Here is a 55,826-nt window from a genome sequence, read left to right as displayed (position 1 = left end):
CGGCAATGCCGCTGTTGCGGAGCAGAGCTGGGAAGAGTTCTGATAGGCTTTATGACCGGATCGGAACGCCGCCTGCGGGCGGCGTTTTTGTTTGTGACGACTTGCCGCTCCTCGCAAAGATTTGAAAGCGGAGCATTCTCGTCTAATATAAGAGCTCATTCTGATGGCGGCCTTTCGCCGCACGGACAAGACGAGATGCCGGTTCAAGACCAGGGCGAGACTTCCAAGGCGGAAAACATCGTGGCCGGTGAGGCTGCCAAGGGTTCCTATCCGCGTGCCGGCATGTTCAGCCGCCTTTCCGGCAAGCTGCTCTGGCTCACCGTCTTCTTCATCATGCTGGCGGAAATCCTGATCTTCTTTCCCTCGATCGCGAGCATGCGTGTGCGTTGGCTGGAGGATCGGCTGAATACGGCCGCCGCTGCCGCAATCGTCATCGACGGCCTGCAGCCGGTGGATCTGCCGCGCGCGCTGCAGAAGGAGACGCTGGAGGCGACGGGCACCAAGGCGATTGTGCTGCGCAAGGACGGCACCTCCCGCCTGCTCGCCATGAGCGAAATGCCGACCTCGGTCGACGAATCCTACGATCTCAGCAACATCCCGCCATTGACCGCGATGCGCGACGCGCTGGACACGATGATCTTCGGCGGCAACCGCATGATCCGCGTCTATGGTGCGGTGGGCGAGACCAATACCGGCGTCGAGGTGGTCATGAAAGACCGGCCTCTGCGTAAGGCGATGTTCGTCTATGCCCGTAACGTGCTGCTGCTGTCGATCCTGATCTCACTCTTTACCGCGACACTGATTTTCTTCTCCATCAATCGCATTCTCATCCGCCCGATCCGCAGACTGACGGGCAGCATGCAGCAATTCGCCTCGGATCCCGAAAATCCGCTGCATGTCTATGTCGGCGACGACGGCCGTGACGAACTGGCTGTTGCCGGCCGCAATCTTACATCCATGCAGCTCGAACTGCAGAAGACGCTGAAGCAGCAGAAAAACCTTGCAGCACTTGGCCTCGCGGTCTCGAAGATCAACCACGACATGCGCAACATCCTGGCATCCGCCCAGCTCATGTCTGACCGCCTCGTCGATGTCGACGATCCCTTGGTGAAAAGCTTCGCGCCGAAGCTACTGCGCACCATCGATCGCGCCGTCGGCTACACGACCGAAGTCCTCTCTTACGGCAAGGCAACTGAATCGGCGCCGCGCCGCCGCCGAATCCATCTTTACGAGCTTGTGCAGGAGGTGAAGGACATCCTCGCCATCGAGCCACAAAGCGGCGTCGAGTTCATCGAGCAGATGGGGCCGGATCTGGAAGTGGACGCTGATAGCGAGCAATTGTTCCGGATCATCCACAATCTCTGCCGCAACGCTCTGCAGGCGTTGACCTCGCCGGGCGAGCAGGGGGCTGGGATCGTCAGGCGCATTACAGTCGCCGCCCAGCGCGTCGGCAGCGTCGTCAGCATCACGGTGGACGATACAGGCCCCGGCATGCCGCTGAAGGCGCGCCAGAACCTGTTTGCGGCCTTCCGCGGCTCGGCCCGCTCCGGCGGCACCGGTCTAGGCCTCACCATCGCCCGCGAGCTGGTGCTGGCCCACGGCGGCACCATCGCGCTTGTGGAAAAGCCTTCGGTCGGCACGCAGTTCCGCATCGAAATTCCGGATCGCCCCGTTTCACTGGAAGATTACCGCAGCCGGTCGCACGCCGAAAAGTGATGCAATTTCCGCAAGCGAGCCTTGCCGAACCAAAGTCGCGATTTTTTTCGAATTGCTCTTGCATTGCCCGAAAAGACCCTTTAGAGAACCGCCCACGCAAGCGGCACGGCCGCCACTGCAGACGCACCCGTAGCTCAGCTGGATAGAGCACCAGACTACGAATCTGGGGGTCAGGAGTTCGAATCTCTTCGGGTGCGCCATCACTTAGCTTCATTTGAAGCCTCGCGTTTTGCAGGCCGTTTTGCAAAATCCGTTTCCAAGACGTTCTCCAGTTTTGCTATCGCGTTGTCAGCCATAGTGCTCGTGCGGGCGAGGTACTTGTCCAGAATCTCTTGAGCGCGGCGAAGCGAATGGCCAGTGACTGAGACGATTTCGCCGAGATTGCATCCTGCTTGAAACAGCATGGTCACGGTCGTTCCGCGAATGTCGTGGAAGTGCAAATCGGTGATTCCCGCATCGGCGCACGTCTTTTCCCATAGCTCGGCGAAATAGCGCTTCTTGAACGCCTTGCCGGTCTTGGTGGTCATGATGAGGGCAGATGTGCGCGCTAGACGGTCCAGCGTCTGTTTCAGAGCCTTGGTGCACTTCACCGCGACATATCGCTTTGTCTTGCCCTGCCGGAGCTTAATATGGGTACCGTCATAGTTCGACCATGCCAGCTTTAGCAGATCGCCTTGACGCTGGCCGGTGTGAAGTGCCAGGACGATCGCGAGCTTCATCTCCTCGTTCGCCTTCTCCATGAAGGCCTCGACGTGTTCCGGCAGCCAGATCAGTTCGGACCTGTCGCCATCATACGCGCGTTCGAAGCCATCCATGACGTTCCTATTCAACGGTCCATCCTTCGTGGCCCATGAAAGGACGCGGGCGAGGATCGTCACCCGGTTGTCAGCCTCGCGTGGCTTGTCCTCCGAAAACTCATCATGCCACTTCAGTACGTCGCGGCGGAACTGCTTGTCTTCGAGCGCCGCATACGGAACGGTCCCGTACTTGCCATCCCAGAAGGTCAAGACGCGCCGATATTCCTTCTTGGTGCTCTCAGCCAGGCGTCGCCATTGCTTCGTGCTATCGAAGTCCCTGATCAATCCAGAAAGTGTTCCTTCATGGCGATTTTTCGGTTTCGTCTCGGCTTCTGCGATGGACGCCATGAACGCAGTTGAACCGGGCTCGCCCGTAAGACGGAACCCGGTTGCGCGGTGATAGTAGTATGTGGCGACGGTCCCGTCGGCGAGGGTTCGTTTGACCGTGTTGATGCCCCTAAGCCTTGTTCGCATTCTCCCGCTTCCATTTCTCGAAAGGCGACAGGTTGTCATTGGCCGGCTCCGGTGAGGAGCGGTCACCTGCTATCGCCCGCTCTATGGCCACACGGCTCCATCGGCGCGTTCCGGGGATGGCGGATGGGACAATTCCCTTCCGAACCCACGAATCGAAGCCGGTGAGGCTCATATGGCACAAAGCGGCCGCCTCTCTCCTCGAGAGGACTAGCGGGCTGTTGTCGTTGGCAGCGATCGCGGATCTCACGCGGTCTTCCGCAAGTTCTCGTTCGCTGCGACTGGCCGTGTGGGCCGACCGATCTTCATTGCGCACATCGTTTCCAGCAGCACGATCGATGGGATGACCGAGCTTTCGGGGCGGAACGTGATCTGGCATCCAAGATTGACTGGCATGGTACCTCCTCTGGCTTTTGGCATAGGTGATCATTCGGCGCCTCGCGGCGTCGTTCTCATCTTCTTCTCTGTGATAAGGCGATGGCGGTCATCCTGGTCTCCTCTGTGGTGGCAGGGAGATGAATGACTGATTCCAAAATCAATCGTTAGGCAAAGAACCAGGCATTGTTTGCGGTGCTATTCGTCGTCGATGTCGTCGTAGGTAGCGATCGCATTCCGAATATGGCTCTCGCTGAATCCGAATTTCGCCCCGAGTTCAGAAAGCGCCGTGTCATAGCGGACTCCCGCCTCCCGCATCTTGTAGAAATCTTCCCCGATCTCGATCCAAAAGGCTGGTAGCGCCTTCGGCCGGCCAGCAACGCGTTTGGCTGGCTTCAGGAGATCCGCGGCGATGCCTTGGACTATTCTGTCAGCCTTCCCGGCCTGCAACAGCTCGATCACCATCCGACGTGCGTCTTCGGTGCGCCCCTGGCTCAGTGCCGATCGGATAGGGACGGCCTGAAGGCTGAACGATGGCGGAAGCTTAGCCATTACACCGCGACTAAATGGGTTCCGCTGACGATCCGGTATGGCCTTCCTGCCGCATCTCCAGGAGCCACTTCGACATGGTAGTTCTCGCGACCCATGAGCGTTATCTCGCGACCGACGATGACAGATCTCATCTTGCCGCCTACGTGGTCGACCGCTTGGCCGATTTCAAATCTATAGGACTCCAATACGGTGATGTTGGCTTGCGCGTTCATTCTCAACCCCGTTGTTCAACAATGTCAGTTGTTGTAAAACGATTCTCGAAATCGGTCAACTAACAAGTGCGGCAAAATACTAACATTTGCTTTTGACCGACTACCGCTTTCGCCACCACATGAGGAGACACAAATGACCCGAACCGCAAGCCTAGGAATACGCGTCGAGCCGGCAGTGAAAAACGCCCTAGAATCTGCAGCAAAGGCAGATCGCCGTACCGTCGCCAGCTACATCGAAAAGCTGATTGTCGATGATCTCGAGGCTAAGGGCTATTTGCCAAAGGATGCAGCATAGTTGCGTTGACAAATTTGTAGAATGGCAAGCGCGATTGGTTCGTTACCGATGAAGGCCACGCCGAAGTCAAGCGGATAGACACCTATCGAGACTGGAAGTTTTAGCTGTGCAACCCATAGCCAAACAAAGAATACAAAGGCGCCAATTCATCGTCGCTTAACGGACTCTCTAGTTTTGCTTTTTCGGGAGATTCCGAAATTGCAAAGAGCACGAGCAGGATCGCGGGGACATCGAAGATGAAGTCTGACGGATCGTGATGGACGAGACGCTCCTTTATGTATGGCTTCTTCTCGAGCCAATCTCTAAGGCTGGCCGCAAAGTTCGAACCGGCAAAGCCTTTGTAATGGTCGACTAGCTGAGTGTTTAAAGGTGACGAAGTCGGTTCACGGCCGGTAAGAGCTCGGTACTCAACCGTCAGGTCGGCTTCGATCTCGCGTGCTGACCGCTCCTTCTCCCTGATTATTCCGACCACCTCTGAAAAGTAGTCGTCGGTCGCTTCGATCAGGGCCATGCTCTTTGCAGCAGCGCGCATCATTTCCGGCGTTGTTGCCACGGAAGGCTTGTAAATCGTATCATGCGTCAGCTCGCTATACGCATGTTGCAGAAGTGTCCGAACCTGGATTTCGCACGGAAGGTCAGCTGGAATCTCCAGGCCATCGTGTTTCGTTCCAGGCTTAGAGCGCACCACGTAATGAAGTGATTGGTAATCGAACACGGAGGGGTTTGCTTGTCGCTCTAGTTCGAAATCTCGCGCTTTGTTTGCGCTCCAGAATGCGGAGGCGCCCTCGATGATATTTCCAATTAGACGGACATCTTCATTGAGCAAAACAACGAACCTCACGCCTACCTTATCTTCGATGTCATTGTACGGATCGGCATACGTTTTTCTAATGAACGCTTTTTGAACTAAAGACTCCTCCGTCTTTACACGAGGAACGACAGGCATCCGGAGAAACACGCCCAAACCCGTCGGCGCAAGTTCCAAGGTGATCAGTTGCACAACCTTGTCGACAACGAAGTGCCCCCACGCATCATACAGAGGGCGCTCCTGCTGCCATCGTTCAACGAAAGCCTTTCGATCAGTCACAGCTGATCGGTCATAGTTCTATTGATGGTAATCTGGCTCCACATCTGTTTGCCTTCGCCTCCAAGCTCCTCCGCCGGAGCTTCTTTAATCTTTACTTCGTTGTTGTGCAGCAGTTCGGGGGATACGGATAATTCAATGCTGTCGCCGAATTTGAACTTTCGTCTGCGAAGACGCGCTCCCATATCGGCAGTATCGCGAACCACTGCCCGCTCAGGGAAACGTTTTGACACCATGAAGCGCTTGTAAGCATCCTTTTGATCTATCGGCAGATACTTATCGGCGAATTCATGGGTCGTGAATGTTGCTGCCTGTTCTGTTTTGACGAACGTGTATAGGGCGTCTCCGAGATCCCTCTTCTTATCTGGAGAGAATGGCCCGCGCCGGACAAATTCCTTTGTAAGATCGTAAAAGCGGGATGTCTCGTAGGCTCCATTGGCGGGAAAGAGGCAGCCGAAGAAGCCTTCATAAAAGTGCTGCGCTGCCGTTTCACGGTGAGAGCTGGAGATGTTGCTGTCGAAAATTATCGCTCTCCAATCAAACCCGTCATCCTTAGGCTCCTGAACAAGGAAGCCGATTTTATACAGCCGGGTAGCTGGCGTGAGAAAGATGTTGTCAAGGAACTCTGTGAGAATCTTCTCGGCGGTTTTGCTACGCCGGAAGCCACTTTGAGTTTCTGCCTTAATCACCCCGAGGAATTTACGCTCGGGAACGCCAAACGATCCGTCAAACGCTATAACCACGCCGCCGGGGATGCTACGAGCCTTCTGAGCAGACGCTAGGCGCACCGCTATTTCCTTGGATACTTCAAGAAAATCGACGTCCCCTGCAAGGTCGATGAGCCTTCCTGAGATATCAACCATACTGCCGGCACCGAAATCGGAGATTTGCATCTCAATGCTCTTCGATTGCGTGGAAAGGGCTTCCGTAACTCTCAATGTAAATGCGCCTTTGGCCGCGGCTTCTAGACCTTCAAGCGCAGCCCCGTAAATTGGTACTTTCGGCTGTCTGTCGTCATCACGCTTCAGCACCTCGTGCATGACAACACGATTTATCTTCAAGTTCTCCAGCTGCATATCTGCTCCGAATCAATGCACGGTTGAAAATTGAAGCAGCATTGACTAATCAATGATAAGCGCAATAGGAACATAACAAGAACATAAGGGATAAATCAGTAAAGTCAAGATTGTGGTGGGACGCTATACCTTTTTTGGCGACGGTAATAAGCGGACTCGTGGCCACATCAAAACATCAAATCTCCGTACCTTAGCGGATATCGCCGCGCCACCAGATCCGGCATGATCACCCCGTGCCGCGGAGGTTGGTTAGAACTCCCGGCGTGGGATCGATCCCCGGCCAGGGCTTGCTTCGGAACAGGTCCTGGCCGGAATACGATAGGCGGGCCTCGCGACCCGCCCCCATCACATTATGGCCAGACGACCTCCGGCAGCTCATTAAGGAACGCATCGACTGTTGGATGCTCGCGCGCGCCGCCCTGCACTTTTGCGCGACCAAAAAGTGCGCCCGGTTCATAGTGATGTCTCCGAAACTGAGTGGGATTGAGGCCGCTAGCGGCGGCCGGGGGGAAATGGTAGGTGAAAGCGCGCGCTGTGAGCGCGCTGCACAAAGATCGCCTATTGCCAAACATGCGACAATTACGGAGAGCGCAATTACAATGAACGATGTCGGACGGATTGGGGATGGGGGTCGCCTGCCGGTGCTGGACGGCCTACGCGGATGGGCTGCCCTCTTCGTCCTGCTCTACCACGTTTTTACCTCTGGGCTGGCGGTTACTCAGGAAAGCGGCGCGTTCCTCCGTCACCTTTTGCCGTTCAACGGCCCTTATGCGGTCATGATCTTTTTCGCCGTATCTGGCGTTTCGCTTTCAATCGGGTATCTCGCTAGGTTTGACAACGGCCTTCTTATCAAAAGCGCAGCAGCTCGATATTTTCGATTGGCCATCCCGATTCTGGCTATTTCTCTTGGTGTGCACTTCGCGATGGTACTCGGTCTCTTAACCCCGTCCGCGGATCGACTGGCGCCGTTTGCAAATACTCTGAATTTCGAGCCAAGTATTGCCCACGTCTTGCGGTTCTCTCTTTATGACGTGTTTTTCAAGTACAGCCCACATTGGACCTATGCCGGACCGCTATGGACCATGAGCGTGGAACTCATCGGATCGTTTCTGCTATTTGCCGTTCTTTTCACGGCCGTTCGAACGCGCCATGCGCTGTTGGTGATCAGCCTCGTCGCAGTTTTGATGATTGCGATGGCGCATACTGACACACTGCGGCTGTATTCCCTATTCCTGTTCGGCGCTGCTATTGCTGGCGCCATCCAGCGCGGATGGATACAGCGGATACCCCCTGCACTCTCAATCACTTTGATTGTAATCGGTATCGCGGCACCAGCTCTATTGCACCCGGCTTTCGACCGTTGGAGCGTTGCAGCGACGGTTGCGCTCACCCTCGGATGCATCGCATCGAGACCGGTGAATGCAATCCTCTCGTGCATCCTATCGAGAAGGCTTGGCGAGCTGTCGTTCCCGCTTTATCTCGTCCACGGCCCTGTGATGGTATTCGTGGGTGAGCCGCTGGTGCGCAATTTTGGCGGCTCTGTCCCTTCAAAAATAGCAATCGACCTGGGAGTGATATTTCTTTCCGTGATCGCGGCACTGCCCATGGTTTCGGTGAACAAGGTTGCGATCAAGGTTTCTAGAGGCGTCGGGAATTACGCCGCCTCTATAGCTTCGACGCTGCAAGAAAGAATTCGTCGATCTGCTCGAGCGTGAAGCCCATAGCTGCAAAGCCTGTCGCCATCATCGGTTCATTCCGAACGAACGTGCCGGAATAGTCGTAGGCGACCCGAACTAACTCGCCTTGCTGGGATATCCATGCATCGACCTGCGATTTGATGCCAGCAATGACTAACTGCATCTTGAATTGGCGCGCCGAAACGCTTTCGACTGGCGGCGCGGGAGGATTGAGGAACGCCAATACTTCAGTATTGTCGTCCGCAAGCTCCTCTTCGGCAACGCCTTTTTGAAGGTTTCGATAGACGCCAGCGATGGCGCCGTTCGTTCGTTGTACGTAGGCCATCAGAATAATCCTCTTGTATCGACCCAGCCTTCGGTGAAAATGACGAGGCTAACCCCGGCCGCAGACGCGCTGAGACGAGACCTGATCTGAGCGCTTGTGTTTGTCTCCACGTTGAACGTCGATTTGCTTCGCTGGAGTGTTGATGATGATAGGGTCGTCATGGCGACTGTGCCGCCAACAACGCTGGGATCACTATCGGCTTGGGACATTGAGGTTAGAAGCGCGAAGAATCCGGCGCCAGAGCTGCTGGACACAAGGATTTGCGCATCGCCGAAGGCGGTAACTACAATGCCTACCGGCACAGACAGGGTACGGGCTGACCTTGCCCCGTTGAAATAATCCATTTTGAAGTAAGCTCTGGCCCATCGAGAGGACCAGGGAATGAAGCGCAACCGTTTCACGGACGAACAGATCATCGGCATTCTGAAGGAGCACGAGGCTGGCACGCCGGTCTCTGAACTTTGCCGCAAGCACGGCGTTAGCGATGCCAGCATCTATAAGTGGAAGGCCAAGTTCGGCGGCATGGACGTATCGGAGGCCAAGCGGCTGAAGACGCTGGAAGACGAGAACACGAAGCTGAAGCGGCTTCTGGCGGATGCGATGCTCGACAATGCCGCTTTGAAAGACCTTTTGGGAAAGAAGTGGTGACGCCCGCAGCAAGGCGGAAAGCTGTCGCTCATCTGATGGATCACCACCAGATGAGCGAACGGCGGGCGTGTAAAGCCATCGGCTTTTGCCGGATGACGATCCGCTACGAAACCAGGCGCAGCGATGACCATGACCTTCGCGAGCGGATGAAGGCGCTGGCGCATGAACGCCGCCGCTTCGGCTATCGACGCCTTCATGTGCTGCTTAGGCGTGAGGGGCACCTTGTGAACCACAAACGGCTCTTCCGGCTCTATCGGGAAGAGAAGCTGACGGTGCGCAAGCGCGGTGGCCGCAAGCGGGCGATCGGCACACGCGCGCCGATGCTGATCCCGCTTGCCGCCAATGATCGCTGGTCGCTGGACTTCGTGTCGGATCAACTCACCGATGGTCGCAGGTTCCGGGTTCTAACGGTCGTCGACGATTGCACCAGGGAATGCCTGGGCCTCGTCGCCGACACATCGCTTTCCGGACTGCTGGTTGCTCGCGAACTGATCGGATCATCGAGAGGCGCGGCAAGCCGAAGATGATCGTCAGCGACAATGGCAGCGAGTTCACCGGCAATGTGATCCTGCAATGGACGGATCGGACCAAGGTGAATTGGCACTATATCGCGCCAGGCAAGCCAATCCAGAACGCCTTTATCGAAAGCTTCAATGGGCGGCTGCGAGACGAGTTCCTGAATGAAACTCTCTTCTCGTCACTGCCCCATGCTCGATCAGCGCTTTCAAACTGGCGAAGCGATTACAACGATCATCGACCCCACTCCAGCCTCGGCTGGCTGACACCTGCCGAGTTCGCTCACACCATCAACCCGCGACGTGATGCGGTGCTGCGCAGCCGGAATGGCTCCGCACGGCAACCCGCCGCTACCGCCGCAAATACCGAAACCAAAAACCGCTGGAGCGAACTCAAAATTGGATAAAACTTGGGGGCAAGGTCAGCGGATATCCTCAGCGGCTAAATCGAACCGCCTCAGCCTCAAAGCAGTGCTCGCACCGAAACAATCGTGGAGATAACGGCACGCCCCGCAGTGTGAAGTGCACCCCGATTTTGGGCCAGCCGGAGCCGGAATTTTCCGCTGTTAAGGCGCAGGTCGGTACTGATAAGCCGTCGTTCTTAAAATCGTCTACCACTCAGCTACCTCCATTGTCACCCGCATATTAATCTCAATTGAGGATTGTAGGCCCTGACGCAACGGTGTAGCGCTTAGATAGAGAGAGTGTCAATTTGCAACATTAACGCGCCATGGAGACTGGTGATGTTTGGAGAGTGTGAAGCACACCTTCGCTTGTCCAGACGTTTTTTTAGGAGCGGATTCGGGCCTATAGCAAGGACGATCCCGTCGCTTCTGGTCGTCCTATTAATCCTCTGGATAATTTCTAGTTGTTCGACGCAGTTGTCGCCGGCTTACGACCGGTCAACATACACAAGTCTCACCGACTTAAACGTGAAGGCCGAGACACTCTTCGCGTCGCTATCTGGCGGCGGAACAGCTAGCAATTTCCCGACCTACAAGGAAACCTACAATCAACTTATTGGTGGCTTTTCCGCCGCGAGGATGGCGACGGCGACCCGCGAGGTTCCTCCTTTAAGCCAGCGGTTGCTCGATACTTCCAAGGTGAAGGCAGCTTGTGGGGAAGACCCGACTGGTTGCGTCAACCCCACGCCCCATCACCTGGACCAGGTGACTGCCCTGCTGACCACGATGCGCGAGACTCATCAGCAAGGCAAGCTCGTTAGCGAGTTGGTCAGTGGATTCAACGGTCAGGGCGGTTTCAAGAACAAGTACGAAAGCGAAATGAGCCGGGTCTTGGTGTTCGAGGCTGCGCTCCAGCGATAGGGGGTTTCCATGGCAATAGATTTCGACGTTGGCGCCACTGTAGCTGCCCTGACGGACGCTGTTCAGAAACAGGCAAAACAGGGCTGGAGCAAGATCTCTGGCCTGATCGCACAGCAATCGAAAATGATGGCGCAGCAGGCCGCTTGGATCACAGAGAGCAGCATCAAGGGTGCGCTGAAGGACGATCCGGTCTTGCAACATATGTTCGCCGACTGGCTCGCGGATTCCGTGAGGAGCCTTGCAAAAGACGTGGCGGCGCTGTCGATCTTGACGGCTGAGAAGGTCTGGAACGCCGCCGTGAAGGTGCTTTGGGGAGCAATCAACAAGGTCCTATCGAGCGCAAGCGCGGGCCTTCTGGTTCTCCCCGCGCTTTAAAGCGCGCAATCCGTCAGCCGCTGAAAAGAGAAAGGGGAGATTCCTCATGGCCAAGACACCGACAGCCGCGCAGAGCGAGGCAGACTATTATCTTAGTATGGTGCCGTTGCACGACATGTTGCCAATCAATGCGGGGCTGAGGTCCGCGCAAGAAGAGACCATGATATCGCTACTTGGCTCCCCTCAAACTCCTCTTACGACCCATGACCAGCCTGACAAGGCAAGCCCACTCGTAAAAGCGCTGAAGGTTACAGAGAAGCTTTCGGCCAACATAAAGGCCACAGGGATCCGGCCGGCGATTGCCAGCCTCGGCCAGGTGCTGGAGAAGGCCATCGCTCAGGAAGCGGAGGATGGCCACAACTTTGATGCGGTGCTCGATGACGCCGGCATGCTTGTCGTCCGCTATCGCAAGCCCACGAATGGGCATCCATCGACAAAAATAAGCAATCACTCCTGGGGCACTGCAATCGACCTCAGGATAGTGGGTCACGATGCACCAGGGAACACGCATGGCATGATCCCACGTTTCATCGCCGTGCTACTGCCGTTCTTCAATCAGGCAGGCTGGTATTCAGGCATCGGCTTTGCCGACACGATGCATTTCGAAGTGGCGGACAGCACGATTCACAAATGGGCAATTGAGGGAGATCTGAAACCCTGACCGGGCTCGGCGGTCACCCGGGCAGCAAACTAAGGAGACGATAATGGCGGGTTTTTCTGGCTTCGATAGCTCAGCGTTTCCTGGGCTTGAGATTACGAGTTGGCTGAAGGCCAATACCAACCTTCACTGGTGCGGATTCTACCTCGGTCCCGCGCCAAGCCACTCCGGCAAAGACTGGATGGCTCACCGTGCCGAATTAGTAGAGCAAGGTTGGGGCATTGCCCCGCTGTATGTGGGCCAGCAAGTCGTAGGAAAGGGCAGTAAGTTGTCCTCCGGTCCTCAGGGTAAGACTGACGGCAAACAGGCGGTTTCGCTGATGAAATCGGCAGGGTTTCCGGCCGGAACCTTTGTCTATATAGACCTAGAAAACGGTCCACCTCTAAAGCCTGTGCAGCGCGCCTATCTCGGGGCTTGGGTGGATACAGTGGCGGGAGATGGCTTCTGCCCGGGCGTCTATTGTTCACATGGATTCGCCCAGGAAGTGCATACGCTGCGTCCCGCAGCACGCGTCTGGGCCTTCAATGTATCCACTACCAGCACACACGCGGTCCCCGGCAACAATTTCCCAGATTCCCATCCCTCAGGTTCAGGGTTTACAGGGTCATTTGTCTGGCAACTGGCGCAAAACGCTGTGATCGATGCTAAGTCGCCGCAAAAGCTCAAAGTTGACTTGGACACAGCTTTAACACCGGATCCGGGCAGGTGAAGCTCGAGATTGTGTGCTGAGGCCATTCAATGTCGATGCCGTTTAGCGATCGAGGTTTTCAGAGGAGACAAAGGCTAAGCGAGGCGCGCCGTGGGTTCGCCAGGAGGGAAACATGAGAGCCTTGCCAAAATGTCCAGTGGGTATTGCCTGCCTTTGTGCGGTTATCTGGATATTCAGTGGTCCCAGTGACTTGCCGATTGTGTCAACTCTACTTACCTCACTGATTACTCTGCTAGGTGCCGCTGGGATGTTCTACATGCCATGGCCGCAAACCACCGCAAACGGGACCGCCACCCAACTACGCTGGAGGCGTTTAAGCTGGCGGCCATTTATCGACACTCAATTATTGCATCGAGCCTTCGCGCGTGACGCTGGGACGCTTGCGTTGCTCGTGCTTGTTTCTGCACTGATTTCACCCGCGACTCCGCTACAGGCCCAGACAGGTTCGCCCGCCGCTACATCGTTCATTGCAAAGGGGCGGGATTGCGGCGCGGCAGAAGTGCGTAAAGTCTATCGGACTTCTCGGCCGCCGAAGGGCGAGAAAATTAACTCCGACGACCGTAAGGACGTGCAGTTAGAAGATATAATTACGATCGAGATCGCCGGACTAGACGCCCTTATGGATTGCGCGGCAAAACTCAACAGGCCCGTCATCCTCTACCTCGATTCGCGACCATTCCCCAGTCTCACTCCCTACATAAGGACCGGCGACTCTCTCGTCTTCGACCTTGCCATCCACCGGACCGAGGGCGCTACGCCCGAGCCTTGGGACCGTGTCCTCGGCAAGCCCTCACTGACCTCGCGACCAGTCCCGGTCAGCGTCGGACTGGCGGAAGAAGGGCCAATCACAAGCGGCCAGGAAGTGAGGCTCGATCCAATCGCGAGCTGGTATTTCATCCTCTGGGTGGTGATCTTCGGCCTGCTGATCATCGCTTTCGGCCTGCTGATGCGGCGCACGACCATCCTGCGCAACGGTCTGACTGACCCGGAGGCGCCCGATGCCAAGGGCTCCTTCAGCCTCGCCAAGAGCCAGGCAGCCTGGTGGTTCTTCTTCATCCTTGCGTCGTATATCCTCATCGGCACCGTCACTGGAGACTTCACCGGATCTGTCAACGCCACCGCGCTGACCCTTCTCGGAATCGGTGGTGCGACGGCAGCGCTGGGCGCGATGATCGACAGTCAGAATCCCGAGGCAGCGGCGGCTCAACGCGGAAAGTCGCTTGCCGACAAGAAGGTGGAGGAAAAGGACCTCACCGACGAAATCGCAACGCTCGAGGGCGAAATCAACTCAATTAAGGTTACGATTACTGCGGCTGAGCAGGCGATCAAAGCAATGGAGACCGACAACTCACAGGCCGATCTGCAGGCAAAGCAGGACACGATCGAGAGGAAGCGGAAGGAGCTCACTGATCAACGTACGGAAGCTGAGGAAAAGCGGATCAAGCGAATGGGAAAGGAAGGCCGCCTCGCAGCGGTGCGCTCACAGATCCGCAAACTGCGAGGCGAATCTGAAGGATTCTGGCAGGACATCGTTAGCGACGCCAACGGTGTAAGCTTCCACCGCTTCCAGATGGTCGCTTGGACGATCTTGCTCAGCTTGGTGTTCGTCCTCGACGTCTACAAGCGCTTGGCGATGCCCACATTCGACGCGACCCTGCTGGGGCTCATGGGAATCAGTTCGGCCACCTATCTTGGCCTTAAGACAACGGAGCCTACGACTCCGACGAAGTGACTCGCTCCAAGGGGGGTTCTATGCCTGACACAGAATTGGCAGCTTTGCTCGGCGAAATCGCAACCGGTGTCGGGCTTCTGGGGACCGCCGGCAGTGCCCTTTGGGCGGTGTTGCAATATCACCGGAACAGCAAAGACCAGCAGGCGGAGCGCGCGCGGACCAAAGCTGTCAACGCCGCTAGTGAGATGGAAATATTCCACAACGATGACGCTGTGCAGTCCGCGATGAGCATGATCGACTATTGTGAGATGCCCGATTACACAATGCCCGGCAACGCAATGCCAGAGGTGCCCCCGCTCTTCATAAACCCCGGAGAATTCTCTGCTGCGCTACGTAATCACACCGATAGCATCAAGAGCCTTGCCACCAACCCCACCTCTGAGAAGTCGGAGCTGTTTACCACGAACGAGCGGAAAATAAGGGATTTGATCGACGGCTTCCTTGGGCGGCTGGAAAGGATCGATAATCTGATCGCGAGGGGCGTGATCGACGCAGGGGATTTCGAAAGGCTATTTAGCTATTGGCTGCAGCTAATCGGCGAAATTCCCCAACCGGGAGATACCCTCAATCACTTTGACGACGCCCGCCGGCGCGCCCTGTGGCAATACATCCGGACTTACCGATTTGACGGCGTGGTCAGATTGTTCGGAAGATATGGTCGTGCAGCAACCGTTGCAGCTGATCCCGACGCGGCGTTCAAGTTTAGGGATCGCTAAAAACTTGCGCTGCGCGTTACTCGCTGAAAAAATCCAACCAACTGACCTTCGCGAAAACATCTCGGCATAGCCGTGGAAAGCGTCGACGCCGCGCCTTGCCGCGCGAGCGGTTCGTTCTCTGGGGCTAAACAGGCCTGTACTCCAAGCAGAATTTCAGAAATCAATAGACACAGCGATGACATAGCGGCGCCCAGTTCATCCTGCCCGGCGCGCCATTTCTAAATTATTGATTTGTTAGAAATATCTTGTGAACAAGAAAATAAAACTGAGCACCAGCATGAGTTTGCGAGGTTGGCGGAGTGGCGCTTCCAGCGGCTGATCGTTCAACATTGCGGCAAGCCATGTGTGTACAGCGGACCGGTTTTAGGCTCGTTGATAGTTTCCTAACCTTCAACGTCTTGTTGATCACCATGACGCAAGCCATTCTCACACAGTCACTCGCCAGGGATTGAGTGCACTGTCATCTTGATTCCGGCCACGCGATCGCTCGGGCCGATCTCAGGTGGGAACGCGCGGGAACGCTCATTGTAATCACCTCGCAATTTCGCCAGAATAGGCCTTGGGCAATGCTCTACAATTTTGTTTTTGTCGCTCGCCGATATTCGTGAGCGCCAATTGAGTCGCCGGGTTTGGGTGAGGAGGGTCTCCCATAATGCAGCGCTATCTAACTGCGCTGATGACTGTAAGTGGTGCAGTCCTCGGCATCTTTATTGCCTTTTCGCGCGAGCCTGTGGCCGGTGCCGTGATTGGTGGAGTGCTGACCACAGTCACTGCCATTGGTCTATTTTTCCTGTCTGCCAAAGAGCACAAAGAGAACGAGCAAACTCTGATCAAGGCAGCCGCAACTTCGATGCTTTGGTTTTACGGGAGCCTTGTCGTTGCTACAGGGATTTTTCTCGGCGTTAGTCTGATCCCGGGTATGCCAACAAATCTGGATCTCGAGCGTAACGTGCTGAAGGCGTTTTTGTCTTCATCGGGGATGAAGGCAATCGAGGTCAGTGGCCAAAAGTATCAGATCGACCAACAGGTCACGGAGGCAGCGACTGCGCTCATCCTCTCAGGCAAAGACCTGTCGTCCCAAGCGACGGGCATCCGGGTATTCAGCACGAGTCAAACACCTGACCACCCTAACGTCGGCATTAACGTCGGCGGCGCCTACTGTGTCAATCTTAACAAAATGATCGCTTCGAATGGATCAGACCTCAGCAGTCTTGCGAAGTTTGATGGATTCACGAACAACGCCGAAGCCAAACTAGCTGGCAAGCTTCTCCAGGCCGTTGACCAAAACCATGCTGTTGACCTCGGTAAGTTGGTCGCTGATGCTTATTGCAATCCACAGGGCACACCATGAAGCACCCTGGGCTGAGCCGTCTTAGAGCTATCGCCATTGCTGCTGTATTTACAACGACGATGACAAACGCCGCGTATGCTGCGATGAGCGCCGACGAAGTCGTGAGGGTCCGGAATATTCTTTCCCATAGTGTCGTCCGCATTGACGCTAGTGACTGCCGCACCGAAAGGGGAGGAAAAAGTTGCGGACACTCCGTCTCTAGCACCGGCTTTTTTGCCGACGTAAATGGCCAGTTGGTGATCGTCACCACGCTTCACGGCGTCGCCTACTATCCCTCGATTCAGTGGATTGGTGGTACCTTTCGGCGCGACACCTCCATACTGTCAGTGAATACCGCTGCCGACATTGCGCTGTTGGAGGTTCCGCAACCGGATGATGTGCTCGCGAGGGGATTTGCTCCTCTGAAGCTCTCGCCGGCGCTTGCCACTGGCGACGCTCCTCCCGACTTGGCTGGGCACGACGTGATCGTACTTGGTTACAAGCTAGGCCTGGCGGAGGCCACGGCGGAGGACGCGAATATTCGCATCCTAGGCCCGGGCACCATTGGAAGCCTATTGGCTCCTGATGAGGATCTCGACAGCGGTCTGGCACACTTCTTCAAAAAGACGACTGCCATTCTCCAGTTGCAACACCGTCTTGATCCGGGGGACTCGGGTGGGCCTGTCATAGACAATGACACAGTGATCGGTATCGCTCACGGAGGAATCCAAGGGAGTTCACTCAACTGGGCCATGCCTGCAGGCCTCGTCGCGTCTGCAACTGAGAAGTCAGATAAGTTTCTATCTGGGGGGGCCAGCGACTATTCCCAGCAAGGAACGGTTCTTAGGGTCTTCAGTACGCAGACTGCACAGGCCACTGCTCATCCGGTCGTTCTGCCAATTCGGTATAGCTTTGCGCTTAAGCTGAGCCAGAACACTAGTCTGTTGATGGATTACGCCTCACGCATCGGGTATACGACCACCGGCGAGGACAATAACGGCTATTGGACATTTGGCAAAGGGCCCATTTCGCGCGACTCCGAAGCCTTTCCAGGGGGTGGTGGTAACGCAAGCGGTCTGTACGATTCAGAGCCACCAGCACGAAAGCAATTCTATCAGGAGACTCTTGACAAGGAGGCCCTGATCTTAGAGGCGATAGACTCTGCTAATGTGCAACTCGAATGCCAAACGCCTGATAACCTGAAGTTCGGCGAACCAGACCTCTGGCCTACATTTGATCCGGCTCTTCATCTAGACCAAGACCTCAGTATTGACCGGTTGGCGTTGGCGCGCGATCGGTCTGACCTTTTTATCTACACGCCAAATCCTTTAGATCTTAGCGGCTTTGGTCAGAAGGGCCACTTTAAGACGAGCCCAAGGACTGGCAACACGCTAACCGATCAGGACTTGAAGTTTGCACTCTGCTCGATCGGGCTTACCGCCCGACCAAGTGGCGATCCGAATCTTGTCCAGCTGCTAAATAAAGCAATGCTCTCAGGCAACGCCTGTTTTGCGATTTATCTAAGTGATGGAACGGTGCTCCAAACGATAATGGTTGGCCAGAGTCCATTTTCAGAGCTCGACCCCAATAAGCTGTACAGTGAGATGTTTCCTATCACCGGGGCAACAAGTGACTATGGACAGATTTGTGACTTCTAGGATCGGCGCATACGCTGTCGTTAGCGCAATGCTTGTTGCGATCGAACTTGTGCCTTTGCAACCAGCTCGCGCCGACGACTCTTGGCAGAAATTTTGCAGTGACCAGATCCCATCTCAAGATGAGTGGAACGCGCTACCCTTTATGATGGCTTTCAAGGATTTGCCTAAGCATTGCTTGGAGCTCGGACTCAAGACGCGGGTCGGGTCCTCTGACTTAACCGAGTCGATTCCCCTTGATGCTTCCAACGTGTCACTGCAGTTCGACGAGCCCGACGGTACCGCCAAGCTCGAAGAAGTTCCGACCGTCGGGATAAGCCCGATCGCGCGCGATATTTACTGCAGTCGCACGGCGGCCGATTGGAAGATAGTCGGTGCAAAATGCCCACTGTTGTCGGTTTACGCACCTCCCGACATTGGGAAGGCGCTTGCCTCGATTGGCTGGGGACCATCGATCTTCTTGGAGCATGGCCTGCCGTACGACCTCACCCTTTCTGGCAAGCTCAAGAACATATACTCGCCGAGAACGCGCCTCTTTGCCAAAACGATTACGCTCGATGGATTGACGGCGGATAGGGTCGAGCTGACGGGCTGGCTCATCACTGGCGACTTGGTTCTTTCCAACGACAAAATTGGAACCGTAAACCTCGGAAATACGATTGTTATTGGACAGCTTCGTATTGTCAACACAACGGCAGAGTTGGAATTCAATGACTTTGGGGCAGTCGAAGGCATTGTTGCCGGTGCCATGATCCACGGCGGAATAACCACGGACGCCTCTTCTGTAATCCCCTCCGCGCTGTGCAAACCGTGGCCGACAGGTCAGTCGCAACAAGGGCCAGTTCTAATTTCGACATGCTAACGAGATAGCCATTTTTTGGGAAACAGTGCCCTCGAGTTGGACTATCGCCTTTCTTCTCTTTGCTTTTCGCGATCTACTCTACGTCCGAGACGCCTACTGAGCAACGCGGTAATCGTAGCTATGTTTAGCCATTACCTTGGCAAGATCACTGTTAAGTGTGCTGTCACCGCATTCAAAAATTGGCTGCACAAACAACCACATATGGGTGCCCAGTTTCATCCTCTCCGGCGCGCCAATCCCAACATACTGATTTACTATCACTATTTGACAGGCCAGAGAATAAAACTGGGAACTAGTAGGAATGTACGCACCAACTGGTGCGGCAGCTCTCCGATCTATAGTCGTCACTATAGTCAGCCATGCATATGTGGAAGACTTGTTTTGTATTTACGGGCATCTGTAAATAAGCAACGCACGTGGGCGCTTCTTAAGCTTATTTCTCCGCCCTTATTGAGGATCAGGTCAATTCCATGTAATTTGCAATCCAAGCAACACCGACGCTAGTGGAGCCAGAAATGAATGGCGTAGCGTTTGACCGTGAGAAGGCGAAGGCGCTTCTAAAACACGTAGAGAGCCTTGCATTGAGCCGTGGCCTGAAGCTGCCGCCGCCCGACCCATATCCTGACCAGCAAGTGCTATATGAAAGATATCTTCGCTCGATGGGAATTGAGCCTGGCACAGTGGATATTGTGCTCGATCTTGGACGCATTCCTAAAGAAAAACACCCAGAAATTCATGGCATGATATTATCAATGCTTACAAACGTGGACTCGATGCCGCAAGATGAACTTAGAACGTTCTTACTGATGGTTAGGACAATATTTTCAGAACAGAGAGCGTCGGAGCTAATACGAACGCTGACGTCTCCAATATTTGAATCGGCACGCGGTGATGTACCCCTGCTCCGCCGACCGTTGGCGATGGGGGTATTTCCGTTTGCATGGTTCAATGGGCATTCCACATTGTTCGAAGGAAGCCCAATCTGCCTCTTGGCAACTGGAAGTTTTGATCTAATCGAGATATTTACGACTCTGTTTATGGCAAATATGAAAGACCCAATTTACGCGGTCGATAATTTACGTGAACATATCGATCATTATGTACGGGCATCGAAAGTAAAAAAGCCCGAGTATGGGCTCGGAGCAAACCTTGTCGATTTCGGAGACTATAGTGGTGTCGGTACGCGCTTAACTACGTCCGCAGAGCAGTTTCTCATGTCGCATGAACTTGCGCACGTTGCGCTCGGGCATGTTGATCGCTCGCCTAGGGCTGCGCTCCCTATTCTGAACCCTGCGCAGGTGCGGGATCGGACTGTCCGGCCCATTCCTTCAGCGATATCCGTGATTAACCCTGGGCACATTGATGAGCATTGTGCTGACGTGTGGGCTTTGACGGCGATGCTAAAGATAATGGAAGATCCGAAACACAAGGAAGAGGCCCCCCTCTTATGCGGCGGAGCAGCGGTCTTTCTTGGGATCGCGATGCTGGTCGAAGCGGCAGCTCAGCAAGCAGGCCTACCAATTCCTGATTCGCACCCACCAGCGCACAGTCGACTTTATATTATTGAGCTCGCATTTGAGCTGCTTGGGCAGCACGAGAACGCTTTTGTCGCTCGCCGTGTTAGTGAATTTGTTGCAGAGGTTGGCCGTGCATACGACAGCTTCGAGATGCCGCCGATGCTGGACAGATCACAAAATAAAGTCGCCGCGGAAGTATTCAGGCTTTTAGGGGTGGATTTGTCTGAAGCGCCCTACATCACAGACTTTCAATAACAAGATCAACTCAGCTCCATTCGCCCGCGCAAATCCGCCTAATTCCAATGCGAGCAAGCAAGAGAGAAACAGTAGCGGCCGCAACTGTTGTTGGCGCAAACGCGAGCAATGGCGAAATAGCTGCAACGAGGGCCGGAGTGTCACTCTTGCTCGCCAGATCTTCAACCAAGGAGTTGCCGCAGACTGCTTCCCGCATTTCTTTCAGATGTCCCCTAAACCAACTTTCACCAAGCTGTTCCTTTTGGTTGTCGGTTACCGTTGACCCCATTCTTGACGCCGAAAGTAATTCGCCGCCAAGCAGTACAAATAGCTGCTTCTCGGTTGGCGCTGAAGCGTCGTCATCAGTTTCCATGGCTCCCGTCCCTCAACCTACGTGCGTCGCTTCATTATTTATTGCAGGTCGCGACGGTTGCAACAGCCAACACGAAAGGTCTTGCCGAAAATTACAACAAAATGGCAGATTATGGATCCATTGCGGAGTTCACAGCCTACACGAAGACAGTGAGACGGTGCAATGGTCGCTATTCGCGCGTGCGATTGTTGCCTTGAATGCTCTCGGTATATATCACCAGCAGGATCTCGTTGAGCAAACATGCCGGTCGCACCCGCACGTCCATATTATCGTCAACCTTGTCGATCAGTCCATCTCGTCGCCAAAAGGATATGAGAAGATTATATAGCACAAACAATGACATAAGAGTGCCCAGTTTTATCCTCCCGGGCGCGCCATTTTCCAATTGTTCATGGTCATGACTTGGCAGCAGGCTCTTCATCGCGCCCGGCGCCATTGCTCTTGTCGCAAGCAAATCGGCTTCGGCCAACTTAGGCCTGATTGGTTCCCGCCTCTCCACCACCTCGACGATGTAAGATAACCCAGCGCGAGCGCCAGGGCGGCGACCGCAATTCCGGCGCTGATCACGCTCGTCGGCGTTATTCCGAAACTGGCGTGCAAGGCAATGTACTTCCCCGGCGCAGATCAAACACTGACTGATTTGCCGAGGATGTGAAGGACCGCGGTCAAAGGTTCTTCTTCCTGAACAACTGTCATTTTGAAGCTCCGATGCAGATGGTGCCGCGACCGAGCGTCCATTCTGAAGCCTGCCGCAAGCTTCGACGGGCGCCACGATACCATCGCTCCCCACCTCCATGCCTAGTTTCGCGCAACCTTCGGCGTCTATCTGCGGAAGTGATGGATTGTGTCGGGCGGGAAGCCGGAGGGTTGGATGATGACGAGAATTGTTGGTGTCGTTGGTCTCGTCGCGATGATGGCTGCTCTGGCGGGCTGTATCGATCGCGCCAATGCGCCGGTGCTCGTGCCGGTCGCTTCACCCGTTAATCCGCCTGGTGTCACCCAAAGCCTCTGTATGTCCGATGCCAACGCCATGTATGATGAGGCAAACAAGCAGTACGACCTGCGTGCGCAGATGACCGGGCACCGCGACGCGATGGAACGGGAAACCAATGCAAGCGGCGCGGCTCACAGGCAATATGTCTCCTGCGTCGCAAGCCAGGGCTACCGTCCTTTGTACGCGAATTGAGAACGGTGAATTCACACAGCTGATGAATTGTCGCAGGCGCTGCTCTCGCGGCTTTTGCAAAATCGCAATTTTTGATTTTTTGTGTCTTTCAGTCACGCCGGATCGCCTGCAATCACAAGTGTAGGAAGCTGCGTGTCGTGATGGAACTTCGCGCGTATAGAACGCATTTTTCATAGGTAAATCCAGAAGGAGGGTTTATCATGAAAATGCTTAATCTAGCCCCAGCCGCCTTTGCGCTCAGCGCTCTTCTCGCCCTCTCGTCTACCGTTCCCGCGCTGGCGGCGCCCGTTCAGCAGGCCCGGATCCCGGTCCCATCGAATGTGGAAATGGTGCAATATAAAGCACATGCCGGCTATTGGCATGGCTATCATGGATTCCGCACGGAACGCCCCGGTACCCGCCGTCACTCCGACGGCTACTGGTATCCGCTTGCCGCGTTCGGCGTTGAAGCCGGCACCACGGGCTCGATTGTCCGCGAACCCGTCAACCGCCCCGAGCCGAAAACTATGTGCAACCCCTCGTTTAATGGCACGATCGGCCCCGGCAGCATGCCCTGTGACAACGGCTATTGAGCCGGCAAAGAAAAAGGCGGCCAAAAGCCGCCTTTTTCTTTGCCGCAATCGGAACTCACGTCGTCGTGATCGCCGTTTCAAGGCAGTAGAATATGACAATTCCGCTTCCTAGTTCCTTGGCGTAAATTCCAACCATCCTCCCAAGGAGACAAGAAATGATCAATGTCGTGAAGAATGGCCTCGTGGCCGTAGCCTTTGGCACAATCATCACCGTTTCGGCTTTCGCATCTGCCAACGCAGCCCCGGCGCAACAGCAGCAGCAGGTCGTAAAGCAGCAGAAGAACACGACCGCTCGCAATGAGCCCCACACCACGGGTTCGGTCAATGGTACTTCCAGCAGCTCCGAACCTTACCAGTATGGCCGGAAGAAGTCGCTCAACATGGCTTGCGGCCTGCGCTTCAACCCGACCAGCAGCTCGGGCTGCAACTATTGAACGCGGATTGCAGGCATAGGGGAGGGAACTGACATCCCTGTCACGAAAAGAGGGCAGCCTTCATGGCTGCCTTTTTCGTTCCAGGGAAGCCTCGGTCACGATGTCGAGGGAGAGCCCGGTCAGATCTTCAGAGACCTGCCACAGCTTTCGCCAGACCGTTTTGTCCTGCGCTGCGTGAACAATCTTTGCGAGCCTCGGCGAACCCTTCAGCTCATAGAAACCATCGGGGCCGTACATGACGCCGCCCTTCGCATCCGGTGAGGTCGCGGCAAACAGCGTCGGCAATGCGCCGGCAGCAGCCGACTGGGAAAGCAGAGGCTCCAGCAATTTGCCGAAACGCTCCTGCCAGCTTGGGCCGGTGCGTCCCATGCGCGGGCCCGTGCTCTGCAGGCCGGTCACGGCGTAGCCGGGATGCGCCGCCGTGCTCGTCAGGTTCCAGCCTTCCGCCCGGGCAATACGGTCGAGTTCCAGGCTGAACATCAGCGTTGCGAGCTTGGACTGCGCATAGGCTGACCAGTAGCCGTAGCGTTTCTCGCATTGCAGGTCGTCGAAATTGATCTTGCCGGAGCGGTGCGCAAGGCTGCTCACGGTCACGACGCGCGGTGCCTTTCCCGAGAGCACCATGGGCAGTAGCCGCAGGCTCCAGGCGAAATGGCCGATATAATTGGCGCCGAGCTGCATCTCGAACCCATCCTCGGTGACGTGGCGCGTCGGGATCGCCATCACACCTGCATTGTTGATGAGCAGGTCGATGCGCGGCAGCGAGGCAGAGAGACGAGCAGCGCAGTTTGCGACCGATGTCAGGCTCGCAAGATCGAGCGGTTCGAAGCTCACCTCGGCCCCGGCATGCGTCGCCCGGATCTTCGCGAGCACCTCGTTGCCCTTTTCCACATTGCGTGATGCGATGATCACACGGGCGCCGGCTCCGGCGAGCGCCTTGGCCGTTTCATATCCGATGCCGCTGGTCGCGCCGGTAATGACTGCGATGCGGCCCGTCTGGTCCGGTATGTTCGTCGTCGTCCAGTCAGTCATGGAAATTTCCTTTTGCGGTGTGAGGCGGCGCGGACCGATCGGTAAATCACGCGATGAGAATTATTGCATTAACTGCAAAAATGCAATAGATACAAAAATACACGAAATGTTGTTGGAAAAAGACATGCGCGAAAACGATGGATTGACGAGGCTGCCATGGAATTGCCATGCTGCGAGAGATCGTCGCATCGATAGTCAATCGCATTTCAGGCAGGTGGGATAATCATGATCGCAAAGACTGCATTCTCCGATTTCCTGCATTTTTTCCGTTCCTGGCTGAGTAACCCGCTGAGGGTTGCGGCCATCGCGCCCTCCGGCGATTCGCTCGCGCGGATCATGACCAGCGAGATCGCGGCGCTGGACGGTCCGATCATCGAGCTCGGGCCGGGCACCGGCGTCTTTACCCGCGCGCTGCTTGCGCGCGGCATCAGCGAATCCGATCTGACGCTCATCGAATATGGTCCTGAATTCATCGGATCGCTTCAAAAGCGTTTTCCCGATGCACGCATCCTGCAGATGGATGCCGCCCATCTGGCGCAGGCCGATATTTTCGAAGGTGAACCTGTCGGCGCCGTCGTCAGCGGTCTGCCGCTGCTTTCCATGTCGCCGCGCAAGATAGCCTCGATCCTGGCGGGCGCCTTCGTCTATATGCGGGTCGGCGGCGCCTTCTATCAGTTTACCTATGGACCGCGCTGTCCTGTGCCGCGTCCGATCCTCGATCGCCTGGGCCTGAAGGCGACGCGCATCGGCGGCACGGTCCGCAACCTGCCGCCGGCTTCCGTCTACCGGATTTCGCGCCGCAAGCCGCTGGAGCTCTCGCGTGAGCGCTTCAAATATCGCAGCAGCGGAGTGGATATGGAGATCGCCGCTTTCTCCGAAGCGGATGACTGAATAACATCTGATGCAAATGACAGAGAAGAAACTGCCTGAAGCCATCGAGGGCAGGCGCGAGCGCAAGCGGCGCCAAACCCGCGAGCGCATCGAGCAGGCAGCGATGAGCCTCTTTCTGGAGCGCGGCTTCGACGCGACGACCATCGAGGAGATCACCGAAGCAGCTGACGTTTCGAAGCGCAGTTTCTTCGATTATTTCCCGTCGAAGGAAGAAGTCGTCTTCGCCTGGCAGGATTCCTTCGCTGACCGGTTGATGGCGGCGATTGCCGCCCGCCCGCCCGGTGAGTCTGACGTCAAGGCGGTCGAGGAAGCCTTGATCGTCACTGTGACCGCTTCGGCTGACGAGCGCGCCATGGCGCTTGGCGAACTCATCCATTGCACTCCGACCCTCAAGGCCCGCGATCAGCTCAAATATGCCAAGCTGGAGCAGAAGTTGACCGACGCGCTGATTGCCCGCAAGGGCGGTGATCCTGAAGCGCGGGCGCACATGCGTTTGCTTTCGGCAATCGTCATCGGCGCGCTACGCGTTGGCAGCGAGGTCTGGCAAGAGCGTACCCAGGGTGTTTCGATGGAGGGCGTTTCAATGGAAGCCTTCGCACGCGAGATCTTTGGCGAACTCTGGAAGATGCTGGCAGAATTCGGCGATGAGACGAAAGCCTACCTCCAAAGCAATTCTATACGCTAGATAATCACGCTTTCCGTTGCCGGCGGCGCTTCGGATCGATGCTTTCTCAGGAAATCGATGAGCGCGCGCAGCTTTGCAGGCACCCGCCGGCGATCCGGATAATAGAGCGTCAGGCCGGACAGCGGCGGGCTCCAGTCGGCAAGGATCCGCACGAGCCGGCCATCTTCGAGAAAACGTTCGATATAGCCGTTGATCATGTAGGAAATGCCGATTCCATCGAGGGCTGCCTGGGTCAGTGCAGCGGAATCGTTGAGGATCAGCCGCGGATGGAGCGTAATATCGATGCGTTCGCCATCCTTCTCGAATTCCCAGCGCTCGACCTGGCCGCTCGTCACGAAGCGGAAGCCGATGCAATCATGCTGCAGCAGGTCGCGTGGATGCTTCGGCATGCCGCGGCGGCCGAGATATTCCGGCGAAGCGATGACATGGGCGCTGATAGGCGGGCCGATCGGAATGGCCACCATGTCCTTTGCCACCGTCTCTTCGAAGCGGATGCCGGCGTCGAAGCCTTCCGCGACGATATCGTTCATCGAGGCTTCTATCTTCACCTCGACCTGAATGTCGGGATAGGCATCCAGAAAATCGCGAAGCAGCGGCTGGATGGCAATCATATAGCCGGCGCGCAGCACATTGAGCCGCAAAAGGCCCGCCGGCCGGCCGACATCCGCATCGAGATCCTTGCTCGCGGCCGCAAGCTCGCCGAGGGCGGGAAGCACTCGCTCCAGATAGCGGCCGCCAGCTTCCGTCAGGCTCACGCTGCGGGTGGTGCGGTTGAAGAGCGGCAGACGCAATCGGCTCTCCAGCTTGCTGATCGTCTGGCTGATGGCGGACGGCGATACGCCAAGCCGAATGGCGGCAGCCGAAAAGCTCTTTTCCTCGGCGACGACGACAAAGGTTACCATGCCGTCAAGCATGTCCTGGCGCATTCCATTCTCCGGTTTCAAGACCGAGATTAATAAGTTTCTCTAAAAAGGCCATTGCCATTTAATGAGCTTATCGAAATTATCTCCGCGGCCTAACTTCCCCTCCACCAACAGCCAGACGGAGTGAAGGCCATGACAACAAGGGCTAGGATCCTTTTCATTACAGGTGTTTCCACCGGTTTCGGCCGCGCCCTTGCAGAGGCTGCCCTCGCCGAGGGCCATAAGGTGGTTGGCACCTTGCGCAATGAAGAATCCCGCAAAGCGTTCGAGGCGCTGAAGCCCAGCTTCGCCTTCGGTATGCTGCTCGATGTCACTGATACCACAGCGATCGCGCCTGTCGTTGCCGAGATCGAAAGGGAGGTCGGCCCGATCGACGTTCTCGTCAACAATGCCGGATACGGCCATGAAGGCCTCGTCGAGGAATCGAGCATGGAAGATCTGCGCCACCAGTTCGAGGTCAATGTTTTCGGTCCGGTGGCTGTCATGCAGGCGGTACTGCCCTATATGCGCAAGCGCCGCAGTGGCCATATCCTCAATGTCACCTCGATGGGCGGGATCATCACCATGCCAGGCATTGCCTTCTATCATGGCAGCAAGTTTGCCCTCGAGGGCATTTCGGAAAGCCTCGGCAAGGAAGTCAGGAGCTTCGGCATCCATGTGACGGCTGTCGAGCCCGGCGGTTTCCGCACTGATTGGGCCGGCCGCTCGATGGTGCGTGCGGAGCGTTCGATCGAAGATTATGATGAGGTTTTCGAGCCATTGCGCCAGCGCCGCCTCGAACGCAACGGCAACCAGCCGGGCGACCCCAAAAGGGCCGCGGCCGCAATGCTGACGCTCATTGCATCCGATAATCCGCCGGCCCATCTCTTGCTGGGGCGGGACGCGATCAGCCTCGTTCGTGAGAAACTGGGCTCTCTCAAGAGCGAATTCGACGCCTGGGAGCAAGTCTCCAGCTCCACCGATTTTGAGTGATTTGATTGACCAAGAGAGGAAAATACGATGACTGATTACAACGCAGCGAAATCCGGCACCTTCAAGATTGGTGGCGATATGGAGGTCAACCGCCTCGGTTTCGGCGCCATGCGCATTACCGGCGATGGCATCTGGGGTGATCCCAAGGATCATGCAGAATCGATCCGCACACTAAAACGCCTGCCGGAACTCGGCATCAACTTCATCGATACGGCCGATTCCTATGGTCCTGACGTTTCCGAACAGCTGATCAAGGAAGCGCTTCACCCCTATAAGAAAGGCCTCGTCGTCGCCACCAAGGGCGGCCTCACGCGCCACGGTCCGAATATCTGGCTGCCGCTCGGCCGCCCGGAATATCTGATCCAGCAGGTGCACAAGAGCCTGCGCAACCTCGGCGTCGAGCAGATCGATCTCTGGCAGCTTCACCGCATCGACCCGAAGGTTCCGGCCAAGGAACAGTTCGACACCATCAAGTCGCTGCTCGATTCCGGCCTGATCCGCCATGCGGGCCTCAGCGAAGTCTCGGTCTCCGATATCGAAGCCGCTTCCAAGGTCTTCAAGGTCGCAACGGTCCAGAACCGCTACAACCTCGTCGACCGCACCAGCGAGGATGTGCTCGACTATTGCGCAAAGCACAATATCGGCTTCATCCCCTGGTATCCGCTGGCGGCCGGCGATCTCGCCAAGCCGGGCTCGCTGCTCGACACGATCGCCAAGAAGCACAATGCCGCCCCGAGCCAGATCGCGCTGGACTGGGTCCTGAAGCGCAGCCCCGTCATGTTGCCGATTCCCGGCACCTCCAAGGTCAAGCATCTGGAAGAAAACGTCGCGGCCGTAAACATCACGCTGTCGGACGAGGAATTCAAAGCCCTCGATGCCGAAGGCAAGAAGCTCTTCAAGGCTGCCTGATAAACATAAAATCAGTCGTTTTCGTTTCGCGCCGCGCCGTCATTTCCCGCGCGATATCGAGAAAGGCGCAGCGTTGGTGGCATTTGCCGGTGGCCGGAATGATAGAGGCACAGGCCCGGGAAGGGCGTCCTGCGACATCGGTCCCGACATTTTGCCTTGGACGATCAGGCCTATATCGACTTCATGCGCGAGCATTTTGCCCAATAATTTGACCAGCTGATCAAAGATGCCGCAAAATGAGGCGCAGACGTGACCTCAGTGAGGCAAGCATTGCATCCAATGCATTGCTGCATTGCGGTATTTTCGCTATTCCCCATCAAATGAATTGGGTATTAATAATCACGAAGGCAGCGCACTCCTCCTCCCAGCGCTCCTTCATCGGACTGACAACACTCCTCCTCCCAGTTGTCAGTCAGGATCAAGAGCCCGGTGCACCTCCTCCCGCGCCGGGCTCTTTTCTTTTCCGGGTCATGCCTATCCCAAACTTTCGTAAAATTGACTCTCTCGCTGGCCTCGGACTATCTGGAGGCGCGCGGCAAGCGCATGTCGGTGGCTTGGCGCGATGACGCCTGAACCTGCGGAGTAGTCATGATCGGCGGATGCGGCGTTTCGCGCAAAGCCCTCACAGGCCTGCTCGTCCTGTGTATTGGTCTTGCATCCTGCGGGCGGCCGATCGGTGTCATGCAGGCGGCCGGCACGGTTCCTCCGGGCACATCGCGCGTCGATCTGCTGGTTGCCACAACCCGCGCTGCGGACAAGGATCCCGGCGTTCTTTTCTCCGGCGAGCGTGGCACCGGCCTGATGGTCAATGCCGTCGATATCTCCATTCCGCCTGAAGCCAATCGCAAGGTCGGGCAGGTGCAGTGGCCATCCCGCTTGCCTGCCGACCCGCTCAAGAATTTCGTGACGGTGGCGGTTGATCCGCTCGATGGCGAGAAGGCTGGTGAGAACTGGCTGAAGACGCATATGCCTGGGAGCAAGCGCGTCCTCATCTTCGTTCATGGCTTCAACAACCGCTACGAGGACGCGGTCTATCGTTTCGCGCAGATCGTCCACGATTCGCATGCCGACGTTGCGCCCGTCGTTTTCACCTGGCCGTCGCGCGCCAGCATCTTCGATTACAACTACGACAAGGAAAGCACCAACTATTCGCGCGATGCGCTGGAAGAGCTGCTGCGGCGCACGGCCAACAATCCGGCCGTTGGCGACATCACCGTCATGGCCCACTCCATGGGCACGTGGCTGACGGTTGAGGCCCTGCGCCAGATGGCGATCCGCGACGGCCACGTTGCCTCTAAGATCAACAACGTGATCCTTGCCTCACCGGATCTCGATGTCGACGTGTTCGGCCGCCAGTTTATGAGCCTCGGCAAGGACAAGCCGCATTTCACCATTTTCGTCTCCCAGGATGACCGGGCGCTGGCGCTTTCGCGCCGCATCTCCGGCAATGTCGATCGCCTCGGCCAGATCGATCCTTCCGCCGAACCCTATCGCAGCAAGCTGGAAGCGGCTGGTATCACCGTGCTTGACCTTACCAAGCTGAAGACCGGCGATCGCCTGAACCATGGCAAGTTCGCCGAAAGCCCCGAAGTGGTGAAACTCATCGGTGACCGGCTGATCGCCGGCCAGACCATCACCGATTCCGAGGTCGGCCTTGGCGAGGCGGTCGGTGCTGTCGCGATCGGCGCGGCCCAGACCGCCGGCAGCGCGGTCAGCCTTGCTGTTAGCACGCCAATCGCCATTTTCGATCCCCGCACCCGCCGCAACTATGACGACCAGGTGCGCCGTCTCGGCCAGTCAATGAACAATACCGTGGGTTCCGTGGGCGATAGCGTCGGCGCCGGACTGCCGGAAGATGCTCAGTAAAAAATCATAGGCATTCGCTTCGTTGTGATATATCACATCTCCAACGGCATCGACTCTGCCGTGCGGTGGACAAGACATGGCGAATGAAACGAATAAGACGGTAGCCGTCGTCGGCGCCGGTGTGATCGGCGCTTCGATTGCTTTCGAGCTGCAGCGGCGCGGCTTTCAAGTAACGCTGATCGACAAGGGTGAGCCGGGCAGGGGAACCTCCTACGGCAATATGGCGAGCATCGCGCTCGACTTTGCAGCCGGTTCCGGTCCGTCGACCTGGAAGAAGCTGCCGCGCTGGCTGATCGATCCGGAAGGTCCGGTCTGGCTGCGCCCAGGCTATGCGCCGAAAATCCTGCCCTGGTTCCTGCGCTTCCTCGCCGCCGGTCGTCCCTCGCGCCTGAGGGAGATCGAGGATGCGGGTATGAGCCTCTCCAGGATCGCGCTCGGCGATATCAGCACCATGCTCGACGCCATCGGGGCGCCTGAGCTGATGACCGACGAAGGCTGCCTGGCGATCTACGAGACGGAAGCCGAATTCGATGCCGATCGCGGCCATCTCGAGCTGATGCGGCGTTACGGCCTCGATTTCGAAGTGCTGAGCAACGGCGCGATCCAGTATTACGAGCCGACGCTGTCGCCGAAAGTCGCCAAAGCCGTGCTGATGCCGGACAACAAGTCGATCCGCGATCCCTATAAGCTCGTCGTCAAGCTTGCCGATGCCGCCAATGCTGCCGGCGCCACCTTCGTCTCAGGTCAGGCAAAGGGCGTGGAGCGCAAGGCTGACGGCAAGACCGTTGTCCTTCTCGACAATGGCATCCGTATCGAAGCCGATAAGGTTATCCTCGCAGCCGGCGTCCACACGCGCTTCCTGGCAGAAAGCCTCGGCGAGCCGATCCCGCTCGAAACCGAGCGCGGCTATCATACGCAAATCATGCAACCCGGTATTTCCATGCGCTATTCGGTCATCTGGCCGCATCGCGCCTTCATGGTCACGCCGACGGCGGGCGGCATCCGTGTCGGCGGCAATGTCGAGCTCGCCGGACTGACGGCCGCGCCCGATTTCCGTCGTCCGCGCGTGCTCGTGCGCCATGCGCAGCGCATCCTGCCCGATCTCAAGGTTCAGGACACCAGCGAATGGATGGGGCACCGCCCGGCGCTGCCGGATACGATCCCAATCATCTCGCCCTCATCGAAAATGCCTGGCGTCTTCTATGCCACCGGCCACGGCCATCTCGGCCTGACCTATTCGGCAACGACAGCGCGGCTGATCGCGGATATGGTGGCAGGTGTCAAAACATCAGTTGATATCAAGCCATTCCGCATCAACAGGTACTAGGGCTGGTCATGGCCGGAACCTTCGTCACCCGCAAAAATATCCGCGTCGATGGCGGCATCGCGCGTCACGTCTGATTTGGAGTTTGAAAGATGAGATGGAAGCGCACGATCCAGCTTCTGGATGTTCACGCCGAAGGTGAGATCGGCAAGGTCGCCATCGGTGGCGTGCCGAAAATTCCGGGCGAGACGGTCGCCGCCCAGCTTCACTGGCTGAACACCGACCCCAAGGGGCAGGAGCTTCGTCGCTTCCTCTGCCTCGAGCCGCGCGGCGCACCGATCGGCTCCGTCAACCTGTTGCTGCCGCCAAAGCATCCCGATGCTGACGCTGCCTTTATTATCCTGCAGCCAGACCAGGCGCATGCGAGCTCCGGCTCGAACTCCATCTGCGTGACCACCGCTCTCCTGGAATCCGGCATCGTCGAGATGAAGGAGCCGGAAACCATCGTCACGCTGGAAACCGCAGCCGGTCTGGTGAAGGCGACGGCCACTTGCCGCGACGGTCGCTGCGAGAAGGTTAAACTCACCATGGTGCCGTCCTTCGTCCACGAGCTTGATGTCGAGATCGACACCCCGCATTGGGGAAAGATCAAGGCCGACATCTGCTATGGCGGCATCTTCTATGCGCTGGTCGATGTCGGCCAGATCAACCTGACGATCGAGAAGGCCAATGCCGCAGCACTGGTGCAGGCCGGCATGATCCTCAAAGAGCTCATCAATCGCAATATCCACGTTGTGCATCCGGAAATCCCGGCAATCTCGGGCGTCGCCTATGTCATGTTCCGCGATATCGAGGCTGATGGCACGGTGCGCACCTGCACCACCATGTGGCCGGGCCGCGCCGACCGTTCGCCCTGCGGCACAGGCAATTCGGCCAATCTGGCGACCCTATACGCCCGCGGAAAGGCCAAGGTCGGCGATGTCTTCAAGTCGAAGTCGATCATCGGTTCGGAATTCGAGGTCGGTCTGCAGGCGGTGACGGAAGTGGCCGGCAAATCGGCTGTCATCCCGACGATCACCGGCCGCGGCTTCACCTTCGGCCTGTCGCAGGTCGCACTCGACCCCTTCGATCCGCATCCCCTCGGTTTTGCGCTGACGGATGTCTGGGGGCCGTCGGCCGGCGAGATCTAGAGCAATTCCAGCAAAAGCGCGCAGCGGTTTTGTGTCTGGAATTGCTCTGCGGCAGACCTCAATAGACGAAGGGATCGACTTCGGCCTTGACGGGGTCGTCATCAGCCGAGGGATAGATTACGCCCTTGCGCAGGATGATATTGGCATAGAGCCGCGGTTCACTGGTCTGGATGACAGCATGGGCCGCCCGCACGCGGCCATAGAAATCCTGCCCGACGAGTGGAATGACCTCGCGATCCGGCTCGTGCTTGGCGCAACAGGCGATCATTTCCTCGTGCACCGGATCGAGCTTGTCGCGTTCGGCCTTCACGGTCGAGCGGAAGATCGCTTCGTCCACAAAGTCGTCGATCGGCAGCACGCTCAAAACGGCATCAAGAACCGGGATGAGATGGTGCCCGTCGAGCCGGATCAGCCTCCGCGCATGCTCGATACCCGGATAGTTGCCGTCGACGATGGTGATTTCATCGCCATGGCCCATGCCGCGCAACGTCGCGAGCAGGTCCGGGCTCAGCAGCGGGTCAAGCCCTTTCAGCATTGTCGATCTCCTTGAAAAGCACATTCTGGTCGGTGAGATAACGCGCAAAGATCGGCAGGCTGGCGCCGCCGATGGCGCGCGCCTGTGCGCCGACCACGCCTTCGACGATATCGGGCATGACGACCCCCTGCAGGTCGAGCTTTTCAGCTTCGTAGATCGTCGCATGCACGATGCGCCGGCGCACCCAATCGGGAAAGCCGCCATCGATGACGGCGGCACTGAAGTCGATGATCGAGGCCGCGGCCACGATCGCCTGTGCCAGCGCCTTGGCCGTATCCTGGATCCAGGCCTCCATCGGCTCGCCGAAATCTATCCAGTCGTCGGCCGAATACCAGAGCGGCTGCGGGTCGATGCCCCGCTCGCGCAGCATATTTTCCAACACGAAGATCGAGGCGATCTCCAGAAGCTGCAGTGTCTCGCCGTTCTTGCCACGCACAGGCAGCGGACCGATGGCTCCTGCCGTTCCCGTCTTGCCGGAAAAAATCGACGAATTCAGAACGATCCCGCCACCGATGAAGGAGCCGATGAAGAAATAGACGAAATCCGGATAGGACGGACCGATGCCGAACACCAGTTCTGCACCGCAGGCGCTGGTCGCGTCGTTCTGCAGGAAGACCTGATAGGATACCTGCGTGGCGATTTCCGACTGCAGGTCGAAATCGCGCCAGACCTCCATCGCGCCCTCGGGTGCGCCCACCTCATCGGCCCAGTTCCAGAGCTCGAAGGGGGCCGCGATGCCGAGGCCGGCGATGCGGCTGCGCTCGCGCTCGTCCAGCTTGCCTTCCAGCTCCTTGATCCCGTGGGTGACGAAAGACAGGATCTCGTCGGGCAGGGGATAGGCATAGATTCTGTGCAGCTGCAGCCGAATTCTGCCGACGAAATCCATCAATACGAGGTCGGCGCTCCGCCGGCCGATCTTCACGCCGAAGGAATAGACGGCATCCGGATTGAGCCGCATGGGTATGGATGGCTGGCCGACGCGACCGCGGATGGGCTCGCCACGCGAAAGCAGCCCTTCCTTCTCCAGCACCCGCATGATGACGGAGACGGTCTGGGCAGACAGCCCGCTACGACGTGCGATATCGGCCTTCGACAGGGCACCGTAGAGGCGCACCAGCGACAGCACGAGCCGTTCGTTATAGGCGCGCACCCTGATCTGGTTCGCGCCTCCGGACGGATTCAGAATTGGCGGTGGGGCCGGCATGGAATCCGGACCATCCAAGGACGACATTGGCCACTCCTCCCGATTAACGGCCTATGCCCGATTTCCCGCCAGCATGCCACATCGAATTAATAATTCAATTGGATTTATTTATTGACAAGCAGTTTTCTTTCGCTCTTAATTACCAGCGTCAAGGGCACGGGACGGCTTTTGGAGGGGGCTGATGTCACATTCCGCAAGTCTCGCCGTGCATGAATTCCGGCACCGCCTTGGGGGCGGGCCGGCTAATCTCTGGGAGGAGTTCATGAAGAAATCAGTTCTCGCTTTCGGCGCTCTCGCGCTCGGCGTCGCCTTTTCCGCTCCGGCGATGGCGGCAGATGTTTCTGCATGCCTGATCACCAAGACCGACACCAACCCCTTCTTCGTCAAGATGAAGGAAGGTGCTACGGCCAAGGCCAAGGAACTCGGCGTTTCGCTGAAGTCCTATGCCGGCAAGATCGATGGCGACAGCGAAAGCCAGGTCGCGGCGATCGAAAGCTGCATTGCTGACGGCGCAAAGGGCATCCTGCTCACCGCTTCCGACACCAAGGGCATCGTCTCTTCGGTTAAGAAAGCGCGTGATGCAGGTCTGCTGGTCATCGCGCTCGACACGCCGCTCGAGCCGGCCGATGCCGCCGACGCCACCTTCGCCACCGACAACCTGCTCGCCGGCAAGCTGATCGGCCAGTGGGCCAAGGAAACGCTCGGCGACAAGGCCAAGGACGCCAAGGTCGGCTTCCTCGACCTGACGCCGTCGCAGCCGACGGTCGACGTTCTGCGCGACCAGGGCTTCATGATCGGCTTCGGCATCGACCCGAAGAACCCGAACAAGATCGGCGATGAAGATGACAAGCGCATCGTCGGCCATGACGTGACGAACGGCAACGAGGAAGGCGGCCGCAAGGCCATGGAAAACCTTCTGCAGAAGGATCCTGGCATCAACGTCATCCACACGATCAACGAACCGGCTGCAGTCGGTGCCTATCAGGCACTGAAGGCCGTCGGTATGGAAAAGAACGTGCTGATCGTATCGGTCGACGGCGGTTGCCCGGGTGTCAAGTCGGTCAAGGAAGGCGTCATCGGCGCCACCTCGCAGCAATATCCGCTGCTGATGGCGTCGCTCGGCATCGAGGCGATCAAGAAGTTCGCCGACAGCGGTGAAAAGCCGAAGCCGACTGAAGGCAAGTCCTTCTTCGACACCGGCGTCTCCCTCGTCACCGACAAGCCGGTCTCCGGCGTCAAGTCGATCGACACGAAGGAAGGCACTGATAAGTGCTGGGGCTAAGCCCTGCCTGAATAAGTGCAGAGTGGCCGGGGCTTGATCCCCGGCCGTTTTGGGCGGACCATATGCCGTCGCCCGACAAACCGGCTGAACAAAGACCGGAAAACGATCGGCGACGGCTTTCGCGTGAGTTCGGCGCGCGGCTGCGGAGGAGGAACAATGACCGGAGCACAGGAATTTGAACGCGTCCTCGACGAAAGCGACAAGAGCGTCGCCTCGTTCGAGCACGAGAGTGTCTCGCTGATAAAGCGCGCGCAGCATTTTCTGCACTCGACACCGGCCGCCGTGCCGCTGATCGTGCTGATATTGTCGATCGTGATCTTCGGATTGGCGATCGGCGGACGGTTCTTCTCGTCCTATACGCTGACGCTCATCCTGCAGCAGATCGCCATCGTCGGTATTCTGGGAGCTGGCCAGACGCTGGTCATCCTGACCGCCGGCATCGATCTGTCGATCGGCGTCATCATGGTCATCTCGGCCGTCATCATGGGCAATGTGGCCATCACCTATGGCATCCCGACACCGATCGCTGTTATCGCCGGCCTCATCGTCGGTGGCCTCTGCGGATTGCTGAACGGGTTCCTCGTCGCCTTCATGAAGCTGCCGCCGTTCATCGTGACACTCGGCACGTGGAATATCGTCATGGCGACGAATTTTATCTATTCCGCCAATGAGACGATCCGCGATACCGATGTCGACGAACAGGCGCCGCTGCTCCATCTCTTCGCCACAAGCTTCAAGCTTGGCAGCGCAGTGCTGACCCTCGGCGTGATCGCCATGGTGCTGCTCGTCGTGCTGCTCTGGTATGTCCTCAATCACACCGCCTGGGGCCGGCATGTCTATGCCGTCGGCGATGATCCGGAAGCTGCCAAGCTCTCCGGCATCCAGACCAAGAAGGTGCTGCTGACCGTTTACACTATATCCGGCGTCATCGCTGCCTTCGCCGCCTGGGTCTCGATCGGCCGCAACGGCTCGATTTCTCCGTCTTCGGCCGTCACGGACTATAACCTCCAGGCAATCACCGCGACTGTTATCGGCGGCATCTCGTTGTTCGGCGGCCGTGGCTCCATTCTCGGCACGCTCTTCGGCACCATGATCGTCGGCGTCGTGTCGATGGGGCTCAACATGCTCGGCGCCGACCCACAATGGAAAGTCCTGCTGACAGGCGTGCTGATCATTGCCGCTGTCGCTATCGATCAGTGGATCAGAAAGGTTTCGGTGTGATCATGGCTGGCGAACCCATTCTCACCGCCCGCGGCCTCGTCAAGCGTTATGGACGTGTGACAGCGCTCGATAACGCCGATTTCGACCTCTATCCGGGCGAAATCCTTGCCGTCATCGGCGACAACGGCGCCGGCAAATCCTCGCTCATCAAGGCGATATCGGGCGCAATCACGCCCGATGACGGGGTGATCACCCTGGAAGGCCGGCAGGTACAGTTCAGATCGCCGATGGAAGCGCGCGACGCAGGCATCGAAACCGTCTATCAGAACCTCGCCCTTTCGCCGGCACTGTCGATCGCCGACAATATGTTCCTCGGCCGCGAGATTCGCAAACCGGGTCCGCTCGGCTCCTGGTTCCGCATGCTCGACCGTCCGACGATGGAAAAGCAGGCACGCAGCAAGCTTTCCGAACTCGGCCTGATGACCATCCAGAATATCAACCAGGCAGTGGAAACGCTCTCCGGCGGCCAGCGTCAGGGCGTGGCCGTTGCCCGTGCCGCTGCCTTCGGCTCAAAGGTCATCATCATGGACGAGCCGACTGCCGCTCTCGGCGTCAAGGAAAGCCGCCGAGTGCTGGAACTCATCCTCGACGTGCGCGCCCGCGGCATTCCGATCGTGCTCATCTCACATAACATGCCGCATGTCTTCGAGGTGGCGGATCGCATCCATATCCATCGCCTTGGGCGCCGCTTGACGGTCATCAACCCCAAGGAATACACGATGTCCGATGCCGTCGCCTTCATGACCGGCGCCAAGGCGGTCCCTGCGGAGCCCGTCGCTGCATGAATGCAAGAATAGACGAAATTGTCGGCGAGGTTCTAAACCGCGCCGGCAACACGAGGCGCTTCCTCATCGCGATCGCCGGGCCGCCCGGCGCCGGCAAATCCACCATGGCCGACAATGTCGCCAGCGCCCTGAAGGCCAAGGGCGAGAGTGTCTCGGTGCTTCCCATGGATGGCTTCCATATGGACAACGCCATTCTCATCGAGCGTGGTCTGCTGGCCCGCAAGGGCATTCCGGAGACCTTCGATGTACGCGGCTTCCTCGATATCGTCAAAGCCGTGCGCCCCGCCGATCAGGAGGTCCTCGTTCCCGTCTTCGACCGTTCGCGCGAGCTTGCCATCGCCTCCGCCCGGCCGATCGATCCTCAGGACCGCTTCATCATAATCGAGGGCAACTATCTGCTCTTCACGCTGGGCAAATGGGCCGAACTCGACGGTATCTTCGATTACACGATCATGCTCGCCCCGCCGATGGAGGTGCTGGAAGAGCGCCTCTGGGATCGCTGGCGCGGCTACAAGCTGACTGAGGAAGAAGCGAGCGCCAAAGTCTATGGCAACGACCTGCCGAACGGTCGCCTCATCCTCGAAAATCGCCGGCCTGCAGACATCACATTGGAAATCGCGCTGGCCTGAACAGTTGTTTCCGTACCGGTGTTGATGCTATCGAGGCGAAACCCGCATCGCTTCGGAGGCTCCCATGCAATCGATCACAATCCGCCGTCCTGACGACTGGCATCTGCATCTGCGCGACGGCGCCATGCTGGAAGGTGTGATCGGGGATACGAGCAGCACCTTTGCGCGCGCCATCATCATGCCGAATCTGGTGCCACCCGTCGTCACGACATCAGATGCGACCGCCTATCGCGAGCGCATCATGAAGGCGCTTCCGGCTGGCCATCGCTTCCAGCCGCTGATGACGCTCTATCTCACCGAGAATACGAGCCCCGATGACGTGGAAGAGGGAAAGAAGAGCGGCCTCATCACCGCCGTGAAACTCTATCCCGCCGGCGCCACGACGAATTCACACGGTGGTGTGCGCGACATGGAAAAGGCCATGCCGGTGCTGGAGCGCATGGCCAGGATTGGCCTGCCGCTCTGCGTCCACGGCGAGGTGACGACACCTGATGTCGATATCTTCGATCGTGAAGCCGTCTTCATCGAGACGGTGCTCGACCCACTGCGCAAGCGCCTGCCGGAGCTGAAGGTGACCATGGAACATGTCACGACGGCCGATGGCATCGACTACATCAAGTCGGCCAAGGCCAATCTCGCGGGATCCATCACCACCCATCACCTGATCATCAACCGCAACGCCATCCTCGTCGGCGGCATTCGCCCGCATTATTACTGCCTGCCGGTCGCAAAACGCGAGAACCACAGGCTGGCGCTGCGGGCCGCGGCGACGAGCGGCGATGTTAGGTTCTTCCTCGGCACGGATTCAGCGCCCCATGTCGACCCGCTCAAGGAATGCGCCTGCGGCTGCGCGGGGATCTATACCTCGATCAATACGATGAGCTGCCTTGCCCATGTGTTCGAGCAGGATAGTGCGCTCGACAGGTTGGAGGCCTTTGCCTCCCTGAATGGCCCGGCCTGGTATGGGCTGGCGCCCAACGAGGAACGTATCACGCTGGAGCGGCAGGCCGAACCCGTGGTCTTCCCCGCCAGGATTGAGACCGGCGCCGGTCCGGTTACCGTCTTCGATCCGATGTTTGCACTGCATTGGCAGATCAAAGCCTGAGAAAAGACGTTGCGGGCTTAAATATTATTCTTCTTATAGTTGCTGCCGAATGTTGAATTTGTAACGCCCGGCTGCGAAATCCATGTTTTTTAACGGAATGCGTAAGACATTCGTCAGCAATGACGAGATAGATTTCAGCACGTTATCGGCGCGGCAAGAGCCGCGGAGATTTAAAGCATGATGCTTGACTATAATTCATTGCTGCTGGCGCTTGGCGTTTCAGCAAGCTGCCTTGCCGTGACGCTCACGGGAAGTTGGCTCGCGCGCCGGGCCGAAACCTTTCTTCTCACCGGCGCATTCGGCCTCGTTCTCGTCGTCGCCGGCATTTTTGCCTATGCCTTCTATGTAGAACAGCCCGAGCGCATGCTTGGTGCCGGCAATTTCGTGCTGTTTCACGCGGGTTTCGCGACCATCTGGGGCGCTGGCTATCAGTTCCGCACCGGCAGGCTCCCAATATCAGGCATCGTCGTCCGTGCACTTGTCGCTATGGCCATATCCGTTCCGCCGATGATCGCCGGGCTGGATGGTCTGGCCTTCATGGCCGATAATCTCGCCATCGCCTTCCTGCTCTTTACCACCGCCTGGCAATATTGGCTCGACCGCGCCGAAGCACCTGCGCCTATATCAGGCATTACCGCCCTCTATACATTGACGGCGATTTCCTTCGTTCTCTGTGCCGCCGTGTTGATCTGGGATGGCAAGCTGGTGCTCGGGGCCGCACCCAGCAATTGGGCGGAAGACCTGAGCCTTGCCATATGCATTGCCGGCATGACCGGCATCGGCGCCCTGTCGCTGGCGCTGCATCAATGGCGGCTTGCCGCCCGTCACCGCATGGATGCGATCACCGATCCGCTGACCGGCTTGCTGAACCGCCGCGCTCTGTTCGATCAATATGGCGTCCGCACCATGGGCGTTTCGACCGCCGTCATCGTCTTCGACATCGATCATTTCAAATCGGTCAACGACCGCTATGGCCATGCGGCCGGTGATCATGTCCTGAAGGTCTTTGCCGGCGAACTCTCGGCCAATTGCCGTAGCGGCGATACGGCCGCCCGCCTCGGCGGTGAGGAATTCGCGCTGGTGCTGAAGGAAATCATGCCCGGCCGCGCCGAGCTTGCCGCCGAGCGCATCCGCAAGGCTTTCGAGGAGCGCGATATCTATATCGACGATGAGGTGCTGAAATGCACCGTCAGTGTCGGTGTTGCACCTGGTCGCTCCAAGCCGCTGGATTTCGATGCCATGCTGGGGGAGGCGGACAAGGCGCTCTATGTCGCAAAACGCGCCGGCCGCAATCGTGTCGAACTCGCCAGTCACCTGCATTCGGTACCGTCAGGGGATGCGCGATCGGCCTCTTGATCCTTCTCCCGACCTTTCGTAAGCTCACAGCCGGCCGGATGTAGCCAGCCGCCCCGCGATGCGCAAGCATTATGGTGAAGGCATCCAAATCCAGTTTCACATCCTTGCTCTTGGCAATCGATGGCGAACGGGTCAGCAGACGTGGGCACTGATCTTCCTGTTTGCCGCCAACGGAGAAGGATGAACCATGCGCGATTTTCGCGATGCCAAGCTTATGGCAAAAACCCTGCGTCAGGCGCTTGCCGACCGCGATATTTCCCTCACCCATAGCGAAACCCTGGAGATTGTCGCCAGACAATTCGGCTTCGACCAGTGGAATATTCTCTCCGCAAAACTGGATGACACCGAAGGCGTAAAATCGGCTGTAGGCATCGAGCCACCGGTGCCGATCTTCCGCATCTTCTCGGTCGAAAAAGCCATGGAATTTTATTGCGGCTTCCTGGGCTTCACGCTCGATTGGGAGCACCGTTTCGGCGAGAACTCCCCGCTTTATTGCCAGGTCTCGCGTGAAAGCATGCAATTACATCTGAGCGAGCATTCCGGCGATGCCAGCCCCGGCGCCCGAGCCTTCGTGCGGGTGAAGGATATCAGCGCCTATCAGGCCGAACTCGCCGCCAAGAACTACCGCTATATGAACCCGGGCATCGAGGAAGCGCCCTGGGGCCTCGAAATGGGCGTCATCGACCCCTTCAACAACCGCATCACCTTCTGCCAGCAGGATTAGAGCAATTCCGGCAAAAGTGCGCAGCGGTTCTGCGTCCGCAATTGCGTGAACACAAAGGAAGGGCGGAGGGCATTCCCTCCGCCCTTTTCAGATCAGCATCAGCGCACGGACGAACGCGACCGAGGCTAGCAGCGAGGCGATGGTGCGCACATGGTTCCACCAGGTCCAGTCCCTGAGATAGGTCGTCCAGAGCTGCACCGCTTCAGGGCCGTTGCCGCTCATTTTCGTCAGCGCATCATTCATCGGCACGTTGAAGACGATGGTCGAGAGGAAGGACGCGATGACGTAGAGTGCCGCGCCGGCGAGCATCATCGAAGAGGCGCCGCCGCGCCAATTCATGAAGGCCAACGCTGCGATCACGACGCAGAGGAACGCCGTCGGCACGAAGAGTAGCATGAAGGGCGAGCGGACGATGGTCACGTTGATGGAATTCATCGCAGCAATGCCCTGTTCGGCCGGGATGCGCGAAAAGGCGGTCATGATGAAGGTGGAGAAGGCAAAGAAGATGCCGGCGACAAGGCCGCTGCCGATCGATGCCGCAATGAGGGAAATGACGAGAACGATCTGCATGGTCAGGCGCTCCACAATCCGGTTGCCGCGGTCTCTCGCGCGTATTGGCTGAAATCCCTTGCCGGGCGGCCGAGTATCTCTGTCACGCCACCCATCACCTCGGAATTGCGCCCATCGAGCACCTGTCCGAAGAGTTCTTCCAGTAGCGCGATAACAGGCTCTGGCATTCCCGCAGCGGAGAGACCCTCTTTAAAATCCGCCATCGATACTTGTTCATAGTCGATAGACCGGCCCGAGGCCGCGGCGATCTCGGCAACGGCTTCGCGGAAGCTCAGCGCGCGAGGACCGGTCAGCTCGTAGATCCTGTTGCGATGCCTGATATCGGTCAGTGCCGCCACTGCCGCATCGGCAATGTCATCGGCATCGACGAAAGGCTCCTTGATATTGCCAGCCGGAAGCTCCAGCCTGCCGGCAATGAGCGGCTCGACGAAAGCGCCCTCGCTGAAATTCTGGCAGAACCAGGAGGCGCGCAGGATCGTGGTGTCGATCCCCGCTGCCTTGAGTGCTTCCTCGCTCCGCTGCGCCCCTTCTTCGCCACGGCCGGAAAGCAGCACGATATGCTGCAACCCGCACTCTCTCGCGAGCTTTGAAAGCGCCTCGATGGCCTCTGCCGCCCAGGAGACGGAAAGGTCCGGCTGGAAGGCGACATAGGCGCTCGCTGCACCCGTGAGCGCACTGCGCCAGGTCGCGCGATCCTCCCAGTCGAAGGCCGGTATCGTGGAGCGGGACGCCTTGCGCACGTCAAGTCCCAGCTCTTCCAGCCTGTCGGCAATGCGGCCACCGGTTTTGCCCGATCCGCCGATCAGAACGATTTCGGAATTCTGCATATCGAAACTCCTCCTCGGTTTAAAACAAGAGAAACTCTCTTATTTGCAAAATGAGATAAACTCTCTTATTTTCTTTGTCAACAGTCGAAGGAAGCGGAAGATGGCAGAAGAAGTGATCGCACGGCGCAGGCGCCAGCAGGAGTCGACCGGTCAGCCACGCCGCATCCCGAGCCAGCAGCGCGGCCGCGAGCGCTTCGAAAAAATCCTGACGGTCGCCTCCGGTCTCATCGAAAAGAATGGCAGCGATGCCCTGAAGATGAGCGAGATCGTTGAAAAAGCTGAGCTTTCCTTCGGCGCCCTCTATCAGTATTTCCCAGACAAAACCTCGATCATCCGCACGCTCGCCGAGCGCTTCAACGAGCAGGGCCGGCAATGTGTAGCCGATGAACTGGCGCAGGTGACGGATGCCGACAATCTGCGGACGGCGCTCTGCGTCATCGCTGATGAATATTATGCCTTCTTTCGCCGCGAGCCCGTCATGCGCGATATCTGGCATGCGACCCATACGGACAAGCTTCTCCAGGAAGTCGATGCCGAAGACATGGAATTTCACGCGCAGGCGCTGTTTTCAGTGCTAAAACAGCTGTGGCCGGAGCGGACCGAGACGGAGCTTCTGGCCATCGCCCGGCTGACGATGCAGCTTCTTGCGGCTGCCGTCCGCTACGCCGTTTCGCTGGATGAGGAAGAGGGCGTGCAGGCGATCGCGCTCTTCAAGAAGATGCAGATTGCGGATATCGCCCGCCTGCTCGGCTGACGGCCGCCTTCCATCTGGAAACCGACCGCTCTTGCTGCTATTGCCGCTGGAACGTCAGCCGAAGGAGTAAGCCGCATGATCCAGACCACATTCCCCGATCGCGCCGTCATGGCGGAGCTGCTGGCCAAGATGCTCTGGGAGATCAAGGCGGTGCATTTCAACGCCGAGACGCCCTATAAATATGCCTCCGGCATCATGAGCCCTGTTTATATCGACTGCCGCAAATTGCTCTCCTTCCCGCGCGTCCGCTCGACGGTGATGGATTTTGCCGCCAGCACCCTGCTGCGCGACGCCGGTTTCGAACAGTTTGATTGCATCGCGGGCGGCGAGACCGCGGGCATCCCATTTGCCGCACTGCTTGCCGACCGGCTCGGCCTGCCGATGATCTATGTCCGCAAGAAGCCGAAAGGCCACGGCCGCAACGCCCAGATCGAAGGCGAGATGAAGGACGGCGCCCGCGTTCTCGTCATCGAGGATCTGACGACGGCCGGCGGCAGCATGTTCACCTTCATCGATGCCATCCGTGCCGCCGGCGGCATCGTCGATCACGGCATGGCGCTCTTCTTCTATGGCATCTTCTCGGAGGCGCATCAGCGCTTTGAGAATGGCAAGGTCCAGTTCCATCACATCGCCACCTGGCGCGAGGTTCTGGCGATTGCCAGGCAGCAGAAGCTCTTCGACGACAAGACGCTGCATGAAGTCGAGGCCTTCCTCGATGCGCCGCTCGCCTGGTCGGCGCGGAATGGTGGCGTAAGTGAGCTTTCGCTCTAGCCTTTTGACAAAAGCTCGCTTAATCGATTGAGAAACGCGCAAGTCCTGTTGGGAGGAATTCGATGATTTTGTGCTGCGGCGAAGCCCTGATCGACATGCTGCCGAGGGATACGACCCTGGGCGAAAAGGGCTTTGCGCCCTATGCCGGCGGCGCGATCTTCAATACCGCGATTGCGCTCGGCCGCCTCGGAATCCCGACGGCTTTCTTCACCGGCATTGCCGACGACATGATGGGCGAAATCCTGCTCGATACGCTGAAGGCGAGCAACGTCGATTACAGCCCCTGCGCCATCACGCCACGCCCGTCGACGATCGCCTTCGTCAAGCTCGTCAACGGTCAGGCGACCTATGCCTTCTATGACGAGGGCACGGCCGGCCGCATGATCACCACGGATGATCTGCCAACCCTTGGCGATGATTGCGAGGCCCTGCATTTCGGCGCGATCAGCCTGATCCCGAGCCCCTGCGGCGAAACCTACGAGGCCCTGCTCGACCGCGAAGCCGCGAAACGCGTTATCTCGCTCGACCCGAACATCCGCCCCGGCTTCATCAAGGACAAGGCCGCGCATATGGCCCGCATCAAGCGCATGGCCGCCAAGTCCGACATCGTCAAATTCTCCGACGAGGACCTCGAATGGTTCGGCCTGGAAGGCGACCATGATGCGCTGGCAGCCCACTGGCTGAACCACGGCGCCAAGCTCGTCGTCATCACCAAGGGTGCGGAAGGCGCCACCGGATACACCAACGCGCGCAAGGTCACGGTCCCGAGCGAACGCGTCACTGTGGTCGATACCGTCGGCGCCGGTGACACATTCGATGCCGGCGTTCTCGCCTCGCTGAAGATGGACAACCTGCTGACCAAGGCGCAGGTCGCCTCGCTCGATGAGCAGGCCCTGCGCAACGCCCTGGCGCTTGGCGCCAAGGCTGCCGCCGTCACCGTTTCTCGCGCAGGTGCTAATCCGCCCTGGGCGAAAGAGATCGGGCTTTAAGGCCGGAGCTGCAGTCTCTCGATTCCTCTTCTCCCCGAGGCGGAGAAGAGGATATGCCTCAACGTCTCAACACCCTTTTCTCACGCCCAACACAGGATCTGTCCGGTGCTTAAGGCAATTGTTTCGCGCGGGCGCGCGCCTGGCTTTCCTTCTTGATCGGCCGACCGACCGGGCAAACCTCCTGCACGAAGCCGTTGAGCGTATTGACGAGATTGTTCTCGATCAGAGAATAGTGGACGAACTGGCCCTGCTTCTCTCGCCGGATCAACCCCGCGGTCTCAAGAATGGAAAGATGCTGTGAAACGGCTGGCTTGGACATGCTGAATCGGTCGGCAATCTCGCCGGCGGTCAGGCCAGATGCCGAGAGATAGGCAAGGATCTTCCGGCGTGGCGCGCTGGAGAGCGCGTGGAATACCCGCTGGGCGGCGGTGACGGAACCGTCTTCTACAGCATCATCGAAAGTCTCTTCGTCCAAGTCCGGTCTCCGTGCCTGCAGCTCCGTTGCATCGATCCATTAACGAATTAAGCAATTAATGTATTGCTTAATTATCTCGGCCGATGCAAAGTAATTAGGTAATTCCTTAATTAATGAACTGGCGGGCGATGTTCAAGTGCTGAATGCGCCTGAGGGGAAGGAGTTTGCCATGAGCAGTATTTCCACCGGACGCATGATCGATGAAAACAGCGATCCAGTGAAGGGCAGGGTGGTCTGGATGCCCGCAAAGTCGATCTGGATTACCGCCATGACCTTGATAGCCATCGTCGGCGGGCCATTCACCTTCACCTGGAGCGCACTCGCCGTCTTTGTCCTCCTGACTGCGATCACGATCTGCCTTGGTCATTCGGTCGGCATGCACCGGCTGCTGATCCACCGCTCATTCAGCACACATATCTGGATCGAGCACTTTCTCGTCTATCTCGGTACGCTGGTGGGCATGGCCGGCCCCTTCGGCATGATCTACGCACACGACATTCGCGATTGGGCGCAACGGCAGCAAGATTGCCATGACCTCTTTGCCCATCGGCGGTCTTTCTTCATCGACGCCTTCTGGCAGATGCATTGCACGGTGGTGCTGGATCATCCGCCACGTTTCGTCCTCTGGGAGCGGGAGCGGCGCGATCGTTTCTATCGCTTCCTGGAGGCGACATGGATGGCGCAGCAGCTTCCCCTGGTGCTCGTGCTCTTCACGCTCGGCGGATTGCCGTGGGTGGTCTGGGGTATTGCTGTGCGGATATCGGTGTCACTGACCGGACACTGGCTGGTCGGTCATTTCGCTCATCGCGACGGCCATCAGGGCTGGAGTGTCGATGATGTCGCCGTGCAGGGCTATAACCTGCCGCGTTTCGGGCTGGTGACTTTTGGCGAGAGTTTCCACGGCAACCATCACGCCTTTCCGGAATCCGCCCGGCTCGGCATCGAGCCGGGCCAGCCGGATCTCGGCTGGTATTTCATCCGGCTGCTGGCAAGTTTCCGCCTGGCTTCGGCAATCAAGCTCCCACACCTGATTACGCCAAGGCGAGGGTTGAAGCGCGTCAACCTATCCGAAATTGCTGGTGACGGTGCAAATCCGACCCGGGCCCACGAAATTCGCCCTTGAAACTCATTCGATCCGATCAAGAAAGGCCCGGACCTCGCGATTGAAGAGGTCCTGCTGCTGCAGTGGCGCGAAATGGCTGACGCCGGGCAGCAGCACGAATTTCGCATCCGGGATCGTCCTTGCCAGGTAATCGGCATGGTCAGGCTTGATGAACTCGTCATGTTCGCCGAGCACGATGGTGACAAGCACCTTGATGCCCGCCAGCTGCTCCGCCGAGTAGTTGGGCTCTGTCGCCATCATCTTGGAGACATCGGCGACGAAAGCCTCGAATTGATCGGGTGTCGCCGATAGCGCCTGATAATCCGTCCTGTGGCGGCTGAAGCAGCGGTCGATGACCGGCGTCGCCTTGAATTCCTTGGTGCCGCTGGGGTCCATGTTGCAGGCAAAGAAGAACACGCCGCAGACCCGCTCCGGGTTCTGGTCGGCGAGGATCAGCGCGGTGCAGGCGCCGTCGCTCCAGCCGACGAAGGCCGCTTCTTCGATGCCGGCATGGTCCATGACGGCAAGCACGTCCGAGGCCATCAGGTGATAGGTATAGGCACGGTCGTCGCGTGTGCTGCGGCCGTGTCCGCGGCTGTCGATGACCACGACCCGATGGCCAGCCGCGATAAGATCGGGAACCTGATAACCCCAATTGCCGCTATTGCCGAGCCCGCCATGCAGCAGGATGACGGCCGGGCCTGCGCCGTAGCTCGCATACCAGATGCGCGCTCCTTCGTTTTCGACAAAGCCTTGCTCATTCGTGAGGGGCAATGGCAGCGCGCCGTTTGCCTCGAAGTTCATCAGTTCGTCATCATCAGCGGTCATGGGCTCCTCCTCCGGCGGTCCTTCTATAGACGACGACATGCCCTGGGATTCGACAGGGTCAAACAAAAAAGCCCACCCGCATCGCGGATGAGCTTCGATAACAGCTTGATCGCCGGGATTACTTGGCGAGCTTTGCCAACGCGGCAACAAGACCCTGCGTCGAGGAATCGTGGCCGGCGGCACTTTCCTTGCCTTCGACGACGGGCAGCAGGCCGGTCGCCAGCTCCTTGCCGAGTTCGACGCCCCACTGGTCGAAGGAGTTGATGCGGAAGAGCACGCCTTCCACGAAGACGCGGTGCTCGTAGAGCGCGATCAGGCGGCCGAGCGCATAGGGCGTCAGCTTGTCGTAGACGAAGGTGATCGACGGGCGGTTGCCGGTGAAGACGCGGTGCGGGGCGATGAAATCGGCCTTCTTGTCGTCCATGCCCTTGTCGGTCAGCTGCTTCTTGGCTTCTTCGAAGGTGCGGCCCTTCATCAGCGCTTCCGACTGGGCAAGAACGTTCGACATCAGAAGCTGGTGCTGGTGGCGCAGCTCCGGCTCGAAGCCGTTGGCGGCGATCATGAACTCGGCCGGGATGATGCTCGTGCCCTGATGGATGAGCTGATAGAAAGCATGCTGGCCGTTGGTGCCGGGTTCGCCCCAGACAACAGGGCCGGAATTGCCCTCGACCGGCGTGCCGTCGATCGTGACGCCCTTGCCGTTCGATTCCATGTCGAGCTGCTGCAGATAGGCCGGGAAACGCGACAGGCGCTGATCGTAGGGAAGCACGGCGCGCGTCGGGTAACCCAGAACATTGCGGTGGTAGAAGCCGATGAGGCCGAGCAGCATAGGCAGGTTTTCTGCAATCGGCGCCTTACGGAAATGGTTGTCGACGGCATGGGCGCCATCGAGGAACTTGCCGAAATTCTCCGGGCCGACAGCGATCATCAGCGGCAGGCCGATGGCCGACCAGATCGAATAGCGGCCGCCGACCCAGTCCCAGAAGCCGAAGACGCGCGCGCTTTCGATGCCGAAGGCCGCGACCTTCTCGAGCGCCGTTGAAACGGCGGCAAAATGATGCTGAACGGCAGCTTCGCCAAGCGCGCCGGCGATGAACTTGCGCGCCGTCTGCGCATTGGTCATCGTTTCGACCGTGGTGAAGGTCTTGGAAGCGACGATGAAGAGCGTCGTTTCCGGCTGCACCAGCTTCAGGATATCGGCAATGTGTGCGCCGTCGATATTGGAGACGAAATGGGCGCGCGGGCCGTCATGGAAGGGCGCGAGCGCCAGTGTGGCCATGACCGGGCCGAGATCCGAGCCGCCGATGCCGATATTGATGACATCGGTGATCTTCTTGCCGGTCGCCCCCTTCAGCGCGCCCGAACGTACACCATCGGCAAACTTGGCCATGGCGGCAAGCACGGCGTTGACGTCAGGCATGACGTCCTTGCCATCGACCAGGACAGGCGTGTTGGAACGGTTGCGGAGCGCCGTGTGCAGAACGGCGCGGTCTTCCGTGAAGTTGATCGCCTTGCCGGAGAACATCTCCTCGCGCTTCTTCTCGACGCCGCCTTCTTCGGCGAGCTTCACCAGAAGCTTCAGGATCTCGTCGTTCACGGCCGTCTTGGAAAAATCCATCAGCAGGTCGTCAAGCGATACGGAAAAGCGCGAGAAGCGCTTCGGATCATCAGCGAAGGCGGCGCGAAGATCGGTGGCCTTGGTGGCAGCCGCGGTGCTCTTCAATTGTTCGACGATGGCATTCATGGGAGACTCCTTTGGAGGCGGAGAGGGTTGCGGAAACTATTCTCTTTCCCGCAGTCAAATCAAGTTCAGCCATCTGACGAAATATGAAAAAAGCCACCCGCGACAAGCGGATGGCCCTCAATTTCATGAGACCGTCAAATTCAGCCGCGCAGGTCCTTGCGCAGGATCTTGCCGACAGGGCTCTTCGGCAACTCGGTGCGGAATTCGATGAAGCGCGGTCGTTTGTAATTGGTGAGATTGGCCGCGCAATGGGCCTTCACATCGGCTTCGGTCAGACCAGGGTCCTTGCGCACGACGAAGAGCTTCACCGCCTCGCCGGAATGCCCGTCCGGCACGCCGATCGCCGCCGCCTCCAGGATACCGGCATGCATGGCGGCCACTTCCTCGATCTCGTTCGGATAGACGTTGAAGCCGGAGACGAGGATCATGTCCTTCTTGCGGTCGACGATCTTGGTATAGCCGCGCTCGTCCATGAACCCCATGTCGCCAGTGCGGAAATAGCCGTCCGGCGTCATCACCCGGGCTGTCTCCTCCGGCTTGTTCCAATATCCGGCCATGACCTGCGGGCCGCGAATGCAGATCTCGCCGATCTCGCCAAGCGGCAGGGAATTGCCGTCCTCATCTCTGATGTCGAGTTCCGTCGAGGGAATGGGAAGGCCGATCGAGCCGGTGAATTCGGGTGAATCGAAGCGATTGGCGGTCGCAACGGGTGACGTCTCGGAGAGGCCGTAGCCCTCGGTGACATGCGAGCCCGTCACCTTCAGCCAGCGCTCGGCCACCGGCCGCTGCACGGCCATGCCGCCGCCGAGCGACATGACGAGAGAGGAGAAATCGAGCTTGGCGAAGTCGGCATTGTTGAGCAGCGCGTTGAAGAGCGTGTTGAGGCCGGGGAAGATATGGATATCAGACTTCTGGAATTCCTTCACCAGCCCTGGAATGTCGCGCGGATTGGCAATCAGCACATTATGGGCGCCGAGCGACATGCCCATCAGCGAATTCACCGTCAGGGCGAAGATGTGATAGAGCGGCAGCGCGCAGAGGAAGTTCAGGACTTCAGGCTGCTTCTTTTTGTCGAAGGCGGATTTTAGCCAGAGCTGCAGCTGCATCTTGTTGGCAAGCAGGTTCTGATGCGTCAGCATCGCACCCTTGGCAATACCTGTCGTTCCACCCGTATATTGCAGGAAGGCAATGTCGCTGCCGGTGAGCGCGACAGGCGCAAGCGTTCTGTCCGCCCCCGCCGATAGCACCTGCCTGAAACTTTTATGTTGCGGAATGGACCAGGAGGGAACGAGCTTCTTCACCCGGCGGACGACGAAATTGACGATATGCCCCTTGAGGCCGAGCATTTCGCCGAGAGAGGTGACGACGACATGGCGCAGGTCCGTCTTGTTGATGACCTGCTCGACGGTGCGGGCGAAGTTCTCCAGAACGAAGATCGCCTTGGCGCCGGAATCGTTGAGCTGGTGCTCGAGCTCGCGCGGCGTATAGAGCGGGTTGACGTTCACGACGACGAGCCCGGCGCGCAGGATGCCGTAGACCGCGACGGGGTTCTGCAGCACGTTCGGCATCATCACGGCGACACGGTCGCCCTTCTGCAGGCCTACACTTTGCAGCCAGCCAGCCACCTTGCGGGTTTGCACCTCGAGCTCGCGATAGGTCATCGTCTTGCCCATGCTGGAAAAGGCTTTGCGGTTGGCAAAACGGGCACAGTTCTTTTCCAGGAGATCCGGAAGCGATGAGAATTCCAGTGGGGGAATTTCGGCCGGAACGATGTCCGGATAGGTGGCAAGCCATGGTTTTTCCGGTTTCGCACCACCAGGGTGGACGGAAATACTGTTCATTGTGTCTCTCTCCCATTCGGCCGCCGAAACCGGATGACACCGGTCGATCGGAAGATCCTCCATCCTCCGTCAAGGCAGCTTATGCCATTGCTTGAGCGGTTCAAGCGGATTGAGGCTACAATAACCTTAACGTAAACGTCAATATCGCGAGTGTCGCATATGAACGGCATGCGGCAGGGAACTTTGAGGCATAGGGCACGTTTTCTCGATGTGGAAGAACCACGAGGAAACGACAAGGAGGTGCACAATGCTGAATCAGGATACTGACGCCACCCGACGCGACCCGAATGTGAAGGATACGCCGACGCTGATCGCTAGCGACCGCGTTGAAGGCACCCGCGTCTATGGCGCCGATGGCAAACACATCGGTTCCATCGAACGCCTCATCCTCGGGAAGCAGGACGGCCGCGTTGCTTACGCTGTTCTGAGTTTCGGCGGCTTCCTCGGCATCGGCAGTGATCACTATCCGCTGCCGTGGGAAAAGCTGACCTACGATACCCAGCTGGACGGTTACCGCATCGATCTCACCAAGGAGCAGATCGAAGGCGCGCCGAGCTACGCGGATGACGATGACACCTGGTACAACGATAATGGCCGCCGCGTGTATGATTATTATGGCGTGCCGCCCTACTGGATGTAACGTCGTCCGCGAGGACGAGCCGGTAGAGGCCCCGCGAGAGCGGGGCCTTTCAGTTTTTATTGACGAGATCATTGGCAGTGCGAAGCACTGTGCCAACCACGATATCTTCGGCCGACAGGGACTTGTCGGTCGTCACACGGAAGACATGGCTTTCACCCGGCAGCAACGTCACCAGCATGGAATCCACGACCGCCGCAGGATCGAGCCGATCCGCCATCAGGCAAAGATCCTTCAGGAAGCTCTTTGCACTCACCGTGACATCCCAGCCATCGTCCGATCTTGCCAGCGATATGTTGACGTCTGGCACCGGAAGCTTCAGCTCGATATCCTCGACGAAATAGTGGAAGGCGCGCTTGTCCAGCATCTGCACGACGATGACTTCTTCATCCGCCGCGCCTGAAGTCGCGATATCCTGCGGCAACGGAAATTCCTTCGCTTCGAACCGGTCGCAGAGCAGCCGCCAGAATTCAAATTCCGCCAGCACCGTACCATCAAGCCGCATGCGCTTGCCGCTGATCTTCGAGCGCCAGAACAGTGTCTGCTCATTAACCGCGACCGCGGAAAGGCCCTCGCCACGCGGCTGGATCGTCAGCAGGCGGGGATGGAACGCCTGTTGCATCGCATACCAGAGCGGCTTGCGCCGGCCGGCAGAATCGAGCGCTGCCCAGGAGGTGACCGGCCAGCAATCATTGAACTGCCAGACGACCGCGCCCTTGCAGATGTCGCGATGCGAGCGCATGTGCTCGACTGCGAAGCGGATGGCGCGTGCCTGATTGAGTTGGGTCGCAAAATGCCAGTCATCCATCGTCTGCGGCACGGGCAGGTGTCCGGCAAGGCCCTTGATGAGCTTGTCATTGCCCTGCGTCGCCTTCTGATGATGGAAGACGCCACGCGATTCCGGCGTCAGCGGTTCGTCATGCACGCTCTCCTGCAGCGTCGCCCATGCCGGCGGCGCCTGCCAGCCGAATTCGGAGCAGAAGCGCGGAATGTAGTTACGATAGACTTCGTAACCGACGTCGTTCCACACGTCCCATATATGCTTGCAGCCGTGCCGGTCGTCATTCGGCTCGATCTCCATGGAGCCCGAATAGGGACTGCCGGGATAATAGGGCCGGTCGGGATCGAGTTCGGCACAGAGCTTTGGCAGGACATCGAGATAGTAGCCGAGCCCCCAGCTGACGCCGTCCTTGATGATCGGCCGCCAGCCCCACTCGTCAAAACCCCAGATATTCTCGTTATTGCCGTTCCAGATAATGAGGGAGGCATGCGGCATCAGCCGCATCACATTGTCCCGCACCTCGGCGATGATTTCGCTCCGCAGCGGCTCTTCCTCCGGATAGGAGGCGCAGGCAAAAAGGAAATCCTGCCACACAAGCATGCCGGCCCGGTCGCAGGCCTCGTAGAATTCGTCCCGCTCGAAGACGCCGCCGCCCCACACACGCAGCAGATTGATATTAGCAGCCTTCGCCTCATCGATCCGCGCCGCATAGCGTTCCGCCGTCACGCGCGAAGGGAAACAATCGTCCGGTATCCAGTTGGCGCCGCAGGCAAAGATCGGCACGTCGTTGATGACGAAGGTAAAGGCGGAGCCATGTGCGTCCGGCGCGGTGTCGAGCCGCAGCGAACGGAAGCCGATCCGCTTCGAATAAAGGTCGAGTAAGTTGCCGCTGGCATCCTCCAGCCGGATTTCCAGCGGGTAGAGTGGCTGCGCGCCGAGATGATGTGGCCACCAGAGCTGCGGTGAGGGCACGCAAACCTCGAAGGACACTTCGTTCGTATCGGCGTCGATCGCAACGGTCTGCGTGACGCCACCGATTTCTGCAACAAGCGTCGTCGGCACTGCCTCGCCTTGCCTTGCCAGCCGCGCATGCACCTTGACGAGCCCATCGCCACCGGCAAGGGCGGCGGAAACCCTGATATCGGCAAGCCGCGCCCGATCCCAGCTCTCCAGCCGCACAGGCTTCCAGAGTCCGGCTGTCACAAGCGTCGGCCCCCAGTCCCAGCCGAAATTGCAGGCCATCTTGCGCATCAGGTTGCCCGGTCCCGGATAGTTGTTCGGGCGATAGCCGTAATGCTTCTCCATCTCCGCGCCATAGGCATAGGCGGAATGAAAGGTGATGCTGAGCTCGTTTGTATCTTCCCGCAGCAGCGACGAAACGTCGAAGCGGTAGGTGCGGTGCATGTTGAAGGTGCGGCCGATCTCTTCGCCGTTCAGGCGGACCGTCGCAATCGTATCGACGCCGTCGAAGACGAATTCCTGCACTTGGCCCGCATCAGGCTCGGCGTCGAAGTCGAGCCGGTAGACCCATTCCGTCTTGCCGATCCAGTCATTGGTGATCTCGTTGATATCGAGATAGGGATCGGGGATTAGCCGGTTTGCGAGCAGGTCGAGATGCACGCATCCGGGCACATCAGCTGGAATGGATGCCGGCAGACTGGTTCTTCCTGTATCGTTACAGGAAAGCGTCCAGCCGTTATGAAGGTCTCTCCTCCCAATCATTTCAGCCTCTTATGTTTATTGAAAACGGCCGTAGCGCTGCAGCACTTCGATCTTGTAGCCGTCTGGGTCGGTGATGAAGAAGAAAAGACCGAACAGCTTGCCGTCGCGGTTGAGTTCCACGAGCTTGCCGGGGTTGAGGCCGAGATCCGTCAGCCGCTTGTGTTCGATTTGCACTTCCTGAACGGAAACAGCGAGATGGCCATAGGCATCGCCGAGATTATAGGGCGCCGTGCGACCCTTGTTGACCGTCAGCTCCAGCTCGAAGCCGGTCTCTTCATTGCTCATATAGATCAGCGTGAAGGTCTCGAAATCGACACGGTCGGCAACCGCGAGCCCGAAGACCTTGCTGTAAAAATCGACCGAACGCGCCTCGTCCAGAACGCGGATCATGGAATGGATCATCTTGGCCAAGGCGGTCTCCCAATCGCTGATATCTCCGGCAGCCTTGGTAGCCGTCCTCTCAAGCCGGACGCGCGCCCATTCTGCGCGTGATGACGCCTTCGAGCATGCCAACGACATCATAGATCAGAACCGCCATCAGGCCGACGATCAGGCCGCCCTGCAGGATGAAGGCGGTGTTGTCGGAGATCAGGCCGGCAATGATGACCTCGCCGAGACCCTTTGCCGCAACCGTCGAGCCGATCGTCGCCGTGCCGATATTGATGACGGTTGCGACCTTCAGCCCTTCGAGGATCAGCGGCAATGCCAGCGGCAGCTCAACCTTGAAGAGACGCTGCGTCCCGTTCATGCCCATCCCGTCGGCAGCATCCA

The 55,826-nt window shown here is 58.1% G+C and carries 57 protein-coding genes, 1 tRNA gene and 1 pseudogene (2 of these 59 only partly in view); 38 read left to right on the top strand and 21 right to left on the bottom strand.

From position 1 onward, the window contains the following. The 3 genes from AC1DTN_RS01895 to AC1DTN_RS01885 all read left to right on the top strand — a co-directional run. Positions 1 to 43 carry the end of a methyl-accepting chemotaxis protein gene (locus tag AC1DTN_RS01895; protein ID WP_477919774.1) on the top strand. 1,949 nt of this gene lie to the left of the window's left edge, so the window shows 43 of its 1,992 coding nt (coding positions 1,950-1,992); its start codon lies beyond the left edge, outside the window; its stop codon occupies positions 41 to 43. Positions 44 to 195: 152 nt separating this feature from the next. Next, positions 196 to 1,716, top strand: coding sequence for an ATP-binding protein (locus AC1DTN_RS01890; RefSeq protein ID WP_477919773.1), 1,521 nt, complete (start codon positions 196 to 198; stop codon positions 1,714 to 1,716). Between the two features lie 123 nt (positions 1,717 to 1,839). Then, positions 1,840 to 1,916 (top strand) — tRNA-Arg (locus AC1DTN_RS01885). Here the strand turns inward: AC1DTN_RS01885 and AC1DTN_RS01880 are convergent. From AC1DTN_RS01880 to AC1DTN_RS01870, 3 genes are all read right to left on the bottom strand, one after another. Next, positions 1,917 to 2,861 (bottom strand): tyrosine-type recombinase/integrase, encoded by a 945-nt coding sequence (locus AC1DTN_RS01880; RefSeq protein WP_477919771.1) that lies wholly within the window; start codon positions 2,859 to 2,861, stop codon positions 1,917 to 1,919. 696 nt (positions 2,862 to 3,557) lie between these two features. After that, on the bottom strand, positions 3,558 to 3,824 hold the full coding sequence (locus tag AC1DTN_RS01875; protein ID WP_477919769.1) for a hypothetical protein: 267 nt from the start codon (positions 3,822 to 3,824) through the stop codon (positions 3,558 to 3,560). 86 nt (positions 3,825 to 3,910) lie between these two features. Then, positions 3,911 to 4,123 carry a hypothetical protein gene (locus AC1DTN_RS01870; RefSeq protein WP_477919768.1) on the bottom strand — a complete coding sequence of 71 codons (213 nt, stop codon included), beginning with the start codon at positions 4,121 to 4,123 and terminating at the stop codon, positions 3,911 to 3,913. A 133-nt stretch (positions 4,124 to 4,256) separates the two neighbouring features. Between AC1DTN_RS01870 and AC1DTN_RS01865 the strand changes: the two genes are divergently transcribed. Beyond that, positions 4,257 to 4,418: a hypothetical protein gene (locus AC1DTN_RS01865; protein WP_477919766.1), complete on the top strand. Its 162-nt coding sequence runs from the start codon at positions 4,257 to 4,259 to the stop codon at positions 4,416 to 4,418. Between the two features lie 100 nt (positions 4,419 to 4,518). On the opposite strand, the gene AC1DTN_RS01860 is transcribed toward AC1DTN_RS01865, so the two are convergent. Continuing rightward, complete coding sequence (locus AC1DTN_RS01860; protein ID WP_477919765.1) at positions 4,519 to 5,505, bottom strand: GTP pyrophosphokinase; 987 nt, start codon at positions 5,503 to 5,505, stop codon at positions 4,519 to 4,521. Next, a complete protein-coding gene (locus AC1DTN_RS01855) occupies positions 5,502 to 6,578 on the bottom strand; it encodes a nucleoid-associated protein (RefSeq protein ID WP_477919763.1) in 1,077 nt (358 codons plus the stop codon). The genes AC1DTN_RS01860 and AC1DTN_RS01855 overlap by 4 nt, the downstream gene beginning before the upstream one ends. A gap of 599 nt (positions 6,579 to 7,177) precedes the next feature. On the opposite strand from AC1DTN_RS01855, the gene AC1DTN_RS01850 reads away from it, so the two are divergent. After that, positions 7,178 to 8,293, top strand: a complete 1,116-nt coding sequence (locus tag AC1DTN_RS01850; protein WP_477919762.1) for an acyltransferase family protein — start codon at positions 7,178 to 7,180, stop codon at positions 8,291 to 8,293. On the opposite strand, the gene AC1DTN_RS01845 is transcribed toward AC1DTN_RS01850, so the two are convergent. Continuing rightward, positions 8,244 to 8,600, bottom strand: a complete 357-nt coding sequence (locus AC1DTN_RS01845; RefSeq protein WP_477919760.1) for a hypothetical protein — start codon at positions 8,598 to 8,600, stop codon at positions 8,244 to 8,246. The genes AC1DTN_RS01850 and AC1DTN_RS01845 overlap by 50 nt on opposite strands. 381 nt (positions 8,601 to 8,981) lie before the next feature. Between AC1DTN_RS01845 and AC1DTN_RS01840 the strand changes: the two are divergent. The 11 genes and pseudogenes from AC1DTN_RS01840 (at position 8,982) to AC1DTN_RS01790 (ending at position 20,897) form a co-directional block, all read left to right on the top strand. Further along, positions 8,982 to 10,170, top strand: a pseudogene (locus tag AC1DTN_RS01840) (IS3 family transposase). A gap of 525 nt (positions 10,171 to 10,695) precedes the next feature. After that, entirely contained in the window at positions 10,696 to 11,088 is a 393-nt protein-coding gene (locus AC1DTN_RS01835; protein ID WP_477919759.1) for a hypothetical protein, read from the top strand. A gap of 9 nt (positions 11,089 to 11,097) precedes the next feature. Then, positions 11,098 to 11,463, top strand: coding sequence for a hypothetical protein (locus AC1DTN_RS01830; RefSeq protein ID WP_477919758.1), 366 nt, complete (start codon positions 11,098 to 11,100; stop codon positions 11,461 to 11,463). Between the two features lie 46 nt (positions 11,464 to 11,509). After that, entirely contained in the window at positions 11,510 to 12,124 is a 615-nt protein-coding gene (locus AC1DTN_RS01825) for a M15 family metallopeptidase (protein ID WP_477919757.1), read from the top strand. A gap of 43 nt (positions 12,125 to 12,167) precedes the next feature. Continuing rightward, positions 12,168 to 12,830 carry a glycoside hydrolase domain-containing protein gene (locus AC1DTN_RS01820; RefSeq protein ID WP_477919756.1) on the top strand — a complete coding sequence of 221 codons (663 nt, stop codon included), beginning with the start codon at positions 12,168 to 12,170 and terminating at the stop codon, positions 12,828 to 12,830. A gap of 247 nt (positions 12,831 to 13,077) precedes the next feature. After that, on the top strand, positions 13,078 to 14,562 hold the full coding sequence (locus tag AC1DTN_RS01815; RefSeq protein WP_477919755.1) for a hypothetical protein: 1,485 nt from the start codon (positions 13,078 to 13,080) through the stop codon (positions 14,560 to 14,562). Between the two features lie 20 nt (positions 14,563 to 14,582). Then, entirely contained in the window at positions 14,583 to 15,278 is a 696-nt protein-coding gene (locus AC1DTN_RS01810; protein WP_477919753.1) for a hypothetical protein, read from the top strand. A 652-nt stretch (positions 15,279 to 15,930) separates the two neighbouring features. Then, entirely contained in the window at positions 15,931 to 16,629 is a 699-nt protein-coding gene (locus AC1DTN_RS01805; protein WP_477919751.1) for a hypothetical protein, read from the top strand. Then, positions 16,626 to 18,266 carry a S1 family peptidase gene (locus tag AC1DTN_RS01800; RefSeq protein ID WP_477919749.1) on the top strand — a complete coding sequence of 547 codons (1,641 nt, stop codon included), beginning with the start codon at positions 16,626 to 16,628 and terminating at the stop codon, positions 18,264 to 18,266. The genes AC1DTN_RS01805 and AC1DTN_RS01800 overlap by 4 nt, the downstream gene beginning before the upstream one ends. A gap of 28 nt (positions 18,267 to 18,294) precedes the next feature. Continuing rightward, positions 18,295 to 19,125, top strand: coding sequence for a hypothetical protein (locus AC1DTN_RS01795; protein ID WP_477919748.1), 831 nt, complete (start codon positions 18,295 to 18,297; stop codon positions 19,123 to 19,125). A 515-nt stretch (positions 19,126 to 19,640) separates the two neighbouring features. Beyond that, positions 19,641 to 20,897: a hypothetical protein gene (locus AC1DTN_RS01790; protein ID WP_477919747.1), complete on the top strand. Its 1,257-nt coding sequence runs from the start codon at positions 19,641 to 19,643 to the stop codon at positions 20,895 to 20,897. 10 nt (positions 20,898 to 20,907) lie between these two features. Here AC1DTN_RS01790 and AC1DTN_RS01785 read toward each other — a convergent pair whose 3' ends face one another. Both AC1DTN_RS01785 and AC1DTN_RS01780 read right to left on the bottom strand, forming a co-directional pair. Next, complete coding sequence (locus tag AC1DTN_RS01785; RefSeq protein ID WP_477919745.1) at positions 20,908 to 21,249, bottom strand: hypothetical protein; 342 nt, start codon at positions 21,247 to 21,249, stop codon at positions 20,908 to 20,910. A gap of 169 nt (positions 21,250 to 21,418) precedes the next feature. Beyond that, positions 21,419 to 21,718 carry a hypothetical protein gene (locus AC1DTN_RS01780; RefSeq protein WP_477919744.1) on the bottom strand — a complete coding sequence of 100 codons (300 nt, stop codon included), beginning with the start codon at positions 21,716 to 21,718 and terminating at the stop codon, positions 21,419 to 21,421. A gap of 402 nt (positions 21,719 to 22,120) precedes the next feature. On the opposite strand from AC1DTN_RS01780, the gene AC1DTN_RS01775 reads away from it, so the two are divergent. The 3 genes from AC1DTN_RS01775 (at position 22,121) to AC1DTN_RS01765 (ending at position 23,441) form a co-directional block, all read left to right on the top strand. Beyond that, entirely contained in the window at positions 22,121 to 22,435 is a 315-nt protein-coding gene (locus AC1DTN_RS01775) for a hypothetical protein (RefSeq protein WP_477919742.1), read from the top strand. Between the two features lie 200 nt (positions 22,436 to 22,635). Next, positions 22,636 to 23,007, top strand: coding sequence for a cell surface protein (locus tag AC1DTN_RS01770; protein ID WP_113322861.1), 372 nt, complete (start codon positions 22,636 to 22,638; stop codon positions 23,005 to 23,007). A 155-nt stretch (positions 23,008 to 23,162) separates the two neighbouring features. Then, positions 23,163 to 23,441, top strand: a complete 279-nt coding sequence (locus AC1DTN_RS01765; RefSeq protein ID WP_477919741.1) for a hypothetical protein — start codon at positions 23,163 to 23,165, stop codon at positions 23,439 to 23,441. Between the two features lie 60 nt (positions 23,442 to 23,501). Here AC1DTN_RS01765 and AC1DTN_RS01760 read toward each other — a convergent pair whose 3' ends face one another. Continuing rightward, complete coding sequence (locus AC1DTN_RS01760) at positions 23,502 to 24,473, bottom strand: oxidoreductase (RefSeq protein ID WP_477919740.1); 972 nt, start codon at positions 24,471 to 24,473, stop codon at positions 23,502 to 23,504. Positions 24,474 to 24,698: 225 nt separating this feature from the next. Between AC1DTN_RS01760 and AC1DTN_RS01755 the strand changes: the two genes are divergently transcribed. Both AC1DTN_RS01755 and AC1DTN_RS01750 read left to right on the top strand, forming a co-directional pair. Continuing rightward, complete coding sequence (locus AC1DTN_RS01755) at positions 24,699 to 25,364, top strand: class I SAM-dependent methyltransferase (RefSeq protein WP_477919739.1); 666 nt, start codon at positions 24,699 to 24,701, stop codon at positions 25,362 to 25,364. 16 nt (positions 25,365 to 25,380) lie between these two features. After that, the gene (locus AC1DTN_RS01750) at positions 25,381 to 26,049 is read left to right on the top strand and encodes a TetR family transcriptional regulator (RefSeq protein ID WP_477919890.1); all 669 of its coding nucleotides are present in this window, start codon (positions 25,381 to 25,383) and stop codon (positions 26,047 to 26,049) included. Here the strand turns inward: AC1DTN_RS01750 and AC1DTN_RS01745 are convergent. Next, positions 26,046 to 26,975 (bottom strand): LysR family transcriptional regulator, encoded by a 930-nt coding sequence (locus AC1DTN_RS01745; RefSeq protein ID WP_477919738.1) that lies wholly within the window; start codon positions 26,973 to 26,975, stop codon positions 26,046 to 26,048. The genes AC1DTN_RS01750 and AC1DTN_RS01745 overlap by 4 nt on opposite strands. Positions 26,976 to 27,104: 129 nt before the next feature. Here AC1DTN_RS01745 and AC1DTN_RS01740 point away from each other — a divergent pair, with 129 nt between their 5' ends. The 5 genes from AC1DTN_RS01740 (at position 27,105) to AC1DTN_RS01720 (ending at position 33,173) form a co-directional block, all read left to right on the top strand. Beyond that, on the top strand, positions 27,105 to 27,944 hold the full coding sequence (locus tag AC1DTN_RS01740; protein ID WP_113322867.1) for an oxidoreductase: 840 nt from the start codon (positions 27,105 to 27,107) through the stop codon (positions 27,942 to 27,944). Between the two features lie 27 nt (positions 27,945 to 27,971). Next, on the top strand, positions 27,972 to 28,853 hold the full coding sequence (locus AC1DTN_RS01735) for an aldo/keto reductase (protein ID WP_113322868.1): 882 nt from the start codon (positions 27,972 to 27,974) through the stop codon (positions 28,851 to 28,853). Between the two features lie 588 nt (positions 28,854 to 29,441). Then, positions 29,442 to 30,719, top strand: coding sequence for an alpha/beta hydrolase (locus tag AC1DTN_RS01730; protein WP_477919736.1), 1,278 nt, complete (start codon positions 29,442 to 29,444; stop codon positions 30,717 to 30,719). A gap of 76 nt (positions 30,720 to 30,795) precedes the next feature. Then, entirely contained in the window at positions 30,796 to 32,046 is a 1,251-nt protein-coding gene (locus tag AC1DTN_RS01725) for an NAD(P)/FAD-dependent oxidoreductase (protein ID WP_477919734.1), read from the top strand. Positions 32,047 to 32,135: 89 nt separating this feature from the next. Then, the gene (locus AC1DTN_RS01720; RefSeq protein ID WP_113322872.1) at positions 32,136 to 33,173 is read left to right on the top strand and encodes a 4-hydroxyproline epimerase; all 1,038 of its coding nucleotides are present in this window, start codon (positions 32,136 to 32,138) and stop codon (positions 33,171 to 33,173) included. A 58-nt stretch (positions 33,174 to 33,231) separates the two neighbouring features. Here AC1DTN_RS01720 and AC1DTN_RS01715 read toward each other — a convergent pair whose 3' ends face one another. Then, positions 33,232 to 33,708, bottom strand: a complete 477-nt coding sequence (locus AC1DTN_RS01715; RefSeq protein ID WP_477919732.1) for an RbsD/FucU family protein — start codon at positions 33,706 to 33,708, stop codon at positions 33,232 to 33,234. Further along, the gene (locus AC1DTN_RS01710; protein ID WP_477819043.1) at positions 33,692 to 34,939 is read right to left on the bottom strand and encodes an ROK family transcriptional regulator; all 1,248 of its coding nucleotides are present in this window, start codon (positions 34,937 to 34,939) and stop codon (positions 33,692 to 33,694) included. Before AC1DTN_RS01710 ends, AC1DTN_RS01715 begins: the two co-directional genes overlap by 17 nt. Positions 34,940 to 35,174: 235 nt before the next feature. Between AC1DTN_RS01710 and AC1DTN_RS01705 the strand changes: the two genes are divergently transcribed. From AC1DTN_RS01705 to AC1DTN_RS01675, 7 genes are all read left to right on the top strand, one after another. After that, complete coding sequence (locus AC1DTN_RS01705) at positions 35,175 to 36,194, top strand: sugar ABC transporter substrate-binding protein (protein WP_037071865.1); 1,020 nt, start codon at positions 35,175 to 35,177, stop codon at positions 36,192 to 36,194. A 156-nt stretch (positions 36,195 to 36,350) separates the two neighbouring features. Further along, complete coding sequence (locus AC1DTN_RS01700; RefSeq protein WP_113322875.1) at positions 36,351 to 37,415, top strand: ABC transporter permease; 1,065 nt, start codon at positions 36,351 to 36,353, stop codon at positions 37,413 to 37,415. Between the two features lie 2 nt (positions 37,416 to 37,417). Further along, a complete protein-coding gene (locus tag AC1DTN_RS01695) occupies positions 37,418 to 38,200 on the top strand; it encodes an ATP-binding cassette domain-containing protein (protein ID WP_113322876.1) in 783 nt (260 codons plus the stop codon). Continuing rightward, entirely contained in the window at positions 38,197 to 38,829 is a 633-nt protein-coding gene (locus AC1DTN_RS01690; RefSeq protein ID WP_113322877.1) for a nucleoside triphosphate hydrolase, read from the top strand. Before AC1DTN_RS01695 ends, AC1DTN_RS01690 begins: the two co-directional genes overlap by 4 nt. A gap of 64 nt (positions 38,830 to 38,893) precedes the next feature. Next, on the top strand, positions 38,894 to 39,934 hold the full coding sequence (gene pyrC / locus AC1DTN_RS01685; RefSeq protein ID WP_477919730.1) for a dihydroorotase: 1,041 nt from the start codon (positions 38,894 to 38,896) through the stop codon (positions 39,932 to 39,934). 177 nt (positions 39,935 to 40,111) lie between these two features. Further along, complete coding sequence (locus AC1DTN_RS01680) at positions 40,112 to 41,290, top strand: GGDEF domain-containing protein (protein ID WP_477919728.1); 1,179 nt, start codon at positions 40,112 to 40,114, stop codon at positions 41,288 to 41,290. Between the two features lie 187 nt (positions 41,291 to 41,477). Beyond that, entirely contained in the window at positions 41,478 to 42,014 is a 537-nt protein-coding gene (locus AC1DTN_RS01675) for a glyoxalase superfamily protein (RefSeq protein ID WP_477919727.1), read from the top strand. A gap of 87 nt (positions 42,015 to 42,101) precedes the next feature. Here the strand turns inward: AC1DTN_RS01675 and AC1DTN_RS01670 are convergent, their stop codons facing one another. Both AC1DTN_RS01670 and AC1DTN_RS01665 read right to left on the bottom strand, forming a co-directional pair. Beyond that, a complete protein-coding gene (locus AC1DTN_RS01670) occupies positions 42,102 to 42,584 on the bottom strand; it encodes an anthrone oxygenase family protein (protein WP_007821403.1) in 483 nt (160 codons plus the stop codon). A 2-nt stretch (positions 42,585 to 42,586) separates the two neighbouring features. Next, positions 42,587 to 43,411, bottom strand: coding sequence for an NmrA family NAD(P)-binding protein (locus AC1DTN_RS01665; RefSeq protein ID WP_477919726.1), 825 nt, complete (start codon positions 43,409 to 43,411; stop codon positions 42,587 to 42,589). 100 nt (positions 43,412 to 43,511) lie between these two features. Between AC1DTN_RS01665 and AC1DTN_RS01660 the strand changes: the two genes are divergently transcribed. The 3 genes from AC1DTN_RS01660 (at position 43,512) to AC1DTN_RS01650 (ending at position 45,925) form a co-directional block, all read left to right on the top strand. Beyond that, positions 43,512 to 44,165: a TetR/AcrR family transcriptional regulator gene (locus tag AC1DTN_RS01660; RefSeq protein WP_477919725.1), complete on the top strand. Its 654-nt coding sequence runs from the start codon at positions 43,512 to 43,514 to the stop codon at positions 44,163 to 44,165. A gap of 75 nt (positions 44,166 to 44,240) precedes the next feature. Continuing rightward, positions 44,241 to 44,936 (top strand): orotate phosphoribosyltransferase, encoded by a 696-nt coding sequence (locus AC1DTN_RS01655; protein WP_477919723.1) that lies wholly within the window; start codon positions 44,241 to 44,243, stop codon positions 44,934 to 44,936. Positions 44,937 to 44,998: 62 nt separating this feature from the next. Further along, the gene (locus AC1DTN_RS01650) at positions 44,999 to 45,925 is read left to right on the top strand and encodes a carbohydrate kinase family protein (protein WP_477919721.1); all 927 of its coding nucleotides are present in this window, start codon (positions 44,999 to 45,001) and stop codon (positions 45,923 to 45,925) included. A gap of 109 nt (positions 45,926 to 46,034) precedes the next feature. Here AC1DTN_RS01650 and AC1DTN_RS01645 read toward each other — a convergent pair whose 3' ends face one another. Continuing rightward, complete coding sequence (locus AC1DTN_RS01645) at positions 46,035 to 46,400, bottom strand: metalloregulator ArsR/SmtB family transcription factor (protein ID WP_477919720.1); 366 nt, start codon at positions 46,398 to 46,400, stop codon at positions 46,035 to 46,037. A gap of 169 nt (positions 46,401 to 46,569) precedes the next feature. Between AC1DTN_RS01645 and AC1DTN_RS01640 the strand changes: the two genes are divergently transcribed. Beyond that, positions 46,570 to 47,523 carry an acyl-CoA desaturase gene (locus AC1DTN_RS01640; protein WP_477919719.1) on the top strand — a complete coding sequence of 318 codons (954 nt, stop codon included), beginning with the start codon at positions 46,570 to 46,572 and terminating at the stop codon, positions 47,521 to 47,523. A gap of 3 nt (positions 47,524 to 47,526) precedes the next feature. Here the strand turns inward: AC1DTN_RS01640 and AC1DTN_RS01635 are convergent, their stop codons facing one another. From AC1DTN_RS01635 to AC1DTN_RS01625, 3 genes are all read right to left on the bottom strand, one after another. Next, entirely contained in the window at positions 47,527 to 48,330 is an 804-nt protein-coding gene (locus tag AC1DTN_RS01635) for an alpha/beta fold hydrolase (RefSeq protein ID WP_477919718.1), read from the bottom strand. Positions 48,331 to 48,448: 118 nt separating this feature from the next. Next, on the bottom strand, positions 48,449 to 50,074 hold the full coding sequence (gene pgi / locus AC1DTN_RS01630) for a glucose-6-phosphate isomerase (protein WP_477919717.1): 1,626 nt from the start codon (positions 50,072 to 50,074) through the stop codon (positions 48,449 to 48,451). 140 nt (positions 50,075 to 50,214) lie between these two features. Continuing rightward, positions 50,215 to 51,915, bottom strand: coding sequence for a long-chain-fatty-acid--CoA ligase (locus AC1DTN_RS01625; protein ID WP_477919716.1), 1,701 nt, complete (start codon positions 51,913 to 51,915; stop codon positions 50,215 to 50,217). Between the two features lie 247 nt (positions 51,916 to 52,162). On the opposite strand from AC1DTN_RS01625, the gene AC1DTN_RS01620 reads away from it, so the two are divergent. Further along, positions 52,163 to 52,555, top strand: a complete 393-nt coding sequence (locus tag AC1DTN_RS01620; RefSeq protein WP_007821379.1) for a PRC-barrel domain-containing protein — start codon at positions 52,163 to 52,165, stop codon at positions 52,553 to 52,555. Positions 52,556 to 52,604: 49 nt separating this feature from the next. Here the strand turns inward: AC1DTN_RS01620 and AC1DTN_RS01615 are convergent, their stop codons facing one another. The 3 genes in view from AC1DTN_RS01615 to AC1DTN_RS01605 are tightly spaced (at most 49 nt apart) and all read right to left on the bottom strand, a layout consistent with a single transcriptional unit that may run on beyond the window. Next, entirely contained in the window at positions 52,605 to 55,055 is a 2,451-nt protein-coding gene (locus tag AC1DTN_RS01615; protein ID WP_477919715.1) for a glycoside hydrolase family 2 protein, read from the bottom strand. Between the two features lie 15 nt (positions 55,056 to 55,070). Further along, entirely contained in the window at positions 55,071 to 55,466 is a 396-nt protein-coding gene (locus tag AC1DTN_RS01610) for a VOC family protein (protein ID WP_029868610.1), read from the bottom strand. A 49-nt stretch (positions 55,467 to 55,515) separates the two neighbouring features. Next, positions 55,516 to 55,826 carry the end of an ABC transporter permease gene (locus AC1DTN_RS01605; protein ID WP_477919713.1) on the bottom strand. The gene runs 439 nt beyond the window's last position, so only the last 311 of its 750 coding nucleotides appear in the window; the start codon falls outside the window, past its right edge — the gene reads right to left on this strand; its stop codon occupies positions 55,516 to 55,518.

This window comes from Rhizobium sp. 01T444, assembly GCF_056398305.1.
Note: the sequence above shows the minus strand (reverse complement) of the source record. Positions and strands in the feature narration are given on the sequence as shown.

Coding starts and splice junctions, on each gene's coding strand:
- AC1DTN_RS01890 (WP_477919773.1), top strand. CDS start 196: ATGCCGGTTCAAGACCAGGGCGAGACTTCCAAGGCGGAAAACATCGTG.
- AC1DTN_RS01880 (WP_477919771.1), bottom strand. CDS start 2,861: ATGGCGTCCATCGCAGAAGCCGAGACGAAACCGAAAAATCGCCATGAA.
- AC1DTN_RS01875 (WP_477919769.1), bottom strand. CDS start 3,824: ATGGTGATCGAGCTGTTGCAGGCCGGGAAGGCTGACAGAATAGTCCAA.
- AC1DTN_RS01870 (WP_477919768.1), bottom strand. CDS start 4,123: ATGAACGCGCAAGCCAACATCACCGTATTGGAGTCCTATAGATTTGAA.
- AC1DTN_RS01865 (WP_477919766.1), top strand. CDS start 4,257: ATGACCCGAACCGCAAGCCTAGGAATACGCGTCGAGCCGGCAGTGAAA.
- AC1DTN_RS01855 (WP_477919763.1), bottom strand. CDS start 6,578: ATGCAGCTGGAGAACTTGAAGATAAATCGTGTTGTCATGCACGAGGTG.
- AC1DTN_RS01850 (WP_477919762.1), top strand. CDS start 7,178: ATGAACGATGTCGGACGGATTGGGGATGGGGGTCGCCTGCCGGTGCTG.
- AC1DTN_RS01845 (WP_477919760.1), bottom strand. CDS start 8,600: ATGGCCTACGTACAACGAACGAACGGCGCCATCGCTGGCGTCTATCGA.
- AC1DTN_RS01830 (WP_477919758.1), top strand. CDS start 11,098: ATGGCAATAGATTTCGACGTTGGCGCCACTGTAGCTGCCCTGACGGAC.
- AC1DTN_RS01825 (WP_477919757.1), top strand. CDS start 11,510: ATGGCCAAGACACCGACAGCCGCGCAGAGCGAGGCAGACTATTATCTT.
- AC1DTN_RS01820 (WP_477919756.1), top strand. CDS start 12,168: ATGGCGGGTTTTTCTGGCTTCGATAGCTCAGCGTTTCCTGGGCTTGAG.
- AC1DTN_RS01815 (WP_477919755.1), top strand. CDS start 13,078: ATGTTCTACATGCCATGGCCGCAAACCACCGCAAACGGGACCGCCACC.
- AC1DTN_RS01810 (WP_477919753.1), top strand. CDS start 14,583: ATGCCTGACACAGAATTGGCAGCTTTGCTCGGCGAAATCGCAACCGGT.
- AC1DTN_RS01805 (WP_477919751.1), top strand. CDS start 15,931: ATGCAGCGCTATCTAACTGCGCTGATGACTGTAAGTGGTGCAGTCCTC.
- AC1DTN_RS01800 (WP_477919749.1), top strand. CDS start 16,626: ATGAAGCACCCTGGGCTGAGCCGTCTTAGAGCTATCGCCATTGCTGCT.
- AC1DTN_RS01795 (WP_477919748.1), top strand. CDS start 18,295: ATGCTTGTTGCGATCGAACTTGTGCCTTTGCAACCAGCTCGCGCCGAC.
- AC1DTN_RS01790 (WP_477919747.1), top strand. CDS start 19,641: ATGAATGGCGTAGCGTTTGACCGTGAGAAGGCGAAGGCGCTTCTAAAA.
- AC1DTN_RS01785 (WP_477919745.1), bottom strand. CDS start 21,249: ATGGAAACTGATGACGACGCTTCAGCGCCAACCGAGAAGCAGCTATTT.
- AC1DTN_RS01775 (WP_477919742.1), top strand. CDS start 22,121: ATGATGACGAGAATTGTTGGTGTCGTTGGTCTCGTCGCGATGATGGCT.
- AC1DTN_RS01770 (WP_113322861.1), top strand. CDS start 22,636: ATGAAAATGCTTAATCTAGCCCCAGCCGCCTTTGCGCTCAGCGCTCTT.
- AC1DTN_RS01765 (WP_477919741.1), top strand. CDS start 23,163: ATGATCAATGTCGTGAAGAATGGCCTCGTGGCCGTAGCCTTTGGCACA.
- AC1DTN_RS01760 (WP_477919740.1), bottom strand. CDS start 24,473: ATGACTGACTGGACGACGACGAACATACCGGACCAGACGGGCCGCATC.
- AC1DTN_RS01755 (WP_477919739.1), top strand. CDS start 24,699: ATGATCGCAAAGACTGCATTCTCCGATTTCCTGCATTTTTTCCGTTCC.
- AC1DTN_RS01750 (WP_477919890.1), top strand. CDS start 25,381: ATGACAGAGAAGAAACTGCCTGAAGCCATCGAGGGCAGGCGCGAGCGC.
- AC1DTN_RS01745 (WP_477919738.1), bottom strand. CDS start 26,975: ATGCGCCAGGACATGCTTGACGGCATGGTAACCTTTGTCGTCGTCGCC.
- AC1DTN_RS01740 (WP_113322867.1), top strand. CDS start 27,105: ATGACAACAAGGGCTAGGATCCTTTTCATTACAGGTGTTTCCACCGGT.
- AC1DTN_RS01735 (WP_113322868.1), top strand. CDS start 27,972: ATGACTGATTACAACGCAGCGAAATCCGGCACCTTCAAGATTGGTGGC.
- AC1DTN_RS01730 (WP_477919736.1), top strand. CDS start 29,442: ATGATCGGCGGATGCGGCGTTTCGCGCAAAGCCCTCACAGGCCTGCTC.
- AC1DTN_RS01725 (WP_477919734.1), top strand. CDS start 30,796: ATGGCGAATGAAACGAATAAGACGGTAGCCGTCGTCGGCGCCGGTGTG.
- AC1DTN_RS01720 (WP_113322872.1), top strand. CDS start 32,136: ATGAGATGGAAGCGCACGATCCAGCTTCTGGATGTTCACGCCGAAGGT.
- AC1DTN_RS01715 (WP_477919732.1), bottom strand. CDS start 33,708: ATGCTGAAAGGGCTTGACCCGCTGCTGAGCCCGGACCTGCTCGCGACG.
- AC1DTN_RS01710 (WP_477819043.1), bottom strand. CDS start 34,939: ATGTCGTCCTTGGATGGTCCGGATTCCATGCCGGCCCCACCGCCAATT.
- AC1DTN_RS01705 (WP_037071865.1), top strand. CDS start 35,175: ATGAAGAAATCAGTTCTCGCTTTCGGCGCTCTCGCGCTCGGCGTCGCC.
- AC1DTN_RS01700 (WP_113322875.1), top strand. CDS start 36,351: ATGACCGGAGCACAGGAATTTGAACGCGTCCTCGACGAAAGCGACAAG.
- AC1DTN_RS01695 (WP_113322876.1), top strand. CDS start 37,418: ATGGCTGGCGAACCCATTCTCACCGCCCGCGGCCTCGTCAAGCGTTAT.
- AC1DTN_RS01690 (WP_113322877.1), top strand. CDS start 38,197: ATGAATGCAAGAATAGACGAAATTGTCGGCGAGGTTCTAAACCGCGCC.
- pyrC (WP_477919730.1), top strand. CDS start 38,894: ATGCAATCGATCACAATCCGCCGTCCTGACGACTGGCATCTGCATCTG.
- AC1DTN_RS01680 (WP_477919728.1), top strand. CDS start 40,112: ATGATGCTTGACTATAATTCATTGCTGCTGGCGCTTGGCGTTTCAGCA.
- AC1DTN_RS01675 (WP_477919727.1), top strand. CDS start 41,478: ATGCGCGATTTTCGCGATGCCAAGCTTATGGCAAAAACCCTGCGTCAG.
- AC1DTN_RS01670 (WP_007821403.1), bottom strand. CDS start 42,584: ATGCAGATCGTTCTCGTCATTTCCCTCATTGCGGCATCGATCGGCAGC.
- AC1DTN_RS01665 (WP_477919726.1), bottom strand. CDS start 43,411: ATGCAGAATTCCGAAATCGTTCTGATCGGCGGATCGGGCAAAACCGGT.
- AC1DTN_RS01660 (WP_477919725.1), top strand. CDS start 43,512: ATGGCAGAAGAAGTGATCGCACGGCGCAGGCGCCAGCAGGAGTCGACC.
- AC1DTN_RS01655 (WP_477919723.1), top strand. CDS start 44,241: ATGATCCAGACCACATTCCCCGATCGCGCCGTCATGGCGGAGCTGCTG.
- AC1DTN_RS01650 (WP_477919721.1), top strand. CDS start 44,999: ATGATTTTGTGCTGCGGCGAAGCCCTGATCGACATGCTGCCGAGGGAT.
- AC1DTN_RS01640 (WP_477919719.1), top strand. CDS start 46,570: ATGAGCAGTATTTCCACCGGACGCATGATCGATGAAAACAGCGATCCA.
- AC1DTN_RS01635 (WP_477919718.1), bottom strand. CDS start 48,330: ATGACCGCTGATGATGACGAACTGATGAACTTCGAGGCAAACGGCGCG.
- pgi (WP_477919717.1), bottom strand. CDS start 50,074: ATGAATGCCATCGTCGAACAATTGAAGAGCACCGCGGCTGCCACCAAG.
- AC1DTN_RS01625 (WP_477919716.1), bottom strand. CDS start 51,915: ATGAACAGTATTTCCGTCCACCCTGGTGGTGCGAAACCGGAAAAACCA.
- AC1DTN_RS01620 (WP_007821379.1), top strand. CDS start 52,163: ATGCTGAATCAGGATACTGACGCCACCCGACGCGACCCGAATGTGAAG.
- AC1DTN_RS01615 (WP_477919715.1), bottom strand. CDS start 55,055: ATGATTGGGAGGAGAGACCTTCATAACGGCTGGACGCTTTCCTGTAAC.